Origin of the sequence: Gordonia sp. DT219 (genome assembly GCF_049847065.1) — a bacterium.
Taxonomy (GTDB): Bacteria; Actinomycetota; Actinomycetes; order Mycobacteriales; family Mycobacteriaceae; genus Gordonia.
Genome location: NZ_JBNCNR010000007.1, coordinates 1 through 56,209 on the forward strand (window position 1 = coordinate 1; position 56,209 = coordinate 56,209).

Below are 56,209 nucleotides of genomic sequence, written 5' to 3' on the forward strand. Positions count from 1 at the left end.
AGGCGGTCGAACTCGCCGGTCAGGTTCGCCGCGTAGTGATCGAGCATGTTGCGCAACGTGTTCAGTTGCTGCATCGCCGCGAACGCTTCACGTGAGGTGAGGTCTGGACTGTAGGTGCGATCGTCGAGTTGGGCGATGAGGTGCCCGTACAGTTCGGCGGAAAGAGTGGTGGTGTCGTGGAACATGGATTCCCCCCTGGATGATCCTGCGATGACTCCAGTGTACACGAAGAAACGTTCGACGCGCAAGTGTTCGAAGATTAATCCACAAGGGCCGCAATCGGTTTCGTCACACCGGTGAACAGCTGTCACAGCGGTGAACGACTTTCCCTGCGGTGAACAGCAGTCACATCGGCCGACGATGTGCTACGCCGTCAACCCCGATTCTGCGCGACAGCCGCCCGGATCAGGTCGCCGAACGCCGAGCCGTCCAACGCATCGTTCTCTTTGATGTCGACGGCGCGGCGGGTGCCGGCGGTGAGGCTGGCGTTGAACACTTTTGCCGGATCGGGTAGGGCGGCGCCCTGGGCGAAGGTGACCTTGATCTTGTCCTTGTAGGTCTCGAGGGTGCAGATCAGTCCGTCGAGGGAGAACGTCGGCACGCCGTCGGGGTTGGACGGCTTGCGCCATTTGATCTCTTCGGTGATGTCGGGTTCGGCCTCAAGGATCAGTGCCCGGATCTCGTCGGCTCGCGCGGCCCGCCAGTCGGTCGTTGTCATGGGAGCACAGTACTGCGACGGGATGCGCCGATCGATCAGGAATCGAGAAGCGCCCGCACCACGTGGTGTCTTAGCGTCGAAGCAGTCGATGATCCCCGGATCGTCACCGCACAACATCGTCACCACACAACGAGGAGACACCACCATGAAGACCATGACCTGCCGCGAACTCGGAGGCCCATGCGACACCGCCCACCACGGCGCGGATGCGAACGAGGTCATCCACGCCCAGGATCAGCACCTCAAGGATGCGGTTGCGGCCGGCGACGAGACCCACCGCAGCGCCGCCGACGAGATGAAGGGCCGGTGGCGTCGGCCGATCTCCGGCATGAAGTGGTACCGGCAGGCGCAGCGTGACTTCGCTGCACTGCCCGAGGATTGAGGCCTCCACCTGGGATTACGTGTCCTGACAGCCGGTGACAGCGTCGCGTCAGCGTGTGACAGGACCGCGTACGGGGGCCTTCCTAATGTCGGTGTCAATACCTGACTCCGACCGTGAGGAGGTCCTCCATGACCACCACCATCACCGCGACCGACAGACCGTCGCGTCGCTATACCTCTCTCGCCGCGGCGGCCATCCCGCTCGCGGCACTGTGCTTGGCGTTCTTCGTCGAGATGGTCGACAACACACTGTTGTCGATCGCCCTGCCGACCATCGGCCGCAACCTGGGCAGCAGCACCACCGCCTTGCAGTGGATCACCGGCGCCTACTCGTTGACGTTCGGCGGACTGCTGCTCACCGCCGGTTCGATCGCCGACCGATTCGGCCGCCGACGCGTCCTGATGGTCGGGCTGTCCCTCTTCGGGACGCTCAGCCTGCTGGTCCTCGCCGTGAGCAGCACCGGTGAACTCATCGCCCTGCGGGCGGCACTCGGGGTGGCGGCGGCCATGATGGCGCCGATCACCAATTCGTTGGTCTTCCGGCTCTTCGACGACAAGACTCTACGGATGCGCGCGATGACCCTGATGATCGTCGTCGGCATGGCCGGATTCGTCCTCGGCCCACTCCTCGGCGGCACCGCCCTCGCACACGTGCGATGGGAATGGCTACTGGTCGTCAACGCGCCGATCGCGCTCATCGCCGGCCTCGGCATCTGGTTCGGGGTGGCGGCCGACCGCCGCGCGGACCTCACCGAGGACCGGCTCGACGTGCCCGGCGCCATCTTGAGCATCGCGACGATCGGGCTGGCCTGCTGGTCGGCGACCAGTGGCGTCGACCACGGGTGGGTCTCGGCGATGACGATCACCTCCATCGTGGGTGCTCTCGTCGCGGGCGCGGCATTCATCTGGCACGAACGTCGCAGCGCCGCACCGATGTTGGACCTCAAGCTGTTCTCCATCGGCACCGTGCGCGGTGCCGCGATCGCGCAGATCGGATCGTCGATCGCCATGGCCGGTGTCATGTTCGGCCTGATCCTGCACTTCCAGTACGCGTATGGCTGGAGTCCGGTCAAGGCCGGACTGGCGAATGTGCCGATGATCGCCACGATGCTGCTGGCCGCGCCGATCTCGGAATGGCTGGCCCGCCGATTCGGGCATCGGATCGCTTGTCTCGTCGGTGCTTTCGCGCTGGCCGGTTCACTGGCCGGGATGGCGTGGGCCGTCGGGCACGGTTACCTGGCCATCGCGGTCTGCATGGTGGTGATGTCGTTCGGTCTGCGGACCGTCATGACGATCTGCGCCGTCGCCCTCGTCGACGCCATGCCGGAGAACCGCACCTCGATGGGTACGGCCCTCAACGACACCGCCCAGGAGGTCGGCACCAGCGTCGGCACCGCAGTCATCGGCACGCTCATCGCGGCCCTGGTCGCCGCACAACTGCCCTCCGGGGCGTGGGGCGCCGACCTTGTCGGCAGCTTCTTCCACGGCGAGCAGATCGCCTACGCGGTACTGGCCGTGCTCGTCGGACTCATCGCCGGCGGCGGTGCGCTCGCGCTGACCAACTCGCACTCCACCGAGGAGGCGCACTGAGAGGCCTCAGACGGTCAGCGGTCGGGCGTCCGGACGACGGTGAACGTGATGCCCGACCGGTGGACGAAGCCGAGTTTCTCGTAGAGCTCGATGGCATTCGTATTGGTCGCGGCGGCGTGCAGGAACGGTGTCTCACCGCGGGCGTAGATGCCGTCGGCGACGGCGAGCACCAAGCGTGTGGCGAAGCCCTGACCGCGGAACTCGGCATCGGTGCATACCGCACTGATCTCGGTCCAGCCCGGCGGATGCAGACGCTCGCCCGCCATCGCGACCAGCGTGCCCTCCCGGCGGATACCGAGATACGTTCCCAATCGGTAGGTTTCGGGAAGAAACGGGCCGGGCTGGGTGCGGGCGATCAATGCGAGCATGTCGTGGACGTCGTCGGCGCCGAGCCGGATCGCCTCGTCGAAGGGACGGGCCGCCACGGCATCGGTGGCGATCATCTGGACACCCGGGCCGCTGATCACCTCCGACCAGCCCTCGGGCAGCGCATCGACACCGGCGGGAATCGCGACCTCCTGCCCCGGCCCGACGAGCTGCGCGAGGTCGGCCCAGGTCTGCGGGTCGGCGGCGTCACCGATCCCGATGAACGGCGAGATCGTGGGCAGATAACGGCGAGCGCGATCCGTCCCTTCACTCAGGTGACGATGAGCCCCGGTCAGGCTCGCCCACATGGCATCGTCGAGTACAGCGGTGTCCGGAGACGTCGAGGCGGTCATCGGTCGGCCCATTCCTTTGCGATCAGTTCGTACGAGCGCACGCGGGCGTCGTGGTCGTGGGTGATGGTGGTGATCGAGATCTCGGACGCACCGGTCGCGTCGCGGAGTTGTTCTAGTTTGTCGGCAACCGTCTCGGGGGAGCCGACGAACTGCGTCAGCACGCGGTCACGTACCAGGTCCCGATCGTCGTCGGTCCATTCCAGTGCAGCGGCCTCGGCCGGTGTGGGGAAGGCGATGGCGCCCTCGCCGCGACGGATACTGCGTACCCACGGTGCATATCCGGTTGCCAATTCTCTTGCCTCGTCATCGGTTTCGGCGATCACCGCATCCACCGACACCGCAACATAGGGCTCCGGTACGTCGGCGGACGGGCGGAAGGCCGCCCGGTAGGCGTCGACGGCGTCGATGACGGTGCTCGGACTGTGGTGGTAGCTGGCGACGAATCGCAGGCCCTTGGAGCCGGCGACCGCGGCGCTCGATCCGCCCGACGCACCCAGAATCCACACCTGGATATCGGCACCCTCACCCGGTGCGGCGTGTGCCGGTAGCCCTTCCAGGCTGACGTAGGTGCCGTCGAGCAGGGCGAGCACGGTGGAGATCTGCTCGTCATAATCCGGGGCATAGGCACCGGGCTGCTGAAGGAGATTCAGCAGATGTGCCACGGCGTTGCTCGAGAATGCCGAGGAGATGTCGTACTGCTTGGGCAGCAGCAGACCGTTCGGCGTGTACGCGTCCTCCTCGTGTGACGCACCGCCGCGCGCAGCCAGGTAGCCCTGTTTGGCCCCGTCCCGCTGGGCGCCCGCGGTCTGGGGCCCCGCAGCAGGCGTCGGCTGCGGCCGAGAAATCGACCGGCCGATCCCGAGATCGAGGCGCCCCGGGTGGAGCGCGTCGACGAGTCCGAATTCTTCGACTGTCGCGAGCGGGGTCCGGTGGCCGAATTGCACTCCGGCCGAACCCAACCGGATTGTCGACGTCGATCCGGCGATCAGCGCGATCTCCACGGCGGGCGACGAGCCGAGCACGCCCGGGTTCAGATGGTGCTCGGCGAACCAGTAACGGGCGTAACCGAAACGCTCGGCCTGTTGCGCGAGATCGATGGTGTTCCGAAGTGCGGTGGCGTTGTCGGAGCCGCTCGATCGGGGCAACAGATCGAGGACGGACAGCGGGATGGGTGCCATGGGATCTCCTATGCGTTGGTCGGCGCTGCGGCTGTGGAAGCGTGCGTGAGCAGGGTGTCGTGGGGCCATGGTCGCGCCGAGGCGGTCGGCAGCCCAAGGTTCTCGCGCAGCGTCGCACCGGTGTACTCGGTGCGGAAGACCCCGCGCTCCTGCAGTTCGGGCACGACCTTCGCGGCGAATTCGTCGAGTCCGGACGGGGTGAGATGCGGTGCGAGGATGAAGCCGTCGGCAGCATCGGTTTGGACGCGGTGATTGATCTGCTCGGCGACCTCGGCCGGCGTCCCGATGAACGACTGTGTGCCGCTGATCTCGACGACGAGCTCACGGATCGACAGGTTCTTCGTGTCGGCGAGGTGCCGCCACTGTTCGATCACGGCGACCGGGTCCTTGGTGATCCGGCTCTTGCCTTGGACGATCGCCGGTGCGTCGAGTTCGGGGCCGACGTCGGGCAATGGGCCATCAGGGTCGTATGCGCTCAGGTCGCGATTCCAGATCTCTTCGAGGAAACCGATGGCGGTGGCCCCGCTGACCTGCTGGCTCCGGATCGCAGCGGCGTTCTCGTGGGCCTCGGCGGTGGTGTCGCCGAGCGCGAACGTGGCGCCCGGCAGGATGAGCAGGTCGCCGGGCGAGCCTCCGATCGCAACCTTGCGTGCCTTGAGTTCGCGGTAATACGTGCGGGATTCGTCGATATCGCGGACAAGGGTGAAGATCCCGTCGGCGTACGCGCCGCCGAAGTCTCGGCCGGCCTCGGAGTCGCCGGCCTGCAGGATCACCGGATAGCGTTGCGGGCTCGCGGGTACCGAGAACTGGCCACGGACGTCGAAGTGGTCGCCGTGGTGGGCGAACGCGCCGGTGTCCGGGTCGCTCCAGAACCGACCACGCTCACCGTCGGCTACGACCGCGTCATCCGGCCACGAATCCCACAGCGTCCGAGCCACATCGAGCAACTCGGCGGCACGTTCGTAGCGCTCGGTGTAGGAGAGGTAGCCGCCGCGCCGGAAGTTCTCACCGGTGAACGCGTCCGACGAGGTGACGAGGTTCCACCCGGCTCGACCGCCCGAGAGATGGTCCAGGCTGGCGAATTGCCGTGCGAGTTCGAATGGTTCGTTGAAGGTCGCGTTGATGGTGCCGACCAGCCCGATGTCGGTCGTCACAGCGGCCAGCGCCGCGAGCACCGGCAAGGTGTCGGGACGGCCGACGACGTCGAGATCGTGGATCAGGCCCTTCTTCTCGCGTAGGCGCAATCCCTCGGCGAGGAAGAAGAAGTCGAACTTGGCGGCTTCGGCAGTCTGGGCGAGATGCACGAAGCTGCTGAAATCGATCTGACTGCCCGCGCGCGGATCACTCCACACCGTGGTGTTGTTGACGCCGGGGAACGCGGCGGCCAGTCGCACCTGCCGCAACGGCTTGTCGGTCATGAGGCCTCCGATGATGTCGCATACCGTGAACGCGGGCGGTCCAGGCCGAGGTTTCCACGTAAGATGTTGGCAGAGTGATTGTCTGGGCGTAGCCCGCGGCGTCGTAGCTCGGGCACCAGTGCATCGCTGATCAACGGGAGGTCGACGGCGTTGCTCGCCGGCCGCAGCCGGATTCCGTCGAGCCCGGCCCTTGTCCATGCGTCGATCAGATCTGCCAGCTCCGACGGGGTACCGGTGAAGATGTCGGCGTCCGTCCCCAGCGGTTCGCCGGCGAGTTCGTCGAGGCGTTGCAGTCGGTCCTCTGCGCGGTCCCGGTCGGTATCCAGGACGACCAACAGATCGCCGAACACCTTCGCCGGTGCAGTGTTTCGTCCCGATACCACGGCGAGGTCCTGTATCTCGGCGCTCACCGCACGCACGTCCGCATCGCTGTGCGGAGTGGTCCAGATCAGATCGGCGACGGCCACCCCGAGCCGGTAGACCTCGGTCGAATGCGCCAGGACGCCGACGATCGGCTGACCTTGCGGTGCGCGGGGAACCGTGAGCGGACCCTTGACCGAGAAGTGCTCGCCCTCGAAGTCGATGTAGTGCAGCTTGTTTCGGTCGATGAACCGGCCGGTGGACTGATCACGGATCTCGGCGTCGTCCTCCCAGCTGTCCCAGAGCCGGTGCAGCACCTCGCCGTAGTCGACCGCCTCGCGGAACGCCGACTTGACGAACGAGTTGTCGATTGCCGTGGCGAGTTCGGTCGGCGTGAGTTCGGGGAACTCGCGGCGTCCGAAAAGCTTTGCCTCGGTGCCGGTGACGCCAACCTTGAGTCGCACACCGGCCCGGCCGGTGCTCACGAAGTCGAGCGTCGCGATGGCCTTGGCGAGGTGAAACGGCTCGGTATGGGTGACCACGGCAGTCGGGATGAGGCCGATGTTGGTGGTACGCGGCGCGATCCGGGATGCGACGAGTACCGAGTCGAGGCGCCCGCGCACTCGGTCGGTACGCGGAATCGGCGGGCCGTAGGTCTCCGATTGCAGAGCCAGGGTGTCGTCGATGGTGAGGAAGTCGAGGAGCCCCCGCTCGGCCGTCTGCGCGAGCTCGACCCAGTACTCGGGATCGACCAGCCGCTTGGCGTTCTCGGCGTCTTCCCGCCAGGCGGCCGGGTGCCAGCCGACACCGTCGAGCGCGACGCCGAGGTGCACGTGGGTCATCGGGTGGCACCCACGGATGTATGCCAGTCGGCGACCACTGATTCGCCACCGGCGAACGAACCGAAGTCGGTGGTCTTGGTGAACGCGTCGATGGCGTAGAGATCGCGTGCGTAGCGCCAGAGTTCACCGAAGGCGGCGAGTCGTGGTGCCCCGGTTCGTGCCGCGGCGGCGTCGTAGCGCACGAGCGTCACGAACAGTCGGACATCGGCCAGAGTCACGTCGTCGCCGAGCAGAAACCGACTGTCCCGCAGACGATCATCAAGCTGGGTGAAGGCCTTGAGGAGGGTCTCTGCCGCCTCGGCAGCACCCGGACCGTCACCGGTCGCCACGTGTGCGGTGCTGTTGACGTCGGCACGCAGCCATGTCTCCAACTCGTCGATCTGTGCACGCAGTGCGGCCGGGTACAGCTCGACCCCACCGTGTGCGGCGACGTCGTACTGCGATGCGAGATCGGCGTCGAGAGTGGCGAAGTCGTTGCTGACAACCTTTCCGGTCTCGCGATCCCACAGCGTGGGGACCGACACGTGACCGTCGAAGTCCGGTTCGGTGCGGTCGTAGGCCTGGCGCAGCAGGGTGAAACCGTTGACGGGATCGGGGCCATTGGCCTCCCGGAACGCCCAGCCCCGGGCGTCACGGTTGCCGTCGACGTAGCTGACGCTCACGGTGTCGGCGAGCCCGGCCAATTCGATGACCAGCGTGACGCGCTGTGCCCACGGGCAGAACCAGCCCGAGTAGACGTGATAGCGGTCGGCGACCGCCGGATACGGCGTGGAGCCGTCTGCACTGATCCGGCCGGTGAACCGATAGAGCGGACGGGTGTCACCGGGTTCCCGAACGATCGTGTATTCGCCGTAGGTGGCGGTATCGGCGGGGCTGGCGTAATTCGGCATGATCAGACTGCCCTTTCTGCAGAATGGCTGGCGAACGAGAACAACGCGGGAGCGTCTTTGTCGATGGTGAGGTCGGCGAGGAGCCGGCCGATGGCGGGGACGAACTTGAACCCGTGCCCGGAGAACCCGGCGGCAACGGCGACCGGACCCACCCGGTCGATGACGAAGTTCGAATCGGGTGTGGTGGCGTAGGTGCAACTGATCGGCGTCAAGGCGTCGGCGTCGACGCCCGGAACCCACTGGCGCACATAATCTTGAAGAGCGGAGAGTTGGCGAGGTTCGGCGGTGAAGTCGCGGTGGTCGGGATCGACGACGGGACCGACCCCGTGGAATCCGACCTTCACACCCTCGAAGCCCGACGAAAGACCGTAGACGCCACCGAATTCCGGGGAGCCGGGAGCATCGGGATCGTGCATGATGCCGAAACTGGGCCAGTCGGTGGCCGGGTCCCGTGGTGTGAAGTGCGCGGGCTGCTCCTGGGTGACGCGGATCGGGGGCAGCGGTGCGATGTCATCGAGCAGTTTCTGCGCCCACGCCCCGGCCGCGACCACCACGCGGCGCGCGAGGTACTCGTGGTCGGCGGTGCGCACGGTCACCGAATCGTCGGCGGTGACCTCGATCGACACCGCCGGCGATCCGTGTCGGACCTCGGCGCCACGCGCTGCCGCGGCCTGCTGCAGCGCGGCGACCGCATTGTCGGCGTGCACTCGTCCGCTGGTGGGGTAGTAGAGCGCCCGGCCGGCGAACGTGATTCCGGGCCACCGCTCGGTTGCCTCGCCGGGGTCGAGCCATCGGTGGTCGACGCCGAATCCGGCGAGCGTGTCGGCGATTTCCGACAAGTACGGGGTGAAGCCCTGATCCACTCCGCCGGTGACCGTCAGCAGCGAGGTGCCGGATTCGGATTCGAGCTCGGCCCACAGCCGTTGCGCTTCGAGCGCCAACTCCACATACGTCCGATCGGCATAGGACGTGCGGAAGATGCGAGAACTGCCGTGCGAGGCGCCGTTGGCGTGGCCGGGGCCGAAGCGTTCGAGCAGCACCGTCTCGACTCCGCGGCGCGCGAGTTGCCACGCCGCGGCCGAGCCCATGGCGCCGCCACCGACGACGACGGTGTCCACTCGGGTGGCGCTCATCGCGGAGACGGACCGTAGCTGAGCTCGACCATTACTTCGTTCCCACTTTCTCGTTGTCACGTTGGGTTTCAAGGGTTGGTATGGCCGCGAGGAGATCGCGGGTGTAGTCGTCGGCGGGATTGGTGAAGATCTGCTCGACGCTGCCGGATTCGACTGCGCGGCCGTCTTTCATGACCAGGACACGGTCGGCGACGTGGTAGATGACGCCGAGGTGGTGGGAGATGAAGACGTAGGCGATACCGAGCTCGGCCTGCAGGTCGGCGAGGAGGTCGAGGATCTGCGCCTGGATGGACACGTCGAGGGCCGAGACCGGTTCGTCGCAGATGATGATGTCGGGGCGGGTGGCCAGAGCGCGGGCGATGGCGACGCGTTGGCGTTGTCCGCCGGAGAGCTGCCGGGGTCGGCGGCCGAGATGGTCGGCGCCGAGGCCGACGAGTTCGAGTTGTTCGAGAACCCGGGTGCGGCGCTCGGATCGGCTGATGCCACCCGCCGCCAGCAGGGGTTCTTCGACGATGCGGGCGACGGTGTGCCGGGGATCGAAGGAGCTCAGCGGGTCTTGGTAGATGACCTGGATGTTCTGTCGGGTTCGGCGTACTTGCTTGTCCGACATGGAGACCCAGTCGGTGCCGCCGATACCGACGCTGCCCTCGTCGGGGGTTTCGAGGTTCAGGAGCAGACGGGCGACGGTGGACTTTCCGGAACCCGATTCGCCGACGATGCCGAGGGTCTCGCCACCGTGGACGGTCAGGCTGACGTCGTCGACGGCGCGGAGTCGTCGATTTCCGGTGAGGACGAAGTGTTTGGTGAGGTTGGTTGCCTGCAGCACAACATCTTCGGAGATCGGTGCGCGTTCGAGCGTCCGGACCCCGTCGCGGGAGGAGAGCCGGGTGCCGCGGGCGTGTGCGACCGGGATGGCGTCGAGGAGTTGGCGGGTGTAGGGGTGTTGCGGGTTGTTGAGGACTTCGCGGGTGGGTCCGTGCTCGACGAAGACCCCGTCCTTCATCACGTAGACGTGGTCCGAGACGCGGGAGACGACAGCGAGGTCGTGGGAGATGAGCAGAAGTGCGGTGCCGTCGTTCTTGCGCTGTTCGAGGAGCTCGAGGATCTGGGCCTGGACGGTGACGTCGAGGGCGGTGGTGGGCTCGTCGGCGATCAGCAGGTCGGGGTCGGCGGCGATCGCCGAGGCGATGAGTGCGCGTTGTCGCAGACCACCGGAGAGTTGGTGAGGGTACTGTGCGGCGCGCAATTGTGGTTCGGGGATACCGACTTTCGTGAGGAGCTCGATCACCCGGGCGTCGACGTCGCTGCGTCCGACGACCCGGTGGGTGTTCAATACCTCACCGATCTCGGCGCCGATGGTGCGCAGCGGGTCGAGTGAGACGAGGGCGTCCTGGAGGACGAATCCGATCTGCCTGCCGCGTAGGCCACGCCATTGGCGTTGCGAGAACTTGCGGGTGTCTTTTCCGTCGACCCGCAGGTGGTCGGCCTCGACGTGTGCGTTGCCGCCGATCAATCCGACGAGGCTGCGGGCGGTGACACTTTTACCCGAACCCGATTCGCCGACGATCGCCACGCTCTGGCCGCGGTTGATGGTGAAGGAGACGCCGTCGACGGCGGAGATGGTGCGTGTGCCGGCGGGGAATCCGACCCGCAGATTGGCCACCTCGACCAGTCGCTGATCGGATGTGCCGGTCTCGCGGGTGTTGTCGGTGAGGGTGGTCATCAGACGCTCCGTCCGTCGGTTCGTCGCTGCAGGTAGTGGCCGACCACGGTCACTGAGAGAACGGTCAGGGTGATGGCCAGACCGGGGAAGACGGCGGGCCACCATGCGACGGAGAAGTAGGTGCGGCTGGCCGAGAGCATGCTGCCCCACTCGGCGGTGGGCGGTTGCGGTCCCAGGCCCAAAAAGCTGAGCGACGAACCGATTCCGATGGCCGAGCCGATCCCGATGGTCGCCAGGACCAGCACCGGACCGAGGGCGTTGGGGACGATGTGGCGGCCGATGATGTTGGCCTGCGTCCAGCCGAGAGTTTTGGCGGCCTCGACGAAGACTGCGCCGCGCAGCCGCAGTACCTCGCCGCGCACGAGACGCGCGTAGCCGGGCAGGGTGACCACGGCGACGCCGATGATGGTGGTCAGGGTGCCGGGGCCGCGGGCGGCGACGATCAGGAACACCAGCAGCAGCCCGGGGATGGCGAGGAAGACGTCGAGTACCCGCGACACCACCCAGTCGCCGACGCGTCCGCCGCGGGCGGCGAACACTCCGACGGCGGTGCCTGCCGCAAGTGCGAATATCGTTGCGCTGATCCCGATCAGGAGTGACGGCCAGGCGCCGTAGACGACGCGGGCGTAGATGTCGCGGCCGTTCTGATCGGTCCCGAACAGGTGGTCCCAGCTCGGGGCCAGCAACATGTCCAGTGGCTCACCGGCATCGGGGTCCTTGTCGGTGAACAGCGACGGGAACAGTGCGGCCAGCGCGATGGCCACGAGGAAGATGCTGCTGAGGATGACCGAGACGCGCAGGCGGCGGATGCGCTGCACCACGGTCTGACCGGCGGCGAAGCGGACCGCCGGTGCGGGATCGGGCCGGACGTCGGAAGCGGTCATCCGGTCACCTTCTCTTCGGTGCGCGATTCGTCGGTACGCGATTCGTCGGGGGCCGCCGCCGCACCGGAAGATCTGGTGGTCCGCAGGCGCGGGTCGAGCCACCCGTATGCGGCGTCGATCAGGGTGTTGACGACGGTGTAGAACGTGGCGGCGATGATCACCACACCGAGGACGAGCGGCAGGTCTTTGCTCGTGACCGCGGCGATGGTCAAGCGGCCCAGCCCTTCTCGGGAGAAGACCTGCTCGATCACGACGGCGCCGCTGATCAGGGCGCCGACGATCCAGCCCCACAGGGTGATCACCGGCATCGCGGCGTGCCGGAGCACGTGGCGCAGCAGGAGCACGGTCTCGCCGACGCCGCGGGATCGGACGGTCACCACGAACGGTTCGTCCAGCGTGCGTTCGATCCCGTGCCGCAGAACCTGCGACAGCAGGGCGGCCGGCGCCGCCGCCAAGGCGATGGCAGGCAACACCAGCGACGAGACGCCTGCCGAGCCCACCGAGGGGAACCATCCCAGCTCGAACGAGAAGATGGTGAGCAGCAAGATGCCGAGCCAGAAGGTCGGCACCGCCACCATCAGCACTTCGAATGACGTGACCGGGCCGCGCAGCCAGCCGGGCCGATTCGCGGTCGCCAACCCCACCACCAGTGCGACCACCAAGGCCAGGATCGCGGCGACGATCACCAGTTGCAGTGTGGGCCACATCTGTTGGCCGATGGCCTCGGTGACCGGCATCCGCAGCGCGTAGGACTGGCCGAGGTCGCCGTGTAGGAGGCGCCCGAGATAGTTGAAGTACTGCACGACGATCGGATCATCGAGTTTGTAGTCGCTGATGATCTGGGCCCGCACTTCCGGCGAGACCTGGGCGGTACCGACGATCGAGTTGACCGCCGACCCGCTGCCCGCGTGGATCACGATGAAGGTCGCGGTGATCGCGCCCCACAGCACGAGGAGCGAGACCAGCAATCGGCGGGCGATCGCCCAGCCCAGAGTCCGCGTGCGCGGAACCTCGGTCGGGGCGGCCACCGTATCGATCACCGTCATTGCGTGACCCAGGCGTCGTAGAACGTGGGGAACGCCTGCGGCTCGAACTTGACACCCTGGACCTTGTTGTTGCGGCCCAGTGCGTAGTTGAAGACGTAGACCGGGAACACCGCGGCGTCCTTGGCGATCTGCTGCTGGGCGTTGCCGTAGAGGGCCGACTGTTTGGTCAGGTCGGTCTCGGCCAGCGCCGACCGGAGATCGGTGTCGACGGCCGGGTTCGAATACCGTGCGAAGTTGGTGCCGAAGTGGTCCGGCGGCTGCGGGATGTTGGACGAATCCATCAGTGTGCGAAGCGCGTCCGGTGATGCGCGCTGCCAGCTCAGGTCCAGCACGTCGTAGCCCTTGGTGAAGATCACCTTGTAGTAGTCGTCGATGGTGATGTTCTTGATCTGGTAGTCGATGCCGAGCTTCTTGGCCGACGACTGCACCTGCTCGAGCAGGGTGTCGCGCTGCTCGCGGGCATACTCCTTGAGGAATGGATGAACTACCGTGAGTCGCTTCCCGTTCTTGGTGCGGTAGCCGTCGCTGTCACGGGCGGTCCAGCCGGCCTCGTCGAGAAGTTGATTGGCCTTGTGTTCGTCGTAGCCGTACGCGGATTCGCTTGCCTTGTTGTAACCGACCGTGGCGGGGCTCAGGATGTTGTTGGCGGGCTGGAAGACCCCGAAGTACAGCTTGTCGACGATGGTGTCCCAGTCGATGCCGGCCCGGAAGGCTTCGCGGACTTTGACATCGGAGAACACGCCGGTCTCCGTGTTGGGGTAGTAGTTGTAGTTTCCACCCGGGGCCGCAGCGGTGTCGACGGTGAATCCGGGGGTCTTCTTGAGCTGGGAGACGTTGACCGGCGGAACGCTGGCGATCGCATCGACCTGGTTGCTGGTCAGTGCGCCGTAGCGGGACGAGTCCTCGGGAATCTCCTGGATGCTGATCTTCTGCAGATGCGCCTTGCCGGTGTGGTCGGCGTTGCCCGGCCCCCAGTTGTAGGCGTCGTTGCGGGTGTAGTCGATGCCCTTGTTCGGGGTGTAGCCGTTCTCGCTGATGAACGGGCCGGTGCCGACGATCTTGCTGCACAGGGCATCTGGGCCGTGTGTGAGAGTCGACGGTGCCTCGATACCGAGATACGCGGTGGAAAGCGATGGCAGGAATGCCGAGTTCGGCTGGGAGAACTTGACTTCGACGTGTGTCGGGTCGATGACGGTGGTGCCGGTGTAGGTCGAGATGGTGTTGGCGGCCAACTGTGACTTGGTGGCCGGGTTGACGATGTGGTCGAGGTTCGCCTTGACCGCATTGCCGTCGAACTTCTCCCCGTTGGAGAACGTGACGTCGTCGCGCAGGGTGAACGAATAGGTGAGTTGGTCGGGCGAGACGCTCCACTTGGTCGCCAGCCATGGATGGAGCGAGCCGTCCTTGTTCAAGGCGACCAGCGAGTCCAGGATCGGACGGGCATAGAAGCCCGCGACGTCGGCCGGACTCTGGTGCGGGTCGAGGCAACTGCCCGGACCCGAGGCGCTGGCGAATCGCAGCGTCCCGCCGTCGACCGGGTTGCCCGTGGCGGTCGCCGAGTTGCTGCTGTTCCCCGAGCTACAGGCACTCGCGATGAGTCCGATCGAGACGGCCGCAAGGAGGGTGGCATTGCGTCGGTGTCTGAATCGGCCGGCTGGTCGGGACATGGTCGTTCTCCTGAGGTAATGGGTGGCTGACATCGGCCTTTGGGGTCCGCTCACAGGCAGGTGTGGGTCGGACAGGGGGACGCGAACCGACTTCGTCGGTCGGGCATGGTTGATCATCGAACTCCCGAATTCACCTCGGGCACCCATATGTGAACCCGCGCTTGCTCCATGCCCGGCTTGGGCTGGAGCCGTGTCCTTTATCCAGGGCACCCCGCCGCGGTGGAGGGTTGCCGACCAGCCAGCTGGAACTTGGCACTGGTACTCGTTGACACAGAGCGATCGAAGTCCACCAAAGGTTTTGGCGGGTCGACCACTGAGCAGAACAGTACTCAGACTCGCCGGTTAGTCACTACTTCGTGTGATTTCGAATCGCGACGGACTTAACCTGGCGCGAAGGTCGGCGAGGGTCTACAGGGCCGGTGACGGGCGCCGCCGGATGTATCGGCCGGCGGCAGGTGTCGATTGCCCCGAGAACGGGTACGCGGCCCACCGTGTTGGAGACCATGGAAACGATCACAGTCCACGACCCGAGGACCGGCGACATCGTCTCGCAGGTTCCCGCGGCCACCGACGAGCAGGTCGACGCCGCGATCACCACGGCACGCGCGGCGGCCGGGGACTGGGCGGCGACCCCTGCGGCCGAGCGTGCCGAGCGCTTACGTGAGGCGGCCGTGGCGGTCGGCGATGCGGCCGCCGAACTCGCCGGCTGGAACGAACGCGAAACGGGCAAGACCGGTGACGATTCGCTGGGTGGCGTGGCCGCCGGCGTATCGACGCTGCTCCAGTACGCCGAACTCGGACCCGTGCATCGGGGCCGGACCCTGCAGGGGCAACGCTCGGCGCTCGACGTGATGGTGCCCGAGCCGCGCGGTGTGGTCGCGGTGCTGACCCCGTGGAACGATCCAGCCGCCGTGGCGGCCGGATTGCTCGGCGCAGCGTTGGTCACCGGAAACACGGTGGTACACAAGCCAAGTGAACGCTGCCCCACCACAGGTCGGCGCTTCGCCGAGATCATCGCCGAGCATCTGCCCGACGGGGTGCTGAGCATCGTCGACGGCGCAGGCGAGGTGGGTGCGCATCTCGCGGCGTCGCCGGAGGTGGATGTGGTTGCGCACGTGGGCAGTACCGCGACCGGCACCGAGATCCGCCGGGCATGTGCGGAGCACGGCACCAAGGTGCTGCTCGAGAACGGCGGCAACGATCCGCTCATCGTCGACTCCGGGGTCGATCCCGCGTGGGCCGCCGAAGAAGCGGCCCTCGGATGCTTCGCGAACGCGGGACAGATCTGCGTGTCGGTGGAGCGGGTGTATGTGACCGCCGACGTCGCCGACGCCTTCATCGACGAGCTGTGCGGGCAGGCGCGCAGGTGGGGCGAACGTATCGGGCCGCTGGTCGACAACCGTCAGCGCGACGCCGTGCACGCGCAGGTCCGCGGCGCCGTGGCGCAAGGCGCGCAGATCCGGACCGGCGGTGTCATCTCCGACGACATCGGCAGCTTCTACCCGCCCACGGTGCTGACCGGCTGCACCCCCGACATGACGATCCTGCGCGAGGAGACGTTCGGGCCGATCGCCCCGGTGCGGGTGGTCGACGACTTCGTCACTGCGCTCGTCGAGGCCGCCGATGACCGATACGGCTTGGCCGCAACCGTTCTCACCGCCGACATGGCGCACGCACAGGAGGCGTGGCGCGCCCTGCCCGTCGGGACGGTGAAGATCAACGCCGTGTTCGGTGGGGCGCCCGGCGGTGCTTCACAGCCACGCGGCGCCAGCGGGACCGGCTTCGGCTTCGGCCCCGAACTCCTCGACGAGATGACCACGGTCAAGGTCGTGCATTACGCGCCGCCCGGGCCGTGAGTTCGCCGCGCGACCGCGGTGGATTCCGACCAAAGACCCTGGTGAGCGCCACTCCGGGGCTTCTACGTTGAATATGTGGCGAACGGCAGGGCGACAGTCGGCAGGGTGACGACGGGACTCCTCGCGTGCGGACCCATGTACGCGTTGCTCTACATCCTCGCCAACGATGCGGTCGCTGCGTCCCGCTACGGCGGGTACAGCCGGACCGATCAGGCGATCAGCGAGTTGTCGGCGACCGGCGCACCGACGCAGCGGTTTCTGCAATGGCTGGTGCCGGTGTTCACCGCGTTGATGATCGGATTCGGTATCGGCGTATGGCGATCCGCCGGCGGCCGAGTCGGGGTCCGCGTCCTCGGTGCGCTGTTCGTGGTGTTCGGAGTCGTCGGGGTCGCCTGGCTGTGGTTTCCGATGAGCAATCGAGACGACATCGGCGCCGGTGCCGGCGATTCGTCGAACGACGCAGGCCATCTGGTGTTGTCGTTGCTCTCGGTCATGCTGATCGCGGCGTGCACGGTACTCGCAGCGGTGTTGTGGCGCAGCTGGTTTCGATGGTTCACCATCGTCGCGGCGGTCGTCGTGTTGGTGGCCGGCGCCTACACGAGCCGGATGGTCCCGATGATCCAGGACGGCGAGAGCACGGTGTGGATGGGGCTGATCGAACGGGTCAGCATCTTCGGATTCTTCGTCTGGGTCGCGGTGCTCGGTCTGTTTCTGATCGCTCGGGCGCCTACGGCGCTTCCCACACCGTCTGTCGTCGGGCCGGCGCGATCGTGAACTCGATCGCCACGAGCACCAGCGCGCCGATCAGTACGATCCAGAACACGACCCAGCCCGTGGGGTAGTGCCAGAACATCAGGAGGAACGCGGCGACGGTCGGCACGGCGATCCGCAACGGAAACCGCGCCTGCCACAACACCTTCTCCACCGTCGAGGGGTCGCGATCGGCACGCCGAGCATCGATCGCGGCGAACCCGCGTCCGACGCGGCTGCGCACCGCGCGCGCCGAGCCCGACCCACCGGCGAAGTATCCGACGAGGGCGAGGACCAACCCCACCACCGCGACTGCACGCAGCGCCAGCCGCATGGGGGCGATGACGGTGTCGAAAATCGCCTGCGCCGCGCCCGGGGACAACACGTCGGCGGGAACGTTGTCGAGGTAGATCATGCGGCCCACCAGAATGGCGATCGCGAGCAGCAGCATCGCGATCACCACCGCGACTCCGGCCACGGCGAGCGTGCGCCATCGTCGGCCGCTGCGGGCAACGCCGACGGCGGCGACGATGGCCAGAATCGCCAGCCAGGGAAGGACATTGGCCACCTTGTCGAGCGCCTTCACCAGGTGCTGGGCGCGGGCGAGTTGCGGGGAGTGCCAGATCACGAATGCCTTGTTGATCACCGGGATTCGGTCGGCAAAGGCGAATCCGTGAGCGAGCAGGCGCTGTTTCACCTGCGTGATGACGGGGCCGAGCTGGATGCTGATGGTTCCGCTGGTGGTGTCGACCTCGACCGCACCGTGCCGGGTTTCACCGGTCACCGCGGCGACCACCGCCTCGTGCGCCTCACGGTTGGCGGTCGTCCAGATGTCCTGGAATTGCGGCGAGGCGACGAATTGCGCCACCGTGCCGTGGATGAACCCTTCGGCCTGCCCGGCCAGCACCGGGGCCAGGCCGATGATGGCTTGGTCGGCGCGTGGACGGTCGGCCGGGGTCAGCTCCGTCAGATTTGTCAGGGCGTCGGTGGTGATCTGCTGGACGTCGACCTGGGCGTTGATGGCATCGACGATCGTCGTCGTCACCTGCTGCTGCACCGCCGGGTCGGCGGCCAGGGGTGCCACTGTCGCCACGTAGTGGTCGGTGTCGAGGATCTGGCTGCGCACATATCGGGTCGTCACCGACAGCAGAGTCAATACGGCGCACAGAATGACCAGCAGAACCACGCCGACGGCACGGCCGCTGATCCGTCTGCGGGGACGTGCTGCCGGCGGGGCCGCGTCGTCGTCGCGGGCCTGCGCTGCCTCGGTGAGTTCGGCGACCCGGACCCGGAGGTGCTCGAGTTCGGTGCGTTCGTCGGCGGTCAGTTCGGGGACTGCGTGGGCGTCGGTCATCGGGGGCTCGCTCTCAACGGTCTCGAGAGACAGACGGGTGCATGCCGTTGACCATGACAGTGCCCGAGTGCGGCGGCATCACCCGATGCGGGCGAACCCGCAGTCGACTCTGCGTGCGGTCCGGCGGTTCGCCTGGGGGCGGTTCGGTGGGGCCGCCTCCCGGCGCGCTCATGGTGCCGACGGATCGGGGCCTGCGGGTAGGTGCAATGCGACGAGTTCGGCCAGTCGGGCGCCGACCTCCTCGACCGGTCGCGTCGACCGCTGCGCCTGGGCGATGACGACCGCTCCCTCGACGGCGGAGAGGATCGTGACCGCCAGGGACTCGGCGATCGCCGGGTCGATGCCCTGTTCGGTGAGCTTGTCGCGAATCCGGTTGCGCCACTGGGCGAAGATCTCGCCTGCCTGACCGGATGCCTTCGGCGCATCCGCGCCCGCCAAAGCCGCAGCGACCACCGGGCAGCCCGCGTCGAAGTCGGTGGCGGTGAGCATGTCGGTCCACATGGTGATGAACGCCGCGATCGGGTCGTCGGTGGCGAGGATCGCCTCGAGTGCGTCGGTGAGCACCTCGCCCGACGCTCGGGTCGCCTCGGCGACCAATTCGGGTTTGCCCTCGGGGAAGTTCAAGTAGATCGACCGTCGGGCCACGCCGCTCTGCGCCAGGATCTCCGAGACCGCCGTGCCGGCGACGCCGCGACGCCGCATCAGTTCGGCAGTCGCGAGCAACAGTTGATCCCGCACCGCCATTGGACGCGCGCCTCCTGGTCTCTAGCTGGGTCGATCAGGGTCTCTAGCCGGGTTGATCAGGGCTGGACGTTACCAGTCTGTCTGCCGTATTGACCGACTATACCAATCGGTCTACCGTCGGGGTGCCGACAACGCGACGCCCGAGACGTGAGGAATGACATGCCCATCGAGACCGACGCCGGATTGACCACTCCACTGACACTGCCGTCGGGTCAGGTTCTGCCGAACCGGCTGATGAAGGCCGCCCTGAGTGAGGGTCTGGCGAATGCGGATGGTGCGCCCGACGAGCGCCTCACACGGCTGTATTCGCGGTGGGCGACCGGTGGTTACGGGCTGATCGTGACCGGCAACGTCATGGTCGACGCCCGCCACCTGGGCGAGCCCGGAAACATCGTCATCACCGACGATCGCCATCTTCGGGAACTGACCGAGTGGGCCCGCACCGTTCAGGATGCGGGATCGCGGATCTGGATGCAGGTCAATCACCCGGGCCGACAAGCCAACCCGCTGGCGAGCACCGAGCATCCGGTCGCGCCCTCACCCATCGCCCTCGCAATTCCGGGCGTCCCGGTGCCGACGGAGCTGTCCGACGACGAGGTGCGCGCAATCATCGCCCGGTTCGCCACCGCGGCCGCCGTCGCCGAAGCCGCCGGATTCGACGGCGTCCAGATCCACGGCGCGCACGGCTATCTGGTGTCGCAGTTCCTGTCTCCGTTGAGCAATCGGCGCAGCGACCGCTGGGGCGGCGACGTCGAGGGGCGCGCACGGTTCCTGCTCGAGATCATCCGGGCGGTCCGCGCCGAGGTTAGCCCGGGCATCGGGGTCGGGGTGAAACTGAATTCGGCCGACTTCCAGCGCGGCGGATTCACCGAGGACGATTCGCGGACCGTGGCCTCGATGGTCGCCGCCGAACAGATCGATCTCATCGAGATCAGCGGCGGCAGTTACGAATCGCCCGCGATGATGGGCCGCGCGCAGGTGTCCTCGCGTACCCGGGCCCGGGAGGCCTACTTCCTGGCCTATGCCGAGACCGTACGGGAACTGGCCGGAGATGTGCCGCTGGCGGTCACGGGTGGTTTCCGGTCCCGTGACGCAATGGTCGACGCCCTGGCCGGCGGAGCCTGCGACATCATCGGCATCGGCCGTCCGGCCGCACTCTCACCCGCCGCGGCCGGTGACGTGGCCGCCGGGCGCGCCGACCGTCTACCGAGTGCCCAACTCGCACTGCCGATTCCGGACCGCGTACGGCGGTCGATTCCGACGATCAAATCCCTGGAGGGTGCCCTCGACCTGCAATGGCACACCGACCAACTGCACCGGATGGGTGACGGGGCCGACCCGGATCCGTTACGTCCGATGTGGCGGACCGCGATCTCGGCGATCCGGCGCAACGGATTCGAGGCGTTCGGCTCGCGCCGCAACGCCTCTGGTTCCGCAAACGGCAAGGCACTGCGGAAGTTCCGGTTCGAGCGTGCCGTCGGCCGACGCATCGCCAACCCGACCGTGTCGCTTCTCGCGCGGGTGGGGATCACCACGACGCTGGCCACCCATCTCGAAACCGTCGGTCGCAAGAGCGGACTGGCACGGACCGTCCCGGTGTCCGCCATGTTCGACGAGACCGGCGCCTGGATCATCAGCCAGCACGGGATGCGCTCAGGGTGGGCGCTGAACATCGCCAGTGATCCCGCCGTCCGCATCCGCACGAGCACCGGGTGGCGTGCGGGCAAGGCGACGGTGATGCGCGACGACGACGTCGTCGCCCGCGCCCGTACCTTCACACCGCACCCGGCCTTCGCCGGGGTGACCGCGATGGCGTTCCGGATGCTGCAGAGCGACCCGGTGTCGGTGCGCATCGATTTCACCGAGTGATCACCGCCTCCGCCTTCGCATCCGCAGAATTCGAGGCGAACACCATGTCACATCGGAAGCCGCCCATTGCCAGCTGATCGCGGAGGCGAGCGCCGGAGCCATCCGGCTGATGAGGCCCATCGAGCCGCGTCTGCGACGAATGATGCCGCCGCGGTTGGTGTTCGGGCAGGAACGCCATGACGTACATCGGCGCCATGTGCGCGCCTCGGGGGCGATGAAGATGTCGATGGCCGGTCATCGTCGTGCGGGATAGCCCGCGGCCGAGATAGAGGCCGGGCGATCTTGATGACCGCCAGCATGTTCAGGTATTCGTTGCCGCTTTGGCCCGACCTGACTCGGCGCCCAAGTCAACTGTCCTGGTCGATGACGCCGGTGGTGACGAGGGGAGTGGTGAAGACGAAGATCACCGCGGGCGCGCAGCGAGAACCTCAACAAGGTCGAGTCGGCCGGGCTCTTCGTCGTGGTCGTCATGAGCGCCCGGTGGTGTCGCGGATCTATTGATCAGCGAGTATACCAATCGGTCTAACGCGAGTGACTATCGCCGCTGCCGCTCGGGGACCTTCGGTGACCGATCCTCACGCATGGACAGAAACCGGAAGCCGAGAGGTGTGACACCCACAACGCTGTTCGTGACGTCGTCAACGCAGAATCTATCGGTGTCCCTGGCTGAGAAGTTGCATACGCTGCTACATGGGCCAAGCTTTTGAGTCATGAACTTCCCATCATCGCGAACTGGCGCGGCCATGACCCGGCGTATCCGCGATCTGCTGCGGACGGAAGTGCTCAGCGGTGCATTTTCCGACGGCCGCCTGCCCAACGAAGAGGAACTGCGCACCGAGTTTGGGGCATCGCGTGCCGTCGTCCGGCGAGCGCTCGACGAGCTGCAGCGTGAGGGGATCGTGACACGTCGGCGGGGCGTCGGCACGGTTGTGGCGCACACCCAGCGCACCATCTCACTGGCCGAGACCCATGGCGTGGTGACGCCCGCCCCCACCGGCGTCTGGTCCGGTGTCATGAGGACGAAGATCCTCGAGTGGGGCAACACGCCGGCTGGCGCGATACTCGGCGCCCGATTCGGCATCGAGCCCGATGAACCGCTGTTGCGCATCGACTATGTCGCCCTCATCGGCGACACGCCTCTGGGAACCGCTTGCAACTACCTGCGCTACCCACAGGCAGAGAGGGTCGCGCCGGACATGTTCGGCGTCGACTGGTACCGGATGCTCGCGATCGCCGGCATTGAGGTCGGCTCTTCCACATTTCTGTTCGAGGCATCTGTTGCTGACATTTACGATGCTGAACTGATCGGAGCCGGGGTCGGTTCGGCAATGTTGATCTCTGAACAGGTGATCCGCGATCCCCACGGCATGATCTTCGATATCGCGTTCACCCGCAATGCGGCAAAGAATGTGCAGTTCTTGTCGCAGTGGCGGAGCGCGGCGGAACCCGGCGCGGTTTCGGCGGAACAGCGGGACCCGCGTCTTTGACCTGCATGTTCGCAGGCCCATGTCGGCGAAACTGCCGCGTTACACCGACGATATGAACTCACAATCACTGGAGCGCCACGATGGCTCGCATGACGATCACAAGCACAGTCGGTTCCGGGCACCGACAAGAGCGTTGGCTGCGGGATATCCTGCGCAGTGACGTGCTCAGCGGGAACCGTCCGGCAGGCAGTCCCCTCCCGCCAGAGAGTGCGATCATGCTCTCCGAGAGGCAGTCTCGTGCGACCGTGCGGGCGGCATTGGGTCTCCTCAGGGACGAAGGTGTTGTTGAGCGAATCCCGGGAACTGGGACTCTTGCTGTTGCTCAACGCTTCTCGCTTCGCCTCACAGAGCTGCATGGTTCAGAGCCGATGGTCGATCGCGGCATCTCGAACCAGGTCTTGGAACAGTCGACCATTCCCATGCCACGTCGTGTTGCCGAAAAATTGGACAGCCCTGTCGGTTCCCCATGTCTGTTGATTGAGTACATCGGCTATCACCACGGGCAGCCCGCCGGTATCTATACGAACTATCTTCGCTATCCCGAGGCGGAGGCGGTGGAAAACATCGAGTTCCGTTCGCACTGGTGGGCCCTCATGGACGATGCCGGCCTCACGGTCGGAGCCACCGAACTGGTCATCGAAAGTATGGCCGCCGACGAAGAACTGGCCGCGGCCCTGCACACCGAGGTCGGCGATCCCATCCTCGGTGTCGAGCAGTTGATTCTCGACGAGACGATGCGTCCCTTCGACTACGCGCTCTTGCGAAACCGCGGAGACCGGATGGCTTTGCTATCACTGGCACTCCGCACGGACCCGGCGGACGAACGATGACCACCTTCCTATGCAGACGACTTGCTTACACCATCCCGATCCTGTTGGGTGTCACGATCATCGTCTTCCTGACTGTGAAGCTGATCCCCGGTGACCCTGTCGCATTGCTCGCCGGCACGGGCGCATCCGAGCAAACGAAGGAAGCGCTCGCGCAGCGACTCGGACTCGATCGCTCTCTCCCGGTCCAGTTCTGGCAGTGGCTGTCTCACGCCATCACCGGCGATCTTGGGATGAGCATCGCGCAGCAGCAGCCGGTGTTCGGCATGGTCATCGATGCGTTCGCGAACACCCTAATCCTGGCAGTGTATGCGACCGTATTGGCGATGGTCCTTGGCTTACTGCTCGGCGGCTTGGGTGCTCTGAGGCCCGACGGAATCGTCGGCAGGGCCGCGTCGGTACTGAGTTCGGTGGGATTGTCCGCACCGCAATACTCGGTCGCCCTGATCCTTATCGTCTACGTGGCACTGACTACCAACGCGTTCCCAGTGTCGGGCATGGCCGATTTCGGAGAGGACCCTGGAGTGCTCGCCACGCTGTGGCATGGGTTCCTGCCGGCGCTGACCGCCGCACTCGTACCTGCAGGCGTGATCGCCCGGACCTTCCGCGCCTCACTGCTCTCGGTGATGTCCATGGAGTTCGTGGAAGCGCTCCGTGCACGTGGTCTTTCGCGGACCAGAGTGCTCGCACATGCCGTCCATAACACCACACCGAGCCTGATCACCATGACCGGCCTACAGATCGGCTACCTGCTCGGTGGCGTCGTGTTTGTGGAGACCATCTTCAACTGGCCAGGCCTGGGACTTCTTCTGTTCCAGTCGATCTCGTCTCGCGATCTACCCGTCACCCAGGCCGGAGTTCTGATCTGCGCCGTTAGTTTTGTCCTGATCAACATCATCGTAGATATGGCGCTTGCAATGATCGATCCCAGAGTGAGGACCTCATGACCAGCATTGCCACCGAGCCCGCCCTCGTACCAGAACGCTCTATCGGACGCCGGATGGCGGCCACCGGGAGCTCGGTCCGATCCCGCCTCCGGTCCGGCAATGCACGACTTTGGGTCTACGGCGGGCTTGCTGCCGCGCTGGTGCTGCTCGGAATCATCGGTCCCTACGTTGTGTCCGATCCGACGCTTGGACAGCTCGATAACCGCATGCTCGGAATCGGCTCGGACGGGCACCTTCTCGGCACCGATGGCCTGGGCCGTGACACACTCGATCGACTGTTAGCCGGAGCGCGACCGAGCATGACCGCCGCGCTGCTGCCAGTCATCGTCGCCGGATTGATCGGGACGGTCCTCGGTGTAACCGCCGGAATGTCTGGCCGTGCCGTCCATTCCGCGATCATGCGTACGCTGGACGTGTTTTACGCCTTTCCTGCCGTTCTACTCGCCATCGCAATCGCGTCGTCGCTAGGCGCAGGTACAACCAGCACCGTCATCTCGCTGGCGATCGTGCTCATTCCGCCCGTCGCCAGGATTGCGGAGACGGAGACCCTGGCGATCGGCGGTATGGATTTCATGGAGACCGCGCGCGTGAGCGGAGCATCGCCGATTTCGGTCGCCTACCGCCACGTACTGCCGAACGTCGCCCCGGCATTGCTGGTGTACTGCACGAGCCTCGTCGGATTGGCTCTCGTGTTCGCCGGCGGAATGTCGTTCCTCGGCCTCGGAGTCGCACCACCCAACCCGGAGTGGGGCCAGATGATCAATGATCAACGCCAGTCACTCTTCTCACACCCGGCCGCCGCTCTGATTCCCGCATTCCTTATCTTCGCCGCGTCGTTCATCTTCAACATGCTCGGCGACGCACTCAGTGACGCTCTCGACATCAGGAGGAAGGGACGATGAACCCACGGCTCGAGGTCTCCGGCCTCACGACAACGTTCGGCGGCGGAGACAGCACGGTACGAGCGGTGCGCGGTGTCTCGTTGTCGGTTGACGCCGGCGCCACGCTGGTCCTGCTTGGCGAGAGCGGCAGCGGCAAGTCCGTCTCGGCGCGTAGCATCCTGCGCCTCTACGGAGAATCCGCACATATCACGGGAACCGTCCGACTTGAAGGCCGCGACCTGTTGACTGCGGAAGAGTCTGAGATGCGCCAGATCCGCGGTCGCACCATCGGCATGGTCCCGCAGGACCCCACCGCCGCCCTCGATCCGCTACGCAGCATCGGCTCCCAGATCAGTGAAGTTCTACGCGTACATCGGATGACTCAGTCCCGCAAAGAAACCCGTCAGCGCTGCGTTGAATTGCTCGGCCTTGTCGGCATCCCGGATCCCGTCCGTGTGATGCGCAGCAGGCCGCATGAGTTGTCGGGCGGCATGCGGCAGCGTGTGGCTATCGCGATCGCGGTGTCGTGCGAGCCGGATCTGCTCATTGCGGATGAACCGACCACTGCGCTCGACGTGACCGTGCAGGCACAGGTGCTTGAATTGTTCGTCGAACTGCAGCAGCGCATGGGTATGTCGCTGCTGATGGTGACACACGACGTCGGCGTCGCCGAAGAACTCGATGGAGACGTAGCCGTGATGTATGCCGGGGTCGTCGTCGAATCAGGCCTGGCGCGGGAGATTCTCACTGAACCTCGCCACCCCTACACCGCTGGCCTACTCGCTTCACTGCCATCACCCGCTGTGCGCCGGGGCCAGCTCACCGTGATTCCCGGTCGACCACCACTCACCGGAGAGGTCGGTACCGGTTGCGCCTTCGCACAACGATGTGGTGATGTCCAGCCGCAGTGCCGGACGGCCGAGCCTGAACTCGTCCCCGTCTTGCCCGGGCGACAGGCAGCGTGCCCGGTGGTCAACGAGACGGCACTTCGTGAAAAGGAACTCAGCGCATGAACACCCGGCCACTGCTTGAAGCTCAAGGAATCAGCAAGACTTTCGGCAACGGCGTGCATGCGGTGGACGGCGTCAACCTCACGGTTTCCGCTGGGGAGAGCCTCGGCATCGTCGGCGAGTCCGGCTGCGGCAAGTCGACGACGATCAAGCTACTACTGCGACTTTTGACACCCGACGAAGGGCACGTACTTTTTGACGGCAACGATATCTCTCGACTGCGTTTCAGGGGTCTCAAGGAGTTTCGGCGGCGCGTCCAGGTGGTCCCACAGAATCCGCAGACCAGCCTCAACCCACGTCTAACCGTGTTCGACTCGCTTGCCTTCAACCTGCGGGCCCATGGGATGTCATCCTCCCGGCGGCGCGCCCAGGTACCGGAGCTGCTCGACCGCGTCGGCCTCGATCCTGTGTATGCCGATCGCTACCCGCACCAGATGTCCGGCGGACAGCTGCAGCGCGCCGCCATCGCTCGCGCGCTCGCCAGTGAGCCGGATATCGTCATCTGCGATGAGGCCGTGAGTGCGCTCGACAAGAGCGTCCAGGCACAGGTGCTCAACCTAATGTCTGACCTGCAGCGCGACCTCCACATCGCCTTCGTCTTCATCAGTCACGATCTTGCCGTGGTGCAACACCTGTCGGATCGGGTCGCAGTGATGTATCTGGGTCGTGTGATCGAAGAAGCGCCGGCAGTGGACCTCTGGACCGACGCACGACATCCGTACACGGTCGCACTCCTGTCCTCCACCCCCGGCCTCGGACGCGACCGCGTCGTACTCAAAGGCGAGCTCCCCAGTCCGACGGAACCGCCGACCGGCTGCGCCTTCCGTACGCGCTGTCCGGTTGCGACCGACGAATGCTCCCGGAATTGGCCGAGTCTCACCGTTCGGGCACAGGGTCACCTCGCTGCTTGCGTGCACACCCGTCCACCTGAGCTCTCAGTGTCCGCCACCGCCTGACGTTCTCAGCTGACCCTCCCGCGCTTCCGATACGGAGCAGCGGCGATGAAACATGCCCGAAAGGAAGGGTTCCATGCCCTACAAACATGCCATCCGGATCGCGATCTCACTGCTCGCGTTCTGTGTGGTGGCAACCGGCTGCGAGAGTCAGGACGCGCACCACGCTGCTGCCGAACACCCAGGAACGTTGCGAATCGCCATGACCGCCTCCGACATACCTTCGCTCGACACATCACTCACCGGCAATCAGGGGTACGAAGGCAGCAGATTCGTGGGAAACTCGCTTTATGAAGGTTTGACCCGTTACGACCTACTCCAATCCTCCAAGATCCCTGGAGTTGTTTCGTCGCTCGCCGAGTCCTGGGAATTGGCGCCGTCGGGAACACAGTGGATCTTCCATCTCCGCAACGGTGTTCACTTCACGGACGGGACTCCGTTCAATGCGGACGCTGTCATCTTCAATTTGGATCGTTACCTGAACCCGCGTGCGCCCCAATACAACGTCTCCGTCGCCGGGCGGGCGGCGCTCTCACTCGCAGGAGTCTCGGGCTATCACGCGGTAGACGAACAGACGGTCGCCATCGACACCAAGGGCGTGTATTCACACCTGCCGGAAGACCTCACCATGGTGTACATCGCAAGTCCGACCGCGATCACCAAATGGGGTGCCGCATTCGGTTCGCATCCAGTCGGCACGGGCCCATTCGTGTTCGACTCGATGCGTCGCGGACAACAGCTCATTCTGCGGGCCAATCCGAACTACTGGCGCGGAGCGCCCAAGCTGCAGAAGTTGGTCCTTATTCCGGTGCCCGACGCGTCATCGCGATTGGCGGCAATTCGCTCACATAGCGTCGACTGGGCTGAAGCGCCTAACCCGGATGACATCAAGTGGCTCGCATCCAACGGGTACGACGTCCTGACGAACTCCTACGACCATGTATGGCCCTGGATCTTCGACGTCCGCAAGAAACCGCTGAGCGACGTTCGTGTCCGCCAGGCACTCAACTTCGCGATCAACCGGAACTCGATCGCCAACCATTTGCTCGCCAGCACAGCTGACCCGGCCGACCAAGTGGCTCCGCGAGCGAGTCTCGCCTACCACGGCAGCAACGACTTCTACGACTACGACCCGGCGAAGGCTCGCCGCCTCCTGGCCGAAGCTGGATACCCGAACGGCTTCTCCATGTCGGTCTCTTACCCGACCAGTGGTTCGGGCAACATGCAGCCGGGTTCGATGAACCAGGCGATGCAGGCAGATCTCGCCAGGATCGGCGTACACGTCAATCTCAAGCCCATCGAATGGGCGGCGATGCTTACCTCCTTCTCAAGCGGCCGAATCCCCGACGAAGCAGATGCCATCAACATTTCACTCACCTTTATTCAAGAGGCTTTCTGGAATTTGTTATTCGCGACCGGTTCGCCGACAAACATCGGCCGCTATTCGAATCCGGACGTCGATGCGCTACTGGCCAAGTCCGCCACAGTTGTCGATCCAGGCGCACGCAGCGCGGTGTATGCACAGGTATCCGGATTGCTCACCCGGGACGCCGCCTGGTTGACCGCGTTCAACGATCGAAATCCCCGCGTACTGAGCCCGGCCGTACGCGGCTTCATCCAGCCCAAATCATGGTTCGTCGACCTCACAACAGTGAGTGTCGTCTAGAGAAAAGAGAGGTAACCGATGGACGATCACACCATCGTCAAGTCCCTGTTGCACATGCATGGACTCGATCCCGCATCCGACGACCTCGACCTGTTGGTCGCGGCTTACGGCCCCAGCCGTCAACGTGTCGAGAAGCTCTACCAGATGCCGGAGGTCCGGTACGAGGAGCCCGCACTGACCTTCGATCCCCGCTACCAGAGGAGCTGAGATGACTACAGTGAGCACGTTGTCGGACGCCGTCCGCGCAATGTCGGACGGCTCGGTTACCAGCGCGGAACTCGTCGAGCACGCCATCGCAGTGGCCGACGCGCATGACGAAGCGACGGGTATGTTCATCACAAGGTTCAGCGACCAAGCCCGTCAGGCCGCCCGCAAGGCCGACGCCGAACGGGCGTCGGGGCAGGCGGTCGGTCCGCTGCATGGGATTCCCTTGGGCGTCAAGGACATCATCACCACAGCGGAGGCTCCGTCCACGGCCCAGAGTCTGATCCTCGACCCGGCCTGGAGCCACGGCGACGCGGTCGTGGTCCAGCGTCTCCGGGCCGCCGGTGCCATCGTCATGGGAAAACTGACGACCATGGAGTTCGCTATCGGAGCGCCGGATTTCAGCAAGCCGTTCCCGATCCCGCGCAACCCATGGAACCTCGAGCATTGGGCCGGCGGATCGAGTTCCGGGTCGGGCAGTTCCGTCGCGGCCGGGGCGGTGCTGGGTGCTCTCGGTACCGACACCGGGGGCAGCATCCGCATCCCCGCGGCATTCTGCGGAATCAGCGGTCTGATGCCCACCTTCGGCCGTGTGCCTAAGTCTGGTTGTGTACCTCTCGGTTACAGTCTCGACCACATCGGACCGATGGCACGCAGCGCCCGCGATTGCGCACTGATGCTCAATGCACTCGCAGGCCGGCACCCGAGCGACCCGACCACGCTCGACGTAGCGGTCGACGACTATGTGACCGGGCTGACCGGCGATCTGACCGGTCTACGGGTCGGCGTGGACCGTCTGGGCCGATTCGCCGGCGATGCCGAAGATCCCTCACTGCCAGCCCTCTGGAACGCGGCGCTTGATGCGCTCGCATCGCAGGGAGCAGAGATTATCGAGATGGAGGTGCCGCACTACGAAGAGATGACGATCGCCGACATGGTGATCATGCTCAGCGAAGCGCTCGCCTACCACCGCGGCGATTTGTCCCAACGGTGGTACGAGTACTTCCAGGCAACCCGGACAACCATCGGCGCAGGCGTCTTCTACGGTGCAGCCGATTATGTGCAGGCGCAACGTTGCCGCCGCGTGGGACAACGCGCGCTGGCTGATGCCTACGAGGACGTTGACGTGATCATTACGCCGACGTGTTCGACTGCGGCACCGTCCTTCTCCGGGGTGAACGGGATGGTCAAGGGTCTGGCGTCGGGCAGCATAGGCGCGATGAACACCGGCTATTGGGATACCACTGGCAACCCCGTTCTGAGCGTACCGATCGGATTCAATGGGTCTGGTCTGCCCATGGCCATGCAGATCGCGGGTCGACCTTTCGACGAGGCAGCGGTGCTACGAGTCGGGGATGCGTACCAGCAATCCACCGACTGGCATCTGCGGACGCCCACGATGCCCGAGGCGATGAGCGAGGTTCCGGCATGACCATCGTTTCCACCAGTACCTCGTCGGTGCTCACCCTTTCCACGGCATCCGATGCACTCGCCGCCGGTGCGATGACCAGTACCGAACTCGTCCAACGATGCATCGATGTCGCGGATCGTCACGATGCCGCAGTTGGTACCTACATCACCCGGTTCACCGAGGAGGCTATGCAAGCCGCCGCTGTCGCCGACGAGGTGCGTGACGCGGGCGGATCGCTGGGGCCGTTGCACGGAATACCGCTGGGCATCAAGGACATCATCACGACCTCGGAGTGTCCGTCGACAGCCCAGAGCCTCGTCCTCGACCCGGCGTGGAGCAACGGGGATGCGGTGGTTGTCCGGAGACTACGAGCAGCCGGCGCGATCATCATGGGAAAGCTGACGACGATGGAGTTCGCATCCGGCCTTCCTGACCACGAGCGTGAGTTCCCCATCCCACGAAACCCGTGGGCCCTCGACCGGTGGCCCGGTGGATCCAGTTCGGGGACCGGGTCCGGTATCGCTACGGGGATGTTTCTGGGTGGACTCGGCACTGATACCGGTGGGAGCATCCGGATTCCCGCAGCGTACTGCGGGATCACCGGCCTGATGCCCACCTACGGCCGGGTCCCCAAATCTGGTTGCGTACCTTTGGGTTACAGCCTCGACCATATCGGGCCGATGGCACGTAGTGCCCGTGACTGCGCGGTCATGCTCGGAGTCCTCGCGGGGCATGATCCCAGCGACGTGACTTGTCTCGACGTTCCGGTCGACGACTATCCGGCAGCCCTCACCGGCGACCTCTCGGGGCTGCGCATCGGAGTGGATCTGAGTAGTGGGTTCGACGCTGTCGACGTCGATCCGGCGCTGGTGCCCGCGATGAGGGCGGCGGTGAACGTCCTCGAGAGTCGGGGCGCAGAGGTCGTCGAGGTGGCCCTGCCCTGCTTCGATGACGTCATTGCTTCGCTGTTGGTCACGAACTCCGGGGAGACTCTCGCGTATCACCGGCCAGACGCCCAAAGCCGGCTCGGTGACTACTCACCGAGCCTGCGCCTGTCGCTCCCTGGTGGATCGATGTACAGCGGCGCGGATTATGTTCAGGCACAGAGATTCCGACGTCTCGCTCACACAGCGGTTGAGACGATGATGTCCGATCTCGATCTCGTCGTCACCCCGACCGCTTTCACCGGGGCACTCGCCCTCGACGGCCTGACCCGCGACCTCTCGTGGTTCACCAAGGTCAACACGCCGTACTGGGATGCCGTCGGCAATCCGGTGATATCCGTTCCGATCGGGTTCACCGCCGACGGTCTACCACTGGCCATGCAAATGGCGGGACGTCCGTTCGCGGAACCGACGGTGTTGCGCGCAGCCGACGCCTATCAGCAAGAAACAGACTGGCACCTCGCCGTGCCGCCGATCAGCACAGGAGAACAACCATGACCACCGCCTTACTCGTCATCGATATGCAGAACGGGTTCGTGCATCCCGAAGGATCGATCCCATTGGCCGGCCGCGGTCTGCCGAATATGGACAAGGTCATCGCGGCGAATGCGGAAGCGATATCGGTCGCCCGCTCCCGCGGAGTCCCGGTGATCTACACCCGCCACTGTTACCGTTCGGACTTCCTGGACATGCCCGCCTTGGTGTCCGGACCGCTGCCGGCAGATCCGCCTCCCCTTGTGCGTGGTAGCTGGGATGCCGACGTGGTCGACGAACTCGCACCCGAACCGGGCGATGTCATCGTCGACAAGAATCGATTCGATGCGTTCCTGTACACCGATCTGGAAGTCGTGCTGCGCGCCAAGGGAATCGAGAATCTAGTGGTCACCGGGGTCGTGACGAGCGTTTGTGTGGAATCGACCGTGCGCTCCGGCCAACAGCGCGACTTCACCATGTTCATCGCGTCGGATGCCACATCGGCTCCCGCCGAACAGCATCAGCCGGCACTTGATGCGATGGCAGCGATTTTCGGGACGGTCGGTCGGGTGGTGGACATGCTCGACCTTGCGATGTCCGAGCGCCCCGAGTCGAAGGCGCTTTTGGCTGGCTGAGTCGTCGGCGTGCGAACGTCGTGCTCCCCGATCTGACGTCGGTCGGGGAGCGCGAACGGCAAATCCTCAACTGGACCGCCGACGACATTCTTCGCCGGGCTTCGTCGCAGGGAACTCGGTCATCGACATCGCACGGCGACCATTGGTCGCCCTTCGCACTCCGCAACACTCTCGCCGGTCGGCGTCGTCGTCGGCGCGGCTAACGTGTTGAATGGAGCGGAGCGAGGTGGAGACCGATCCTGCCGTTTCGGACTTGAAGCCTCAACCGGCGTAGCGAGTTTCAGAACCAGTTCAATGGGGGAACCGCACGCAGGCGAGTTAGAGGAGGCCGATGAGCGGCGCGGTGATGTAACCGAACCAATGCCTGTGGTGTTGGGCATGAACGCCATGTGTGCGGCCTCGGCGACGACGAAGGTTTCGATGGCCAAGCCATCGTTGTGTCGGATCGCCCGCGGAAGAGGGAACTGTACTGGCGTCGATCCGATGTGCCGCCTCGACCGTTCCATCTGCGTTCGATGCATCATGCTGTCGAGGACGGGCACAATTGCGATGAGCGGAACTGCACCCGTACATGATCACGTTCGGCCTGCCGCGCAACTGGCGCAGCTACTCCACGAAGAGCTGATTCGGGCGGCACAGTTGTGGAAGCCCGAGTGCCGATGCTGTGTCGACTCCTGCAAGTGTGAACTGGGTGGCGCTGCTGGCTTCGGGGCGACGAAAGCCCGGCGACAGTCTCGTGAGTTGGGCCGATGCGGGGCAATCGACATGAAGTGGGCAGGATAACATCGGTGGATGGTCGTCGTCCCACAGGTAGTCGAGCCTGGTTCCGCATTGTTTACTTCGGTGAAGTCCCTCGGAGACGAGCATTCAAAGTACCTGGGCCTGCTACCTCACGCCGCCTGGGCTGAGTATGCAGAAGCCGGACACATCTGTGCGATGGTCGATGATGCCGCGCGCGATACGCCTCTTGCCTACGTCGCATACAGGACGCCTAGGAACGAGATCGTCGTTGCCCATCTTGTTGTCCGCTCGGCTGCCAGGGGTTTGGGCCTTGCGCGTTGCCTCATTGACTTTCTTCGCGGCAGCTATCCCGATCGAATGGGAATCTCGCTGAGTTGTCGACGCGACTACCCGGCCCACGCGATGTGGCCCAAGCTAGGATTCGTCGCCCGCGGGGAAAAGCCGGGTCGTGGCAAGGGCCGCCTTCCGCTCACTCGTTGGTGGCTCGATTTCGGCCACCCAACGCTACTCACATGGGATGGCCCTGCTGACTCACTGGTTCCTGTTATGATCGACATGAACATCCTAATCGATCTGACATGCGACAATCCTGGCCCGGTGGAGTGTGGGACGCGTGAGGTGTTCAATTCTCTTCATGATCGCATCGAAGTGATCGTCAGTCCTGAGGCCGCCAATGAGATTGATCGGAACCCAGATGAGATCGCGAGAAGGCGGCTGCGTGGCGCACTTGGGGCATATACCGAAATTTCTGCCAATCAGGACGAATTCGTACGCATAGAAGCGCAATTGGCGGACGAATCCACGTCGAAGCCGAATGAGAGTCGGCAAACGCGCAGCGACCGAATGCATATCGCTTATGCGGCAGTTGCCGGCGTGACCACGGTTGTCACACGCGACGGAGCAGCCCGTCGTCGGCTCGGACCCGTGTCGAAAAGGATGTTTGAAATAAACCTCGTGACCCCAGCTGCACTGAAAGGAATCGTCGATGAGATTGAGAACACTTCGTTGTACTCTCCCGGCCCCCTACTGGGGACCGCCTATCGGCGCGTAGAAGCCGGAGTGAACGACTCCGCGGACGTCGACGCATTTATCGATACCGCAGCTTCAGAGCGGCGTAGCAGCTTTCAAGAATTAAGAGACAGTATCGCCGCGGCTAAACCGCTGTCGACAATGTCCATAGTCTATACTCCTGGCGCGAGGCCATTAGCGTTGGTAGGTATCGATGTCTCGGGTAAACATGCGATAGTCCGGATTGCTCGGATGTATCAGGATCCTCTATCTGTTTCGATGGCGGCGCAGCTAGTCCAGAACATACGCGACTACAGTCGTCTGCATCAGAAGAATGTAATTCGCGTTACCGATATGCATGTCGAGGCGACAATCCGGGAAGCGTTGATATCGGATGGGTTTCGTCAACATGAGACCGGTCTGATAGGGGCAAGTCTCGATGGATATTTGACTCCTCGCCAATTTGAATCGCAAGTCGACGTGATGCTTTCGACGTTAAACGAGCATAGTCACGAGCAGACGCAGTTATCCTGTGCAATTCATAGGATCAACGCACTCGCCGGAGCCGACCGAATTGCTGCCATCGAACACGAACTTCGCCCAATGCGGTATGACTCAGAAGAGCTGCCTACCTGGATGGTTCCAATCAAGCCACAGTTCTCCACCGACTTGTTCGGATACCCGGACCAACTATTCGAGCGTCCCTCCAACCTCGGATTGAGCAGGGAACATGTCTACTACAAGGCTCGGCCACACGGCGAAAGTCCGCCTGGCCGAATCATCTGGTACGCCAGCGGGGGCAGTGGTGAAGCGTTTGCATGTAGTTCGCTCATCGAATGCGTCGACGACACGCCGCAGAAGCTTCACCGGCGATTTCGCAGGCTTGGAGTCTACACGTATGAGCAGGTATGCCAGACTAGCAATAATGACGTGGCCCGAGCGCTTCGAGTTGCGGACACGGTCGTGTTTCCCCATCCCGTGGGGCTGCGGCGCCTCCGCCAACTTGGGAAAGCGATGGGACAGCAATTGCCGGCGCAGTCATCGGTAAGGTTGGTGCCGGAGGTTGCCGCGTCGATCATCAGGGAGGGCCAGTTTGGGATCGAGTGAAAGTACGCATCGCGGGCTAATGATGTTGTCAGTCCATCCACGACACGTGCGAAACATTGTCAATGGTAAGAAAACCATCGAACTCCGCAAGACGAGGCCAAATGTACTTCCGGGACAGCCAGTTGTGATTTATGAGACATTTCCAATGTCTGCGGTGGTGGCGACATGTCGAGTGGCAAGGATCGTGGTCGTTGACGTGGCTGACTTACAACACTCAGTCCTGAAGGATGCTTGCGTGTCAGCAGCGGAGATTGAACGGTATTTTCGCGGTCGAGACACTGCCTATCTGATACACCTCGAAGAGGTGCGTGTCTTGCGCGATCCCGTTCGGCTAAATGACATCCGAAGGAACCGAGCATTCGCACCGCCCCAGACCTGGCACTTTCTGGACCGAACAGCCGTTGAACGTATGCTCTTTGAGCACCCGTCGAAGGAGTCGATCACTTCGCTCTTGGGTTATTCCGCTTGAGAGGGGCATGGATCGGTGCAAGGGAACAGATGCTCGTATCCATCACCCACGGTTCAGGCATCTCCGTCGATCACCTCGAAAGGGGCCTCGTCTCGGGGGCGCAGTTCTGCGTCGCTGATCGATCCGCGCAGCATCTGTAGTGCATGCTTCCGTGTGAGTTTCGCGTCTTCGTAGCCGCGCACCACGGCGGCGGCGAGTCGCGGGGACAGCCGCGGAGCGACGAGAAGGTCTGCGCGATAAGGGATTCCGACTGCTGTGAAGTCACTGGTGACGGGAAGGTCGCGGGCAAGCGACACTCGCTCGCGTTCGTCGATCAATCCGATGTTCTTGAGTTGGTTGACGGTCGCGGTCCACGACACGCGGTACGTGCCGGCGATGCGGATGGCGCGTCGGCGTGGGCTGTCATGTGGATGCTCACTCCACAGCTTCGCCGCGCCCTCCCGGGGAATCAGGAAATGGATCGCAACCGATTTGACCATCGTCTCGGAATCGGAATTGTGTGCGTCGTACGCATCGCCGACCAGCCAGTGCGCCAACTCGTGGCTGGCGGTCACCCGTTTGCGCCCCGGTCGCTGCTCGGCGTTGATCACCGTAGCGGCCACCGCACTTTTGCCGTCACCGTCGACGATTACGCATGCCCCATCGGCGGATTCGCCGTAGTTGCCCACGAACACGTACATCCCGAGCTCCTCGCAGGCCGACAGAATGTCGATGACGGGCTCGTTGCCGACGCCAATTCTCTTGCGCGCCTCGTGCGCAACCTGCTCGGCATCCTCATGGCGACTGGGTACCGACGACTCGGGACGCTGGACCGTGGAGATCAACTCTTTGCGCATCAGCGATCGGATGTCGTCGGCCAGCAACTCGATTGCCTCATCCATGTGCGCCGTGACGTCGGGGTCGAATCCGGCGTCGGTGCGGCGGCTGATCGCGGCAGGAACCTCATCCATGACGAACCACTGCAGAGGCTTGCCAAGCGCCTCGGCGATGGCGAACATCTCGGTGGCCGAGACACGTCGGGTTCCCGACTCCATCTTGCTCACCGTTATGTGGTCGGCCTGGTCCAACGCGGCGGCGAGTTGCGCCTGCGACATGCCGGCAGCGACACGCGCCTCCGCAATTCGCCTGCCGAGTGCCTTCGCATCCATGTTTGCGATTTTGGCACATAGAGAACTGTGGGTGGCAACCCTGCCTGTTCGACGACGTCACCAACGTGTCGCAACTACTACCGTGGACTGTGTCCGTCACCACAAAGTTCCCATAGTTGAGCGGAATGGACTCAACTCTCCTCGCGTTGTAGCACTCGAACGGCCATACTTGAGCCGTACCGACTTAAGAACGTAGAGAAAGGTGCACACGAAGTGGACAGCTTCACCCCGACCACCAAGACACAGCAGGCGCTGAGCACTGCGGTGGGTGCGGCGGCCGCTGCCGGTAACCCCGACGTGCGTCCGGCCCACATCCTGGTCGCCCTGCTCGATCAGTCCGACGGCATTGCTTCGCCGCTGCTCAAGGCGGTGGGGGTCGATCCGTCGACCATTCGTACCCAGGCCCAGGCGATGGTTGATCGCGCGCCGACGGTGTCGAGCGCCAGCGCCCAACCGCAGCTCTCGCGCGAATCGATCGCCGCGATCACCGCAGCCCAGCAGCTCGCGACCGAGCTGAACGACGAGTACGTCTCCACCGAGCACCTCGTCGTCGGCCTGGCGACCGGCGATTCCGACGTCGCCAAACTGCTGCACAATGCCGGCGCCACCCCACAGGCGCTGCGCGAGGCGTTCGTCTCCGTTCGCGGCAGTGCGCGCGTCACCTCCGAGGATCCGGAGTCGACCTATCAGGCGCTGGAGAAGTACTCCACCGACCTCACCAAGGCCGCCCGTGAGGGCAAGCTCGACCCGGTGATCGGCCGTGACTCCGAGATCCGGCGCGTCGTACAGGTGCTGAGCCGCCGGACCAAGAACAACCCGGTCCTCATCGGTGAGCCCGGCGTCGGCAAGACCGCCATCGTCGAAGGGCTCGCCCAGCGCATCGTCGCCGGCGACGTCCCGGAGTCGTTGCGCAACAAGACGGTTGTCTCCCTGGACCTCGGATCGATGGTCGCCGGTGCCAAGTACCGCGGCGAGTTCGAAGAGCGGCTCAAGGCCGTGCTCGACGAGATCAAGGGATCGGCCGGGCAGGTCATCACCTTCATCGACGAGCTGCACACCATCGTCGGCGCCGGTGCGACAGGCGATTCCGCGATGGACGCCGGGAACATGATCAAGCCGATGCTGGCCCGTGGCGAGCTGCGGCTGGTCGGTGCGACGACGCTTGAGGAGTACCGCCAGTACATCGAGAAGGACGCCGCGCTCGAACGCCGCTTCCAGCAGGTCTACGTCGGCGAGCCGAGCGTCGAGGACGCCATCGGCATCCTGCGTGGCCTCAAGGACCGCTACGAGGTACACCACGGCGTGCGCATCACCGACTCCGCATTGGTCGCTGCCGCAACCCTTTCCGACCGCTACATCACCTCGCGGTTCCTGCCGGACAAGGCCATCGACCTAGTCGACGAGGCCGCGTCGCGCCTGCGGATGGAGATCGACTCGCGGCCCGTCGAGATCGACGAGGTGGAGCGGATCGTCCGCCGGCTCGAGGTCGAGGAAGTCGCGCTGGAAAAGGAGCACGACGAGGCCTCCAAGGCGCGGCTGGAGAAACTGCGTCAAGAGCTGGCCGACCACAAGGAGAAGCTGAACGAGCTCTCGGCCCGCTGGCAGGGCGAGAAGACCGCCATCGATGCCGTCCGTGACATCAAGGAGCAACTGGAAAGCCTTCGCGGAGAATCCGATCGCGCCGAGCGTGACGGAGACCTCGGACGTGCTGCCGAGCTGCGGTACGGCAAGATCCCCAGCCTGGAGAAGGAACTCGAGGCGGCGCTGGAGAAGACCGGCACCGACCCCGACGAAGACGTGATGCTGCAGGAGGAGGTCGGCCCCGACGACGTCGCACAGGTCGTGTCGGCGTGGACGGGCATCCCCGCCGGAAAGATGCTGGAGGGCGAGACCGCCAAGCTGCTGCGCATGGAAGAAGAACTCGGACAACGGGTCATCGGGCAGCGCGAGGCAGTGGTCGCGGTGTCGGATGCGGTACGTCGGGCACGCGCCGGCGTCGCCGATCCCAACCGCCCGCTGGGCTCGTTCCTGTTCCTCGGACCGACCGGTGTCGGCAAGACCGAGCTGGCCAAGGCACTCGCCGAGTTCCTGTTCGACGACGAACGCGCGATGGTGCGCATCGACATGAGTGAATACGGCGAAAAGCACGCCGTGGCACGGCTTGTCGGCGCTCCTCCGGGATACGTCGGCTACGAGCAGGGCGGACAGCTGACCGAGGCGGTGCGCCGCCGCCCGTACACGGTGGTGCTCTTCGACGAGGTCGAGAAGGCCCACCCGGACGTCTTCGACATCCTGCTGCAGGTCCTCGACGAGGGACGCCTGACCGACGGCCAGGGCCGCACCGTGGACTTCCGCAACACCATCCTCATCCTGACGTCGAACCTCGGGTCCGGCGGCGACAAGGATCAGGTGATGGCGGCGGTGCGCGCGGCCTTCAAGCCGGAGTTCATCAACCGCCTCGACGACGTGGTGATCTTCGACGCGCTGAGTCCCGAACAGCTGGTGTCCATCGTCGACATCCAGCTCGGGCAGCTGCAGAAGCGGCTGGCCCAGCGTCGCCTCGAACTGGAGGTCACGCCCAAGGCCAAGGAATGGCTGGCCGAGCGGGGCTTCGACCCGCTCTACGGTGCCCGCCCGCTGCGGCGGCTGGTGCAGCAGGCCATCGGCGACAAGCTCGCCCGGGCGCTGCTGGCCGGTGACGTCCGCGACGGCGACGTCGTCCCGGTCAACGTCGACGCCGACGGAGAGTCGTTGGTGCTCGGCTGATCTCGGCAATGACGCGCCCCCTTCCCGATGTCGGGAAGGGGGCGTTGTCGTCGCACCAGTGAATGGTGTCAGGAGTGGTCGGCCGCCGCGCGGAACAACCACGACACCACCAGCGCGCCGGGATCGATGACGCCCCGGGCATTTTCACCGACGTAGCTGGCGCGGCCCTTGGCGGCGGTGAGCTCTTCAGTGGAGCGGGCGCCGCGTTCGGCGGCCGCCGCGGCCGCGCCGGTGTCGCCGTCGGCGAGGGCGTCGACCGCGGGAGACAGGGCGTCGACCATGGTGTTGTCGCCGACCGAGGCGCCGCCGAGGTCGGTGATCTCGGCGAGTGCCGTTTGTGCTCCGGCACTCAGCGATTCGTCGAAGCCGCGGCCGTCGGCGAAGGAGGTGGCGAGTTGCCGGAACAGCACGCCGAACAGCGCGCCGGAGGTGCCCCCGGCACGTACCAGGAAAGAGGTGGCGATGGTATCGAGCACCTCGGTGTCGGAGCCGCGTAGCGGGATCGCGAAATGTCCCAGCGCCGCATCCATGTTCACGCCGAAGTCGCCGTCGCCGGCGCGTCGGTCGAGGTCGGTGAGGTCATCGATCGAGCCCTGCACGCGTTCGACAAAGGCAGAGAGCCAACCACATTCGGGTCCGTCGTCGGCCGCGTCATCGGGTTCGGCGAAGGTGACCTGCACCGGACCGCCGGCGGCGCGGGCCGGTACGTACGGCCACGCCGGAGCTGTGGTCGGCGCGTCGAATAGGGCGAGGACGTCATCGTCGGCGCGCACCAGCGTGATCGAGACGCCGTCCATGTCCAGGGCAGTGACGAAGGTGCCGACCATGGGGCGCGCGACGGTGATCCCGCGTCGGTCCAGATCCGCGACCACCTCGCCGAACACCAGGTCCAACTCGAGTTGATGCGCCGACCCGAGACCGTTCACCAGCGCGATCACCTGCTCGCCGTGAACGAGGGACAGCGCATCGACGATCGGGTCGACCATCCGGTTCACCAGCTCGCGCGCATCGACCTTGGCGGTCCGGCGCACACCCGCCTCGCCGTGGATACCGACCCCGAATTCCATCTCATCCGCGGATAATTCGAACGCGGGCGCGGACGAGCCGGGAACGGTGCAGGCCTGGTATGCGACGGCGATACTGCGGGCATTCGCCGCGACCCGACGCCCGATCTCGGCCACCTCGTCGAGCTTCCTGCCTTCGGCTGCGGCTGCGCCACAGATCTTTTCGACGATGATCGTGGCTCCGGTGCCGCGCCGTCCGGGGCCGGACTCGGATGCGGTCGCGACGTCGTCGTCGACGATGACGTGGTCGGTGGCGACCTCGTCGCGCACGAGGTGGCGGGCGATCCGGAAGTTGAGGACGTCGCCGGTGTAGTTCTTCACGATGTGCAGCACCCCGGCGCCGCGGTCGGCCCAGCGGGTCGCGCCGGCCACCTGCAGCGCGTTGGGGGAGGTGAACACCAGGCCGGGGCAGGCTGCGTCGAGCATGCCTGCGCCGATCATCCCCGAGTGCATCGGCTCGTGCCCGGAACCGCCGCCGGAGACGAGCGCGACCCGACGATCGTCGCCACGGTCGGCGCGATACAGGAAGCCGGGATCGGGTTGCCAGTCGATGTCGCGATGAGCGGCGACAAAACCGCTCAGCGCATCGTTGAGAAAGGTGGCGGGCGAGTTCAGGATGTAATCGTGGGCACTCACCGGTTCCACAGTAGTCACCCGAATGGGCCGGACCGGTCCTGTCGGTGGGCGAGAGTAGCGTGCAACCGGACGCGAGGTAGGGAGAACGGCATGTCGAACGTGATCGTCGGCGACGACGGCGTCTCGCGGTGCGCGTGGGCCGCCCGAGAACCGGAGACCACCTATCACGACACCGAATGGGGCTTCCCGCTCTCCGGTGACACCGCCCTGTTCGAGCGGGTCTGCCTCGAGGGATTCCAGTCCGGACTGAGCTGGCGCACCATCCTCACCAAACGGGATAACTTCCGGAAAGCGTTCGCCGGCTTCGACATTCCCACGGTCGCGAGATTCACCGACGCCGACGTCACCCGATTGTTGGGTGATGCGGGCATCATCCGGCACCGCGGCAAGATCGAGGCGTCGATCAACAACGCCCGCCGCGCCGAGGAACTCATCGACGCCGAGGGCTCCCTCGAACCCTACTTCTGGAGCTATGCCCCCGAACGTGAACACGTCCCGCACTCGATGACGACCTCGGCCGAGTCGCTGGCACTCTCGAAGGACCTGAAGAAGCGCGGGTGGCGCTTCGTCGGGCCGACGACGATGTTCGCACTGATGCAGGCCGCGGGCTTCGTCAACGATCACGCCCACGACTGCGCCACCCGGCCGGCGGTGGCCGCCGCGATCGCCGAGCATCGGCATTCCGCAGGGCACTGAGCAGTCTCGGCGTGGCAACCTGGTAGCCGGGCCACACGGCCCACCGTCGTCGCAGAAAGCGCGATGAACACCGAGGAGGACACATGTCGAACGCACCGTTGACCGAGGCCGCACGGGAACTGCTCGCCCAGCCGAATCCATCCGTGATGGCCACCGTCCGATCCGACGGCGCCCCGGTCACGGCCGCGACCTGGTACCTCCTCGACGGTGACGAGATCCTGCTCAACCTCGACGACACCCGCGTGCGGTTGCGTCACCTCCGCGCTGACCCGCGCGTCACGCTGACGGTGCTCGCCGGCGACGACTGGTACACCCACGTCACCGTGGTGGGGCGGGTGACGGAGTTCCGTGCCGACGAGGGGCTGACCGACATCGACCGGATCTCCCGCCACTACACCGGCGAGCAGTATGCGGTGCGCGACAACCCGCGCACCACCGCCGTCATGACGATCGAACGCTGGTACGGCTGGGGTGCCCTGAAGGGGTGACACCTGAGGGGCTGAGCTCCGTGGAGCGCACGAACTCGGCCAGGATCGCGGCGAGCTCGTCGGGCCGGGACAGCTGCGGTGCGTGGTCGGTCTCCAGGGTGACCACCCGCGCTCCGGGGCTCAGCCGTTGCATTTCGCGCTGTGCGGCAAGGGGAACCGACCTGTCGAGCGTGGCCTCCACGTACAGGCGCGGCAGTGAACCTGTACCCTCGGCGGTCCATTCCGGGGCGATGAGCCGGGTCGATTCCAGCTGCGGGACGAGCCGCCGCGCCGCGCTCACCGCGGCGTGGGCGTCGGCCTGCTGGAAGAAGACTGCCGCACCCGCCTCGGGCGGGACGACGGTGCCACGCCCGTCGGCGGTGGGTTCGGTGAACGCCGAGATGCCCACGGGCGCAGCCAGACCCGCGAGGTCGCACAGTCGGCCGAAATTCATGCCACTCGGCAGCATCATGCCGGCGACGTAGCCGAGACCCCGTATCCTCGGGTCGTGCCGACGCATCAGGTGCTCGGCGACGTCGGTCGCCACCACCCCGCCGCCACTGTGTCCGATGACGACGAGATCTCCTGGTATGTCGGCGATCTCGTCGATGACGGCACCGACGACGTCGGTGAGGGTGATGGCGTCGTCACCCCAGTGCGCGGCGCCGAGAAGATCCGGTCGGTGACAGGCGATTCCGGCGGCGGCGAGCCGCTCGACCACCAGATCCCACACCCAGGACTGCGCCCAGGCGCCGTGGAGAAGTACGACGTTCGGAAGTGGTGCGGTCACCGGGCGGCGTCCGACAGGCGCGCTGCTTCGCGCACGGCGCCCACGTTCAGCTTTCCGCCGCGCGAGCCGGCGAGCTTGGCGGCGATGTGGTCGGTGACGCGGATCGGCTCATACGCCAGGCCGTTGTCAAAACCGAGATGGCTTTCGAGCGTGGAGATCACGGCGTCGGCGTTGCCGTCGTGGAAGAGGGCCGCCGAGCGTCGGCGCTCCACGGTGCCGTCGACCACCGGCGGCTTCACCCGATGCAGCGTCGACAGCCAGCGATCGTTGGTGAGGCGCGCGGTGAGATCACCGAGGTTGACCAGCAGCGCGCCGTCGATCGGCGAGACCTCATGCCACACCCCGTCCGGCCCGAGTACCTGCAGGCCGGCGACCTGATCGGCCCACAGCACGGTGACCAGACCGAAATCGGTGTGTTCGCCCATACCGGTGAGGTCGCCGTCGAGGGCGATGTCGGTGCCGGGCGGGAGCGCGTAGTTGTTCATCCGGAGCACGTCGATGGAGTGATCGGTGAGTTTGGTGAAGAAATCCGGTCCGAGTCCGAGTGCGTCACCGAAAATGGTTGTGAGGGTGCGCGCCACGCGTCGCGCCTCGGCGAAGTACGCCTCGATGCGATCGCGGTAGCCGTCGACGCCGGGCCACAGGTTGATGCCGTAGTCGGCCTCGTCGAGGTCGACGTCGGCGATCGAGCGGGCCTCGACGCCGATGTTGTAGGCCTCGAAGAAGTCGTTCATCCGGGACGCCGATTCCACACCGGCACTCAGCCGCAGCGACTCGGTTTTCGGTGCCGTATAGCCACGATTGGCGCCGTCGACCCGGTAGGTCTTCTTGGTGTCGAGGTCGAGTCCGAAGAAGTCGTCCATCGCCGACTTCAGACCGTCGATGACGTCGTCGGCGATCCCGTGCCCGGTGACCTGGATGAAACCGACACTGGCACAAGCCGAGTCGATCTGGCGAGCCACCTCGGAGCGGGCCTGTGGTGATCCGCCGGTCACGTAGGCCGAGATGTCGACGGTCGGGACGGTGAACGTGCTCTCAGACATGGGTTTTCGCATTCGTCTCGGTGGCCGTGCTGGTGCTCGCGGTGCCGGTTTCGGTGGCGACGAGGATGTCGGTGGTTGCGGTGACCACCGGTTCGTCGTCGACGCGGCGGCGGAGCGGGGTGTGGTAGAAGACGATGTTCAGTACGAACGCCACGATCGCGGTGAGCGTGATGCCGCTGCCGAAGATGATCTGCATCGAGTCGGGCAATTTGGTGAACATGTCGGGCACGAACTCGGGCAGCAGCCCGACGCCGACGGCGGTGGCCGCGATGGTCAGGTTGACCGGTTTTGCCAGGTCGACCGTGGCCAGCGTGCGGATGCCGACCATGGCGACCGTGCCGAACAGCACCAGGCCGACCGCACCGACGACGGGGCCGGGCAGTGCGGCGATCAGCGCACCCATCTTGGGGATGAGCGCCAGCACGATGAGGATCAGGCCGCTGCCCGCAGTGACGAACCGGCTGTGGACGCGGCTCGTCTCGACGGCCCCGACGTTCTGCCCGAAGACGGTGTCGATGAAGCCGCCGAAGATTCCGGCGAGGATGCCCGACAGTCCGTCGCCGATCAGGCCGCGGGTGAGATCGCCGGTGCTCAACGGCTTTCCGGTGATCTCGGAGACAGCGAGCATGCTGGCGGTGGACTCGGCGAACACCACGGCCATGACGATGCTCATCGACACGATCGCCGCAATCGGGAACTGCGGTGCGCCGAAATGGAAGGGCGTCGGCATGCCGACCCAGCCGGCTTGTCCTACGCCACTGAGGTGGAACATCCCCATGGCAGCCGTGATCGCGGTTCCGGCGATGAGCGAGAAGAGGATTGCCAGCTGCGCCCAGATTCCGCGGCCGAGGCACAGCAGGGCGACGGCGATCACGACGACGATGGCGGCGATGAGCAGGTTGCGGGGAGCGGCGTAGTCGGGCGACGAGGAGTCCGAACCGACGATGAGTCCACCGGCGACGCCGATCAGCGACAATCCGACGACCGTCAGCACCGCGCCGGTGACCAGCGCCGGGAAGAACCGGATGATGCGGGCGAACGGGATGGCCAGGGCCAGACCGACGACACCGCCGATCAGCATCGAGCCGTAGACCGCCTGGATGCCGTATTTGTGGGCGATCAGGATCATCGGCGTGAGGCCGGTGAAGGTGGCGCCACAGATGATCGGCAGCCGAACGCCGGCGATCTTCCCGAGGCCGAAGCCCTGGATGGCGGTGATGATGCCGGCCACCAGCAGGTCGGCGCTGATCAGGAATGCGATGTCGGATTGACTCAGTTTCAGGGCGGCGCCGAAGACCAGCGGGACCGTGACGCAGCCGGTGTACATGATCAGGACGTGCTGGATCGACAGTGCGGCCAGGCGGCCCCACGGGGGCCGGACGTCGACTTGGTGCTGGGACATATGCTCTCTCCCGTACGTGAGGAAGTTCTGCGGGACCGTCGGGCGAGCTGGTGCGCGAGGCTGCCGCCACCGACACGAGATATTGAACGGGCTGAAGATTTCTTCGACCTCATCGATAAGTCACGGCCGTGTTAACACCGTCGGCGCGGGCTGCGCGGGGCTCGTAATCGTGTATTGATTGCTGTCATGACGACTTCTGCGGACGTGCCGACCGAACAGACCGAGGCGCCCGATCTGGCGACCAGCCTCGGTATCGCGATCCGGTCGGCGCGGAAGTCGGCGGCGCTGACCTTGCAGGATGTGGCCGATCGGACCGGTCTGTCGCAATCGTTCCTGTCGCAGGCCGAGAACGGTCGGACGGTGCCCAGCGTGATGAACCTGCATGCGATAGCCCGCTGCGTCGGAACGACCGCGCACGAGTTGCTGAGCCAGACCGAGAACGACGCGTCGCTGGTGCGTGCGGCGCAGTCGCCGGTTCTCGAGGTGTCACCGGGTGCGACGATGCGTCGCTGCGCATTGCGGGGCGGGTCCATGGGGCCCAACGAGATCACCGCCGGACCGCACACCTCGTCGTCGTCGGCGACGACGCATCCGGGCGAAGAGTTCATCTACGTCGTCGACGGGTCGCTGGAGGTGGAGGTCGGATCGACCACCTACACCCTCGGCGTGGGTGACGTCCTGTACTTCTCGGCCACCGTGGCGCATCGGTGGCACAACCGTTCCGACGCTGCCGTGCGGTTCCTGATCACTGCATCGCCGCCGTTCTGAGGACCGGAAGTTGTTGAACGCGGCCCGAATTGGTGAACGCCGCTGGTACACCGGCGGCGTTCACCAATTCAGACCGCGTCAGCTGTGCCGACCCGTTCATACGCATTGTCGATGATCGCGTCGAGCCGGTCGCGTGCGGCGGTGAGTTCGGTGATGCGAGTGTCGAGTCGACGACGCTCCGCGGACAGCATCTGCAGTTGTTCTTGATCGGTGGTGCCGGTGTCCAGGCAGGGGAGCATGTCGGCGATGCGCCGGCTGGACAGACCGGCGGAGTACATCAGTTGAAAGAAACGCACCCGCTCGACGGCGTCGTCGGCGTAGTCGCGATGTCCGCCGGGTGTGCGGTCGCTGGTCAGCAGACCTTGCTCCTCGTAGTAGCGCAGTGCGCGCACGCTGACCCCGGTGCGCTGGGCGAGTTCACCGATTTTCATTCTCATACCTCACGTGGACGTCAGGTGTCAGGCTACGCCCGACCTGTCGAGATGACGGAGTGGCGTGGCGGTGGTCACATAGCCTTGAACCTCACGTGGGCGTCAGCTTCTAGCGTGATGCCATGACCACACAAAAACACTCGACTCCCACATCGTCGGACTCGACTCCCACATCGTCGGTAACGGGTGCCATCGCCTTGGTGACCGGAGCCAACCGCGGTCTCGGCCGTCACATTGCGGCTCGGCTCGTCAGCCGCGGCGCGGCGAAAGTCTATGCAGCAGCGCGTAATCCAGAGTCAGTGGACCTGCCGGGAGTGGTGCCGCTGCGGCTCGACGTCACCGACGACTCGCAGATCGCCGAGGCCGCGGCCATCGCCTCCGACGTGACCTTGCTCGTGAACAACGCCGGGATCAGTCGGCCGGGCGCCCTGCTGGACACTCCGCTGGAGAACGTGCGCGCCGAACTCGACACCAACTTCTGGGGCGTGCTGGCGATGGTGCGGGCGTTCGCGCCGGTGCTCGCGGGCACTGGCGGTGGCACCATCGTCAACGTTCTGTCGGCGCAGTCGTGGTTCGCCTACCCGGGAACCAACGGCTACCACGCGAGCAAGGCCGCGGCGTGGGCCATCACCAACGGCTTCCGGCTCGAGTTGGCCGATCAGGGCACCCGCGTCGTGGCGGTGCACGCGGGAGCCTTCGACACCGACTTCACCGCCGACTACGACGGCCCGAAGGAGGACCCGGCCGACATCGCCCGCGCCACCATCGACGGCCTGGAAACGGACAGCGTCGAGATCCTCACCGACGACTGGACGCGATGGGTGAAATCGTTCCTCGGTCAGGACCCCGCCACCTTCTACGCCGAGCTCGGTGCCTCCGGGGCGTGACGGCAACGCCGGCTACTTTCGACCGCTGCCGATCTGGTGGCGAAGATCCGCTCGGAAGCCTTTGCGGTCCAGCAGCTTCGCCAGTTCGGCGCGGTAGGCGGTGGTGATCACGGTGGGGTGGGCGTAGGCCAGAAGTACTCCGTCGGCGATGTCGAGGAGGTGGATGTCGGTGATCAGGCTTGCCACCGAGCGGGGGTAGGCGAGTACCGAGATCGAATCGGGGGGTGGGGAATCCGGGTCGACGACGTCGACTCGGAGAAGCGTGGGGTGCAGTGGGTTTCGGTGTTCGCGGGCGCGGATGGCGTCGAGGAGGGTCGGGAAGGTCGCCACGTCGTAGGTGGTGTCACCGCGACTGGTGGTGGCGCGGTCGGTGAGGAGCACCGTGACGGTGGCCGGTGTGGTTGCCGGGGCTGTGGTTGGCGGGGCTGTGGTGAGGCTCATGTGGCGAGTCCGACGAAGGTGCTGCGATGCCACACCAGTGGGTCGGCGTCGAGCTTCTCGCCGAAGCCCAGTACCTGCATGACGACGAGGTCGTGGTCGCCGGCGCGATGGGCGGCGGTGACCTCGCATTCGAACCAGGCGGTGCCGTCAGGTAGGAGTACGGCGCCGGAGTCGAGGATGGAGACCGGGATGTCGGCGAGCCGTTTGGCGCGGTTCTTCGAGGACAGTTGCCGGCATCGTCCGGCCATCTCGGCTCCGAGTACCGAGACCCCGAGTCGGTGGGCGCGGGCGAGGTCGGGCCATGTCGACGAGGAGTGTTGTGCGGCGAAGACGACCAGCGGTGGGTCCTGTGACACGCCGACGGCGAAGGTGGAGGCCACCATGACGATCGGATGTCCGTCGTCGCCGACGGCGGAGAGCGCGACCACGCCGGTCGGGAAGCCGCCGAAGATGCGTCGCAGGGCGGTGGTGTCGCCGGTGTAGGGGGCGATCACCGGACGGCCTCGGTGTCGGTGACGAACAGCCCACTTGCCGTTGCGAGTTCCACGACCTCGGGTTGCTGCCCCAACGCCTTCGCCACCCGCTCACCGGCCCGCAGAGTGCGTGAACCGGGCTTCGGATTGCCGGAGACCACAACAGTTTTCATTCGCTATCACCCACTCTGTGTTCGATGAGGATCGGATCGGGGGTTCAGACCAGGACGTTGTGCGCCCGGAAAGCGGCGCCGGGATGTGTGTCGGGCAGCTGAGTGCAGCCGACACCGAAGAAGTGTTCCCGCAGCGTGTTTCCGGCCAGCTCGTCCTTGATGAGCCCGCGGCGGCGCATCTCCGGCAGCACCCGCGCAAAGAACTGGTCGTGATTTCCGTCGGGTTCGGGCTGGACGAGGAATCCGTCGGCATCGGTGGCCTCGATCATGGCCTGCGCCTGATCGACGATCTCCTCGGGAGATCCCAGGAACGGTTTGCCCATGACGCCGTTGGCCCGGAACTCCTCGAGGATCTGGCGAACCGTCGGCGCGTCGGGCCCGAGGAACCGCTCGATGTTGGTGCGCCCGTTGTCTCCCGCAGCAGCGCTTTCGGGGATCGGCCGGTCCAGATCGAGCGACATCAGGTCGATGCCGGTGTAGTAGGCGTAATGGGTTGCCGCCTGGTCGAGGGAGATGGCCTCGATCTGCGCACGATGCTGCGCCGCTGCCGCGTCGTAGCTGTCGGCGACGCGGAAGGTGCCGGCGATCAGGCATTTGACCGCGTCGCGGCCGCGCCCGTTCTCCTCCGCCAGACCCCGGATGTCGGCGATCTGCTCGGCCAGGGCCTTCGATTCGGCTGCCAGGAACACCGCTTCGGCGTACTTTGCCGCGAGCGCTCGGCCGGGAGCGGATGCGCCGGCCTGGAACAGGGTGGGTGTCACCTGCGGCCCGGGTGGTGTGGGAAGGATCCCATCGCTGGCGAAAAAGGGTCCCCGGTGGTGGATCTCGTGGACCTTGTTCGGGTCGGCCCAGGTCTGGGTGGTCGAGGACCGTTGCAGCGCATCGGGTTCCCAGCAGCCCTCCCAGAATTTCAGTGACAATTCCACGTGGTCGTCGGCCTTGCGATAGCGGTCGTCGTGCGCCATCAGCGGTTCACCGAACAGCAGGGCCGAGCCTGCCTGCGCCGAGCCGGTGACGATATTCCACCCGACCCTGCCCTTGCTGAGATGGTCGAGTGTGCGGTACTGCCGGGCAACCACGGCCGGCTGCTCCACTTGGGTCGACACCGTCGTCACCAAACCCAGCTTCTCGGTGTGTGCGGCCAACGCCGACAGGATCACCTGTGGATCGATATTGGTGAAGTTCACGTTGTGCGTGATCGCGCCAGGGATCACCGCACCGTCCATGGTCGGGTATCCGTACGAGTCGGCGAAGAACAAGAAGTCCACACCCGCGGCCTCGCATTTGCGCGCCAGGGTGATCCAGTAGTCGAGGTCGGTGAAGTTCGGCTCGGATTCTCGACCCGGGATCTTCCAGGAGCCCCGGACTCCGCCCGACTGAAACATGCCGATGGTCAACGTCTTCTGCATGGTTACGCCCTTTACCAAAGTTGTTGTCGAATACTGCCGGGGAGTTACACGAGTGCGGCTGCATGATTGCGGTACGCATATCCGGGATGGTCGGTGGGTAGATGGGGTGAGGACGATCCGGTCAGTCGTTGCCGCAGTGTTGTCGGCTCGCCCGGCGCGGCGACGAGGCCGCGGGCCCGGAACTCGGGCATCACCAGCTCGAAGAACGAGTCGAAGGTTCCGGTGTGGTCGGCCTGGACCAGGAATCCATCGGCGCCGGTGAATGCCATGACCTCTTCGCTCATATCGGCCACCTGTGCGCTGTCACCGATGAACGGTGTGCCCATCACATTGTTGCGCTGGAACTCTTCGAGGATCTGCCGCACCGTGGGCGCATCGGGACCGAGGAAGCGCTCCACATTCGTCCGGCCCGTCTGCGTCTGTGCCGCAGACGGATCCAGTGGCATGTCCGGATCCATCTGGGAGAGATCCAGACCCGTGAAAAACGAGTACGCCACTGCCGCATCGTCGAGGGTGCGGGTCGCGATCTGACGATCCCGGATGCGCTGCGCATCCGCGTGCGTCTGCCCGACCACGAAAGTTCCTGCAATCAGGCATTTGATCGAGTCGGGATCCCGGCCGTGCCCTTCTGCCCGCCGACGGATGTCCTCGATCTGGCTCTTGAGGGCGGGCGCCTCGGCGGCAAGGAAGACCGCCTCGGCATACTTGGCCGCGAGATCCCGACCGGTGGCCGACGCGCCGGCCTGGAACAAGACAGGCGCGCGCTGCGGCCCGGGCGGCATGGTGAGGATGCCCTTGGAGCTGAAATGCGGTCCGTCGTGCGATATTTCACGTACGTGATCCGGATCTGCGTAGACCCCGGTGGTCGGATCACCGATGGTGGCGCCCTCGTCCCAGCATCCCTCCCACAGTTTGAGGCAGAGGTCGACGTGATCGTCGGCGATCTCGTAGCGTCTGTCGTGCTCGGTGAGCGGCAGGCCGAACAGACGCGCCGACGCGTTCTGCCCCGCGCCGGTGACGATGTTCCAGCCGATGCGGCCGTTCGTCATGTTGTCCAGTGTGGCCATCTTGCGGGCGACCATCGGGGGCTTCTCGACCTGCGTCGACAACGTCACCACCAGGCCGAGATGGCGCGTCACCACCGCGAGTGCGGCCAGGAACATGCTCGGATCGCCCTTGGGGAATTGCACCGCGCCGCGCAAGGACGCGGGCGGAATGCCGTCCTGCAGAACGGGATAACCATAGTCGTCGGCGAAGAAGAGGAAATCGGCGCCGCCCTCTTCACATTTGCGGGCCATGGTGGTCCAGTGTTCGAGATCGGTGAAGCCGGTGGAGACGTTCTCGGGAAGTTGCCATGGCCCTATCGGGCCCACGTGCTGGAACATTCCGATCTTCCATGGTGTGGCCATTGAGGTGCTCCTATCGAGAGCGGGACCGACCGGGGAAAGCCCGAACCGATACTGTTTGAACTGAACAGTTCAAACGATAGAGTCTCAATGTTTCCCGGCAATTACGGAATCGAGAACGCTGCGGGTCTGCCGTGCCGTCCGTCCGGTAGCGCAGAATTGCCGGTGAATTGCTCAGTGACCGAGAGCATTCGACGCACCGTCGAGTGCCCGGCTCAGAAGTGCGTCAAGGGACTCGCGATATGTGACACGCAGTTGGTCGGCATCCACCCCGGACAGAACCAGCATCTGCAGTCCCCGCCAGAGGGCCACGATCCCGGTCGCGGTGATGGTGGCGTCGGCGGGTTGATAGCCCTCACGGCGCAGGACCTCGGCCAATCGGAGTAGCCACTCCTGGCCGACACGCTCGATGAAGATCTTCCACCTTCCGGGCTCCCGCATCGCGATGCCGAATCGCTGGAAGTACAGGCGGAGGAATTCGTGATTGTCGGGATGGCCGAGGTCGTCCCAGGCGTCGATCAATCGGTCCCGCAGTGGGCCGGGGCCCTCGATCCCGTCGAAGAGATTGTGGAGCCGGGGGAACCGGTCGAACGCCGCCAGGGACGCCTCGTCGAGAAGGGCCTCCCGAGAACCGAAGTAGTACAGCAACATACGGTTGTTCGACCCGATCTCGCGAGCAATCGCGCTGAGACTCAGGTCGATCAGCCCCTGATCGAGGATCAGATCGATGACCAGGTCCATCAATCGATCCCGCTCAGGCTGCTTTGTCATGGGGGTCATCCTACTGTGCATGACCCTCCGTACCGGCAACGATCGGCGATCACGTGGCAGGGCCGGAGCCGTACCTCACGACGCGAGCCATTCGTCGATCAGGCGCTTGCTCTCGGCCTTGACCTCGGTTGGTGCCAGGGTGGTGTCGATAGACGACCACGCACACGTCGCCAGTTGCTCATCGCTCAAACCGATTCGGGTACGGCAGATCTCGTACTCGTCGAGAATGTTCGGACCGAAGAGGATGGGGTCGTCGGCGTTGATCGAGCACCGAACACCCGCCTTGAGCAGTGCGGTGATCGGATGGGCGGCGATGTCGTCGACGACGTCCAACAGCACGTTCGAGGTCGGGCAGACGTCGAGGGAGACCCCGGTCCCGGCCAGACGGGCGACGAGTTCGGGATCTTCCACGCTGCGGACCCCATGGAGAACCCGGTCGGCACCGAGGACGTCGAGCGCCTCCTGAACGGACTCCGGGCCGACGAGCTCGCCGGCATGCGGAGTGACCTGCAGGCCCGCCTCCTTGGCGAGGGCGAAGCTCTCCCGATGGTCGATTCCGGGATATCCGCGCTCGTCGGCGGCCAGGCCGAGCGACACGACGCCCCGGCCGGCGAGTTGTGCGGCGGCATCGGCCACCCGCAGTCCGGCGTCCGGGCCCGCCGTGCGGTCGATGGTGGGCATCAACCCGAAGGCCACGCCATGGACACGTGAGGCCGTACGAGCCATGTCGACCAACGCGTCGAGCGCGGCGACGGTGGAGCCGTAGTCGTCGGCGTAGCGGTCGGGACTCACGCTCAGTTCCAGGTAGGCGACGCCGTCGGCTGCCTGGTCCTCGAAGATCTGATCCATGAGAATGTCCAGGTGACCCGGGTGGTGAAGGGTGGCAAGCAGGCCCTTGTACAACCCCGAGAACGCCGAGAAGCCCTGGAATCCGGATACCGTGGGCGGTTCTATGTCCAACTTCGCCGACAGCGCCTGCAACGTCTCCGGCCGCATGGCGGCCTCCATGTGCAGGTGGAGGTGGCCCTTCGGGAGATCTTTCAGGCTCCGTTCGGACGCTGCTTCTTCCGCGGGTTGCGTTGCGGCGACCTTCGGCGCGTCGTGCGAGATCGACATGTGACTGCTCACTTTCCTGCCGGCTGTTGGGCGGCCTCGAGATAACTCATGTTGACGATACTTGCGGCGGGCGGAAGGCCGGAGACGCCGGCGGCCCGCAGGCCCGGATACATCTTGTCCGCGATGATGGTCGGGTCCATCCACAGCAACGGCTTTCCGTAAGAACCCTTGGTCAATACCTGCTGATCTTGGTTCTCTTCGGTTTGTTGTGCGAGGTCGAGACCGAGGTCGGCGCCGTACTTGTCGACGGCCAACTTGGCACCGACCGACGTGTCGGCCATGTTGTCGGTGAATCCGCGCAGACTGGCGCGAAGAAAGCGGGTGAGCACGTCGGCATTGCCCTGCGCGAACTTCTTGTCGGTGAACATGATGTCGCCGTACGTCGGAAGGCCAAGATCGGAATAGCTGGTCATGACATAGTCGGACGGCTTGAAGTTGTACTTGTGCTGGAGAATGCGCGGTTGGTTTGTCGAGTATGCCGTGTATGCCACACCTTGCTTGTCCACCAGCGGCGCGACGTCGAAACCGACCGGGATGAAGGTGTAGTTCGGCTGGAGCCCGGCGATCCGGAACACGGCATCGTACTGGATCTGCGTGCCGTCCTGCCCGAGAACTTTTTGTCCGACCATGTCCTTGGCGCTATGGACCGGGTGCCCCGGCAGGGACAGCAGCACGCCGGGACTGTCTTGGAATATCGTTCCGATTCCTTCCCAATTGTCCCCGTGGGCGAACGTCGCCAACCACTGCTGCATGGACGGGACCACTCCGATCTTGGCCTCGCCCGAGGCGACGGTCTGCATGGGGGTCGGGGCGTTCGGACCACCGGCGATCCAATTGATCTTGAGCCCTTCGTCGGCGTAGTACCCCTTGTCGTCGGCGACCCAGAATCCGCCGAACTCGACGTTTTTGATCCAGCCGAGCGAAACATCCAGTGTTTGCAGCGGTTTCCCATCTGGTCCGGTGGCCTGCTCGTCGTCGGAACTCGAACAGGCCGAGACGACGAGGGTCAGTGCGGCCGCAACGATCGCCAGGGTGGCGTGCAGGCGACCGCGGCGCGAGAGTGAGAACATGTGATTCCTTCGGGTGAATACGGCTTATCGAGGCCGGTCGGTGGCACGGTGAATCCGCGCCTGTGAGGTGAGACGAGCAGGTTGTTGCCGCAGCGGGTCACTATCGGCTGCTTCGGCAGAGTTTCGTGTGACCGGGCCGATCGACGTGTGCCGATCGGCGGTGTCCGGATCAGGTGACCCGGGTGGTGACCCGACGTTCGAGGACCCGGGCCGCGATGAAAACGAGTAAGGAGACCACCGAGGCGATCAGGGCGGTTCCCCATGCGCGGTCGGCATTCTGGTAACCCTGCGACTGGCTGAACAGTGCGCCGAGTCCGTGTGAGCCCATCAGGAATTCGGCCAGCATCGCGGCGAGAATGGCCGTCGGCGCCGTGATACGCACCGACACTGCCAGATTGGGCAGGGCGTGCAGAAGCCCGACGCGGCGGAACAGTTGCCATCTGCCGCCGCCCAGCGACGCCACGAGATCGTCGTCGACCGCCGGAATCGAGTTCAATCCGGACAGGGTCAGCACGAATGCCGGAAAGAACGAGATCAAGATGGTCGACGCGAGAACGGCGGTGTCGCCATAGCCGACGACGCGGGCGATGATCGGGATCATCGCGGTCAACGGCACCGATCGCACCACCAGCGCTGCCGGCGTCACGACGCCGGAGAGCGCCGAGGACCACCAGACGAGTACCGCGCCCACAAATCCGACGACGGTGCCGCCGATCAACCCACCGATCGACATCCCCAGCGTATACAGCACCGGATCACGGTAGGCGTGGAACTGGGTGACCACATCGGCGATCACCGACCACGGGCGCGGCGCAACCGTGGAGGTGTATCCGTTACCCAGAACCCACAGATCCCAGGCGACGAGGATTGCCGGCACCGGCCAATAGTGCGCGATGCGGACCAGCGACGCCCATATCCGAGACCTCATGTGAACCTCCGCATGCCGATGCGCTGGATCTGAACGAATACGAGATACGCGACGAGGGACATGACCGTGGCGGCCAGCGCCGCCGACCACAGCAATGTCATCTGATAGTTCTGCATCGCGCTCACGATGATCAGGCCCAACCCTTTTGGTGCACCGAACCATTCGCCGATCGTCGCGCCGAGGATCGCGGCCGGTGCCGCCAAGGTCAGGCCGTCGAGGAGGGCGGGGACGGCGTGCGGGTACTCCAACCGGCGTAACCGTTGCCATCTGCTCGAACCCATCACCGAGAACAGATCCTGATGGCGCCCGTCGGCGTCGGCCAGGCCGGCCGTCGTCGCGACAAAGGTGACGAAGCCGACGCTCAGCGCAGCAATGACCACCGGGGTGTTGGTGCGGCCGACCGTCGTGATGAGCAGGGGTGCCAGCGCGATCGTGGGG

The 56,209-nt window shown here is 65.2% G+C and carries 52 protein-coding genes, 1 pseudogene and 1 riboswitch (1 of these 54 cut by a window edge); of the genes and pseudogenes, 23 read left to right on the forward strand and 30 right to left on the reverse strand.

The window, feature by feature from the left end; all coding sequences use genetic code 11:
• Window positions 1-185, reverse strand: a pseudogene (locus tag ACPXB3_RS10780) (HNH endonuclease); the annotation flags it as partial.
• Between the two features lie 188 nt (window positions 186-373).
• Window positions 374-718, reverse strand: coding sequence for a DUF1801 domain-containing protein (locus tag ACPXB3_RS10785; RefSeq protein ID WP_425705668.1), 345 nt, complete (start codon window positions 716-718; stop codon window positions 374-376).
• Window positions 719-863: 145 nt separating this feature from the next.
• On the opposite strand from ACPXB3_RS10785, the gene ACPXB3_RS10790 reads away from it, so the two are divergent.
• Both ACPXB3_RS10790 and ACPXB3_RS10795 read left to right on the forward strand, forming a co-directional pair.
• Window positions 864-1,100: a hypothetical protein gene (locus ACPXB3_RS10790; protein ID WP_425727573.1), complete on the forward strand. Its 237-nt coding sequence runs from the start codon at window positions 864-866 to the stop codon at window positions 1,098-1,100.
• 128 nt (window positions 1,101-1,228) lie between these two features.
• Complete coding sequence (locus ACPXB3_RS10795) at window positions 1,229-2,689, forward strand: MFS transporter (RefSeq protein ID WP_425727574.1); 1,461 nt, start codon at window positions 1,229-1,231, stop codon at window positions 2,687-2,689.
• 14 nt (window positions 2,690-2,703) lie between these two features.
• Here the strand turns inward: ACPXB3_RS10795 and ACPXB3_RS10800 are convergent, their stop codons facing one another.
• From ACPXB3_RS10800 to ACPXB3_RS10845, 10 genes are read right to left on the reverse strand one after another with little or no spacing between them, the layout of a single operon-like run.
• Window positions 2,704-3,408 (reverse strand): GNAT family N-acetyltransferase, encoded by a 705-nt coding sequence (locus ACPXB3_RS10800; RefSeq protein WP_425727575.1) that lies wholly within the window; start codon window positions 3,406-3,408, stop codon window positions 2,704-2,706.
• A complete protein-coding gene (locus ACPXB3_RS10805) occupies window positions 3,405-4,586 on the reverse strand; it encodes an LLM class flavin-dependent oxidoreductase (protein ID WP_425727576.1) in 1,182 nt (393 codons plus the stop codon). Before ACPXB3_RS10805 ends, ACPXB3_RS10800 begins: the two co-directional genes overlap by 4 nt.
• Before the next feature lie 8 nt (window positions 4,587-4,594).
• Complete coding sequence (locus ACPXB3_RS10810; RefSeq protein WP_425727577.1) at window positions 4,595-6,004, reverse strand: NtaA/DmoA family FMN-dependent monooxygenase; 1,410 nt, start codon at window positions 6,002-6,004, stop codon at window positions 4,595-4,597.
• Window positions 6,001-7,206: an LLM class flavin-dependent oxidoreductase gene (locus tag ACPXB3_RS10815; protein WP_425727578.1), complete on the reverse strand. Its 1,206-nt coding sequence runs from the start codon at window positions 7,204-7,206 to the stop codon at window positions 6,001-6,003. The genes ACPXB3_RS10810 and ACPXB3_RS10815 overlap by 4 nt, the downstream gene beginning before the upstream one ends.
• A complete protein-coding gene (locus ACPXB3_RS10820) occupies window positions 7,203-8,096 on the reverse strand; it encodes a glutathione S-transferase C-terminal domain-containing protein (RefSeq protein ID WP_425727579.1) in 894 nt (297 codons plus the stop codon). Before ACPXB3_RS10820 ends, ACPXB3_RS10815 begins: the two co-directional genes overlap by 4 nt.
• Before the next feature lie 2 nt (window positions 8,097-8,098).
• Window positions 8,099-9,229, reverse strand: coding sequence for an N-methyl-L-tryptophan oxidase (solA, locus tag ACPXB3_RS10825; protein ID WP_425727580.1), 1,131 nt, complete (start codon window positions 9,227-9,229; stop codon window positions 8,099-8,101).
• A gap of 31 nt (window positions 9,230-9,260) precedes the next feature.
• Window positions 9,261-10,952 carry a dipeptide ABC transporter ATP-binding protein gene (locus ACPXB3_RS10830; protein WP_425727581.1) on the reverse strand — a complete coding sequence of 564 codons (1,692 nt, stop codon included), beginning with the start codon at window positions 10,950-10,952 and terminating at the stop codon, window positions 9,261-9,263.
• The gene (locus ACPXB3_RS10835) at window positions 10,952-11,836 is read right to left on the reverse strand and encodes an ABC transporter permease (RefSeq protein WP_425705658.1); all 885 of its coding nucleotides are present in this window, start codon (window positions 11,834-11,836) and stop codon (window positions 10,952-10,954) included. Before ACPXB3_RS10835 ends, ACPXB3_RS10830 begins: the two co-directional genes overlap by 1 nt.
• Window positions 11,833-12,882 (reverse strand): ABC transporter permease, encoded by a 1,050-nt coding sequence (locus ACPXB3_RS10840; RefSeq protein ID WP_425727582.1) that lies wholly within the window; start codon window positions 12,880-12,882, stop codon window positions 11,833-11,835. The genes ACPXB3_RS10835 and ACPXB3_RS10840 overlap by 4 nt, the downstream gene beginning before the upstream one ends.
• Window positions 12,879-14,549: an ABC transporter substrate-binding protein gene (locus ACPXB3_RS10845; RefSeq protein WP_425727583.1), complete on the reverse strand. Its 1,671-nt coding sequence runs from the start codon at window positions 14,547-14,549 to the stop codon at window positions 12,879-12,881. The genes ACPXB3_RS10840 and ACPXB3_RS10845 overlap by 4 nt, the downstream gene beginning before the upstream one ends.
• A 152-nt stretch (window positions 14,550-14,701) precedes the next feature.
• Window positions 14,702-14,820, reverse strand: a riboswitch (SAM riboswitch).
• A gap of 232 nt (window positions 14,821-15,052) precedes the next feature.
• On the opposite strand from ACPXB3_RS10845, the gene ACPXB3_RS10850 reads away from it, so the two are divergent.
• Together ACPXB3_RS10850 and ACPXB3_RS10855 are read left to right on the forward strand one after the other, a co-directional pair.
• A complete protein-coding gene (locus tag ACPXB3_RS10850; protein WP_425705655.1) occupies window positions 15,053-16,405 on the forward strand; it encodes an aldehyde dehydrogenase family protein in 1,353 nt (450 codons plus the stop codon).
• Window positions 16,406-16,510: 105 nt separating this feature from the next.
• The gene (locus ACPXB3_RS10855; RefSeq protein ID WP_425727584.1) at window positions 16,511-17,179 is read left to right on the forward strand and encodes a DUF998 domain-containing protein; all 669 of its coding nucleotides are present in this window, start codon (window positions 16,511-16,513) and stop codon (window positions 17,177-17,179) included.
• On the opposite strand, the gene ACPXB3_RS10860 is transcribed toward ACPXB3_RS10855, so the two are convergent.
• Together ACPXB3_RS10860 and ACPXB3_RS10865 are read right to left on the reverse strand one after the other, a co-directional pair.
• On the reverse strand, window positions 17,133-18,509 hold the full coding sequence (locus ACPXB3_RS10860) for a hypothetical protein (protein ID WP_425727585.1): 1,377 nt from the start codon (window positions 18,507-18,509) through the stop codon (window positions 17,133-17,135). The two genes, ACPXB3_RS10855 and ACPXB3_RS10860, sit on opposite strands and share 47 nt — an antisense overlap.
• Before the next feature lie 168 nt (window positions 18,510-18,677).
• Window positions 18,678-19,253, reverse strand: a complete 576-nt coding sequence (locus ACPXB3_RS10865; protein WP_425727586.1) for a TetR/AcrR family transcriptional regulator — start codon at window positions 19,251-19,253, stop codon at window positions 18,678-18,680.
• A 159-nt stretch (window positions 19,254-19,412) separates the two neighbouring features.
• Here ACPXB3_RS10865 and ACPXB3_RS10870 point away from each other — a divergent pair, with 159 nt between their 5' ends.
• The 14 genes from ACPXB3_RS10870 to ACPXB3_RS10935 all read left to right on the forward strand — a co-directional run bounded on the left by ACPXB3_RS10870 (window position 19,413) and on the right by ACPXB3_RS10935 (window position 35,886).
• On the forward strand, window positions 19,413-21,122 hold the full coding sequence (locus tag ACPXB3_RS10870) for a nitroreductase family deazaflavin-dependent oxidoreductase (RefSeq protein WP_425727587.1): 1,710 nt from the start codon (window positions 19,413-19,415) through the stop codon (window positions 21,120-21,122).
• A gap of 710 nt (window positions 21,123-21,832) precedes the next feature.
• Window positions 21,833-22,609 carry a GntR family transcriptional regulator gene (locus ACPXB3_RS10875; RefSeq protein WP_425727588.1) on the forward strand — a complete coding sequence of 259 codons (777 nt, stop codon included), beginning with the start codon at window positions 21,833-21,835 and terminating at the stop codon, window positions 22,607-22,609.
• An 89-nt stretch (window positions 22,610-22,698) separates the two neighbouring features.
• Complete coding sequence (locus ACPXB3_RS10880) at window positions 22,699-23,439, forward strand: GntR family transcriptional regulator (RefSeq protein WP_425727589.1); 741 nt, start codon at window positions 22,699-22,701, stop codon at window positions 23,437-23,439.
• Entirely contained in the window at window positions 23,436-24,383 is a 948-nt protein-coding gene (locus ACPXB3_RS10885; protein ID WP_425727590.1) for an ABC transporter permease, read from the forward strand. Before ACPXB3_RS10880 ends, ACPXB3_RS10885 begins: the two co-directional genes overlap by 4 nt.
• A 53-nt stretch (window positions 24,384-24,436) precedes the next feature.
• A complete protein-coding gene (locus tag ACPXB3_RS10890; RefSeq protein WP_425727591.1) occupies window positions 24,437-25,285 on the forward strand; it encodes an ABC transporter permease in 849 nt (282 codons plus the stop codon).
• The gene (locus ACPXB3_RS10895) at window positions 25,282-26,277 is read left to right on the forward strand and encodes an ABC transporter ATP-binding protein (RefSeq protein ID WP_425727592.1); all 996 of its coding nucleotides are present in this window, start codon (window positions 25,282-25,284) and stop codon (window positions 26,275-26,277) included. Before ACPXB3_RS10890 ends, ACPXB3_RS10895 begins: the two co-directional genes overlap by 4 nt.
• Window positions 26,274-27,230 carry an ABC transporter ATP-binding protein gene (locus ACPXB3_RS10900; protein ID WP_425727593.1) on the forward strand — a complete coding sequence of 319 codons (957 nt, stop codon included), beginning with the start codon at window positions 26,274-26,276 and terminating at the stop codon, window positions 27,228-27,230. The genes ACPXB3_RS10895 and ACPXB3_RS10900 overlap by 4 nt, the downstream gene beginning before the upstream one ends.
• A 73-nt stretch (window positions 27,231-27,303) precedes the next feature.
• Window positions 27,304-28,893 (forward strand): ABC transporter substrate-binding protein, encoded by a 1,590-nt coding sequence (locus tag ACPXB3_RS10905; RefSeq protein ID WP_425727594.1) that lies wholly within the window; start codon window positions 27,304-27,306, stop codon window positions 28,891-28,893.
• Between the two features lie 18 nt (window positions 28,894-28,911).
• Window positions 28,912-29,100 carry a hypothetical protein gene (locus tag ACPXB3_RS10910; protein ID WP_425727595.1) on the forward strand — a complete coding sequence of 63 codons (189 nt, stop codon included), beginning with the start codon at window positions 28,912-28,914 and terminating at the stop codon, window positions 29,098-29,100.
• A 1-nt stretch (window position 29,101) separates the two neighbouring features.
• Window positions 29,102-30,529, forward strand: coding sequence for an amidase (locus ACPXB3_RS10915; protein ID WP_425727596.1), 1,428 nt, complete (start codon window positions 29,102-29,104; stop codon window positions 30,527-30,529).
• Window positions 30,526-31,950 carry an amidase gene (locus ACPXB3_RS10920; protein WP_425727597.1) on the forward strand — a complete coding sequence of 475 codons (1,425 nt, stop codon included), beginning with the start codon at window positions 30,526-30,528 and terminating at the stop codon, window positions 31,948-31,950. The genes ACPXB3_RS10915 and ACPXB3_RS10920 overlap by 4 nt, the downstream gene beginning before the upstream one ends.
• Window positions 31,947-32,561, forward strand: a complete 615-nt coding sequence (locus tag ACPXB3_RS10925) for a cysteine hydrolase family protein (protein WP_425727598.1) — start codon at window positions 31,947-31,949, stop codon at window positions 32,559-32,561. Before ACPXB3_RS10920 ends, ACPXB3_RS10925 begins: the two co-directional genes overlap by 4 nt.
• Window positions 32,562-33,353: 792 nt before the next feature.
• On the forward strand, window positions 33,354-35,417 hold the full coding sequence (locus ACPXB3_RS10930) for a GNAT family N-acetyltransferase (protein ID WP_425727599.1): 2,064 nt from the start codon (window positions 33,354-33,356) through the stop codon (window positions 35,415-35,417).
• 22 nt (window positions 35,418-35,439) lie between these two features.
• Complete coding sequence (locus tag ACPXB3_RS10935) at window positions 35,440-35,886, forward strand: ASCH domain-containing protein (RefSeq protein WP_425727697.1); 447 nt, start codon at window positions 35,440-35,442, stop codon at window positions 35,884-35,886.
• A gap of 53 nt (window positions 35,887-35,939) precedes the next feature.
• On the opposite strand, the gene ACPXB3_RS10940 is transcribed toward ACPXB3_RS10935, so the two are convergent.
• Complete coding sequence (locus ACPXB3_RS10940) at window positions 35,940-37,034, reverse strand: helix-turn-helix domain-containing protein (RefSeq protein ID WP_425727600.1); 1,095 nt, start codon at window positions 37,032-37,034, stop codon at window positions 35,940-35,942.
• 213 nt (window positions 37,035-37,247) lie between these two features.
• Here ACPXB3_RS10940 and clpB point away from each other — a divergent pair, with 213 nt between their 5' ends.
• The gene (gene clpB, locus ACPXB3_RS10945; protein ID WP_425727601.1) at window positions 37,248-39,800 is read left to right on the forward strand and encodes an ATP-dependent chaperone ClpB; all 2,553 of its coding nucleotides are present in this window, start codon (window positions 37,248-37,250) and stop codon (window positions 39,798-39,800) included.
• A gap of 68 nt (window positions 39,801-39,868) precedes the next feature.
• Here clpB and ACPXB3_RS10950 read toward each other — a convergent pair whose 3' ends face one another.
• Window positions 39,869-41,500 (reverse strand): dihydroxyacetone kinase family protein, encoded by a 1,632-nt coding sequence (locus ACPXB3_RS10950; RefSeq protein WP_425727602.1) that lies wholly within the window; start codon window positions 41,498-41,500, stop codon window positions 39,869-39,871.
• Between the two features lie 90 nt (window positions 41,501-41,590).
• Between ACPXB3_RS10950 and ACPXB3_RS10955 the strand changes: the two genes are divergently transcribed.
• Together ACPXB3_RS10955 and ACPXB3_RS10960 are read left to right on the forward strand one after the other, a co-directional pair.
• Entirely contained in the window at window positions 41,591-42,196 is a 606-nt protein-coding gene (locus ACPXB3_RS10955; RefSeq protein WP_425727603.1) for a DNA-3-methyladenine glycosylase I, read from the forward strand.
• Window positions 42,197-42,279: 83 nt separating this feature from the next.
• A complete protein-coding gene (locus ACPXB3_RS10960; protein ID WP_425727604.1) occupies window positions 42,280-42,684 on the forward strand; it encodes a PPOX class F420-dependent oxidoreductase in 405 nt (134 codons plus the stop codon).
• Here ACPXB3_RS10960 and ACPXB3_RS10965 read toward each other — a convergent pair.
• The 3 genes from ACPXB3_RS10965 to ACPXB3_RS10975 are packed head-to-tail and all read right to left on the reverse strand — an operon-like array spanning window position 42,638 to window position 45,898.
• Entirely contained in the window at window positions 42,638-43,453 is an 816-nt protein-coding gene (locus tag ACPXB3_RS10965) for an alpha/beta fold hydrolase (protein ID WP_425727605.1), read from the reverse strand. The genes ACPXB3_RS10960 and ACPXB3_RS10965 overlap by 47 nt on opposite strands.
• Complete coding sequence (locus ACPXB3_RS10970) at window positions 43,450-44,508, reverse strand: isopenicillin N synthase family dioxygenase (protein WP_425727606.1); 1,059 nt, start codon at window positions 44,506-44,508, stop codon at window positions 43,450-43,452. Before ACPXB3_RS10970 ends, ACPXB3_RS10965 begins: the two co-directional genes overlap by 4 nt.
• The gene (locus ACPXB3_RS10975) at window positions 44,489-45,898 is read right to left on the reverse strand and encodes a uracil-xanthine permease family protein (protein WP_425727607.1); all 1,410 of its coding nucleotides are present in this window, start codon (window positions 45,896-45,898) and stop codon (window positions 44,489-44,491) included. Before ACPXB3_RS10975 ends, ACPXB3_RS10970 begins: the two co-directional genes overlap by 20 nt.
• 186 nt (window positions 45,899-46,084) lie before the next feature.
• Here ACPXB3_RS10975 and ACPXB3_RS10980 point away from each other — a divergent pair, with 186 nt between their 5' ends.
• On the forward strand, window positions 46,085-46,666 hold the full coding sequence (locus ACPXB3_RS10980) for a helix-turn-helix domain-containing protein (RefSeq protein WP_425705637.1): 582 nt from the start codon (window positions 46,085-46,087) through the stop codon (window positions 46,664-46,666).
• A gap of 68 nt (window positions 46,667-46,734) precedes the next feature.
• Here the strand turns inward: ACPXB3_RS10980 and ACPXB3_RS10985 are convergent, their stop codons facing one another.
• Window positions 46,735-47,097, reverse strand: a complete 363-nt coding sequence (locus ACPXB3_RS10985) for a MerR family transcriptional regulator (RefSeq protein ID WP_425705636.1) — start codon at window positions 47,095-47,097, stop codon at window positions 46,735-46,737.
• A gap of 122 nt (window positions 47,098-47,219) precedes the next feature.
• Here ACPXB3_RS10985 and ACPXB3_RS10990 point away from each other — a divergent pair, with 122 nt between their 5' ends.
• Complete coding sequence (locus ACPXB3_RS10990; protein WP_425727608.1) at window positions 47,220-47,984, forward strand: SDR family oxidoreductase; 765 nt, start codon at window positions 47,220-47,222, stop codon at window positions 47,982-47,984.
• Between the two features lie 12 nt (window positions 47,985-47,996).
• Here the strand turns inward: ACPXB3_RS10990 and ACPXB3_RS10995 are convergent, their stop codons facing one another.
• The 10 genes from ACPXB3_RS10995 to ACPXB3_RS11040 form a co-directional block, all read right to left on the reverse strand.
• Window positions 47,997-48,425: a hypothetical protein gene (locus tag ACPXB3_RS10995; protein ID WP_425727609.1), complete on the reverse strand. Its 429-nt coding sequence runs from the start codon at window positions 48,423-48,425 to the stop codon at window positions 47,997-47,999.
• On the reverse strand, window positions 48,422-48,919 hold the full coding sequence (locus tag ACPXB3_RS11000) for a flavin reductase family protein (RefSeq protein ID WP_425727610.1): 498 nt from the start codon (window positions 48,917-48,919) through the stop codon (window positions 48,422-48,424). Before ACPXB3_RS11000 ends, ACPXB3_RS10995 begins: the two co-directional genes overlap by 4 nt.
• Window positions 48,916-49,071, reverse strand: a complete 156-nt coding sequence (locus tag ACPXB3_RS11005) for a hypothetical protein (protein WP_425705632.1) — start codon at window positions 49,069-49,071, stop codon at window positions 48,916-48,918. The genes ACPXB3_RS11000 and ACPXB3_RS11005 overlap by 4 nt, the downstream gene beginning before the upstream one ends.
• A gap of 44 nt (window positions 49,072-49,115) precedes the next feature.
• Window positions 49,116-50,480 (reverse strand): NtaA/DmoA family FMN-dependent monooxygenase, encoded by a 1,365-nt coding sequence (locus ACPXB3_RS11010; protein WP_425727611.1) that lies wholly within the window; start codon window positions 50,478-50,480, stop codon window positions 49,116-49,118.
• A 44-nt stretch (window positions 50,481-50,524) separates the two neighbouring features.
• Complete coding sequence (locus ACPXB3_RS11015; protein ID WP_425727612.1) at window positions 50,525-51,889, reverse strand: NtaA/DmoA family FMN-dependent monooxygenase; 1,365 nt, start codon at window positions 51,887-51,889, stop codon at window positions 50,525-50,527.
• Between the two features lie 171 nt (window positions 51,890-52,060).
• Window positions 52,061-52,657, reverse strand: coding sequence for a TetR/AcrR family transcriptional regulator (locus tag ACPXB3_RS11020; RefSeq protein ID WP_425727613.1), 597 nt, complete (start codon window positions 52,655-52,657; stop codon window positions 52,061-52,063).
• Window positions 52,658-52,732: 75 nt separating this feature from the next.
• The gene (gene add, locus ACPXB3_RS11025; RefSeq protein WP_425727614.1) at window positions 52,733-53,773 is read right to left on the reverse strand and encodes an adenosine deaminase; all 1,041 of its coding nucleotides are present in this window, start codon (window positions 53,771-53,773) and stop codon (window positions 52,733-52,735) included.
• Between the two features lie 8 nt (window positions 53,774-53,781).
• Window positions 53,782-54,843, reverse strand: coding sequence for an ABC transporter substrate-binding protein (locus ACPXB3_RS11030; RefSeq protein ID WP_425705627.1), 1,062 nt, complete (start codon window positions 54,841-54,843; stop codon window positions 53,782-53,784).
• 169 nt (window positions 54,844-55,012) lie between these two features.
• Window positions 55,013-55,771 (reverse strand): ABC transporter permease, encoded by a 759-nt coding sequence (locus ACPXB3_RS11035; RefSeq protein WP_425727615.1) that lies wholly within the window; start codon window positions 55,769-55,771, stop codon window positions 55,013-55,015.
• Window positions 55,768-56,209: the 3' portion of an ABC transporter permease gene (locus tag ACPXB3_RS11040; protein WP_425705625.1), read on the reverse strand. Its footprint extends 314 nt past the window's final position; only the last 442 of its 756 coding nucleotides appear in the window; the start codon falls outside the window, past its right edge — the gene reads right to left on this strand; it ends in the stop codon at window positions 55,768-55,770. Before ACPXB3_RS11040 ends, ACPXB3_RS11035 begins: the two co-directional genes overlap by 4 nt.

What these genes read in the sequence shown, in the direction of transcription:
- ACPXB3_RS10930 (WP_425727599.1), top strand. Translation starts at nt 33,354, where the DNA reads ATGGTCGTCGTCCCACAGGTAGTCGAGCCTGGTTCCGCATTGTTTACT.
- ACPXB3_RS10980 (WP_425705637.1), top strand. Translation starts at nt 46,085, where the DNA reads ATGACGACTTCTGCGGACGTGCCGACCGAACAGACCGAGGCGCCCGAT.
- ACPXB3_RS10830 (WP_425727581.1), bottom strand. Translation starts at nt 10,952, where the DNA reads ATGACCACCCTCACCGACAACACCCGCGAGACCGGCACATCCGATCAG.
- ACPXB3_RS11010 (WP_425727611.1), bottom strand. Translation starts at nt 50,480, where the DNA reads ATGCAGAAGACGTTGACCATCGGCATGTTTCAGTCGGGCGGAGTCCGG.
- ACPXB3_RS10920 (WP_425727597.1), top strand. Translation starts at nt 30,526, where the DNA reads ATGACCATCGTTTCCACCAGTACCTCGTCGGTGCTCACCCTTTCCACG.
- ACPXB3_RS10820 (WP_425727579.1), bottom strand. Translation starts at nt 8,096, where the DNA reads ATGCCGAATTACGCCAGCCCCGCCGATACCGCCACCTACGGCGAATAC.
- ACPXB3_RS11005 (WP_425705632.1), bottom strand. Translation starts at nt 49,071, where the DNA reads ATGAAAACTGTTGTGGTCTCCGGCAATCCGAAGCCCGGTTCACGCACT.
- ACPXB3_RS10905 (WP_425727594.1), top strand. Translation starts at nt 27,304, where the DNA reads ATGCCCTACAAACATGCCATCCGGATCGCGATCTCACTGCTCGCGTTC.
- ACPXB3_RS10890 (WP_425727591.1), top strand. Translation starts at nt 24,437, where the DNA reads ATGGCGGCCACCGGGAGCTCGGTCCGATCCCGCCTCCGGTCCGGCAAT.
- ACPXB3_RS10955 (WP_425727603.1), top strand. Translation starts at nt 41,591, where the DNA reads ATGTCGAACGTGATCGTCGGCGACGACGGCGTCTCGCGGTGCGCGTGG.
- add (WP_425727614.1), bottom strand. Translation starts at nt 53,773, where the DNA reads ATGTCGATCTCGCACGACGCGCCGAAGGTCGCCGCAACGCAACCCGCG.
- ACPXB3_RS10885 (WP_425727590.1), top strand. Translation starts at nt 23,436, where the DNA reads ATGACCACCTTCCTATGCAGACGACTTGCTTACACCATCCCGATCCTG.
- ACPXB3_RS10880 (WP_425727589.1), top strand. Translation starts at nt 22,699, where the DNA reads ATGACGATCACAAGCACAGTCGGTTCCGGGCACCGACAAGAGCGTTGG.
- ACPXB3_RS10865 (WP_425727586.1), bottom strand. Translation starts at nt 19,253, where the DNA reads ATGGCGGTGCGGGATCAACTGTTGCTCGCGACTGCCGAACTGATGCGG.
- ACPXB3_RS11035 (WP_425727615.1), bottom strand. Translation starts at nt 55,771, where the DNA reads ATGAGGTCTCGGATATGGGCGTCGCTGGTCCGCATCGCGCACTATTGG.
- ACPXB3_RS10835 (WP_425705658.1), bottom strand. Translation starts at nt 11,836, where the DNA reads ATGACCGCTTCCGACGTCCGGCCCGATCCCGCACCGGCGGTCCGCTTC.
- ACPXB3_RS10810 (WP_425727577.1), bottom strand. Translation starts at nt 6,004, where the DNA reads ATGACCGACAAGCCGTTGCGGCAGGTGCGACTGGCCGCCGCGTTCCCC.
- solA (WP_425727580.1), bottom strand. Translation starts at nt 9,229, where the DNA reads ATGAGCGCCACCCGAGTGGACACCGTCGTCGTCGGTGGCGGCGCCATG.
- ACPXB3_RS10975 (WP_425727607.1), bottom strand. Translation starts at nt 45,898, where the DNA reads ATGTCCCAGCACCAAGTCGACGTCCGGCCCCCGTGGGGCCGCCTGGCC.
- ACPXB3_RS10940 (WP_425727600.1), bottom strand. Translation starts at nt 37,034, where the DNA reads ATGGATGCGAAGGCACTCGGCAGGCGAATTGCGGAGGCGCGTGTCGCT.
- ACPXB3_RS10985 (WP_425705636.1), bottom strand. Translation starts at nt 47,097, where the DNA reads ATGAAAATCGGTGAACTCGCCCAGCGCACCGGGGTCAGCGTGCGCGCA.
- ACPXB3_RS10895 (WP_425727592.1), top strand. Translation starts at nt 25,282, where the DNA reads ATGAACCCACGGCTCGAGGTCTCCGGCCTCACGACAACGTTCGGCGGC.
- ACPXB3_RS10925 (WP_425727598.1), top strand. Translation starts at nt 31,947, where the DNA reads ATGACCACCGCCTTACTCGTCATCGATATGCAGAACGGGTTCGTGCAT.
- ACPXB3_RS10990 (WP_425727608.1), top strand. Translation starts at nt 47,220, where the DNA reads ATGACCACACAAAAACACTCGACTCCCACATCGTCGGACTCGACTCCC.
- ACPXB3_RS10795 (WP_425727574.1), top strand. Translation starts at nt 1,229, where the DNA reads ATGACCACCACCATCACCGCGACCGACAGACCGTCGCGTCGCTATACC.
- ACPXB3_RS10860 (WP_425727585.1), bottom strand. Translation starts at nt 18,509, where the DNA reads ATGACCGACGCCCACGCAGTCCCCGAACTGACCGCCGACGAACGCACC.
- ACPXB3_RS10970 (WP_425727606.1), bottom strand. Translation starts at nt 44,508, where the DNA reads ATGCGAAAACCCATGTCTGAGAGCACGTTCACCGTCCCGACCGTCGAC.
- ACPXB3_RS10850 (WP_425705655.1), top strand. Translation starts at nt 15,053, where the DNA reads ATGGAAACGATCACAGTCCACGACCCGAGGACCGGCGACATCGTCTCG.
- ACPXB3_RS10995 (WP_425727609.1), bottom strand. Translation starts at nt 48,425, where the DNA reads ATGAGCCTCACCACAGCCCCGCCAACCACAGCCCCGGCAACCACACCG.
- ACPXB3_RS10910 (WP_425727595.1), top strand. Translation starts at nt 28,912, where the DNA reads ATGGACGATCACACCATCGTCAAGTCCCTGTTGCACATGCATGGACTC.
- ACPXB3_RS10840 (WP_425727582.1), bottom strand. Translation starts at nt 12,882, where the DNA reads ATGACGGTGATCGATACGGTGGCCGCCCCGACCGAGGTTCCGCGCACG.
- ACPXB3_RS10875 (WP_425727588.1), top strand. Translation starts at nt 21,833, where the DNA reads ATGAACTTCCCATCATCGCGAACTGGCGCGGCCATGACCCGGCGTATC.
- ACPXB3_RS10935 (WP_425727697.1), top strand. Translation starts at nt 35,440, where the DNA reads ATGTTGTCAGTCCATCCACGACACGTGCGAAACATTGTCAATGGTAAG.
- ACPXB3_RS10845 (WP_425727583.1), bottom strand. Translation starts at nt 14,549, where the DNA reads ATGTCCCGACCAGCCGGCCGATTCAGACACCGACGCAATGCCACCCTC.
- ACPXB3_RS10805 (WP_425727576.1), bottom strand. Translation starts at nt 4,586, where the DNA reads ATGGCACCCATCCCGCTGTCCGTCCTCGATCTGTTGCCCCGATCGAGC.
- ACPXB3_RS10960 (WP_425727604.1), top strand. Translation starts at nt 42,280, where the DNA reads ATGTCGAACGCACCGTTGACCGAGGCCGCACGGGAACTGCTCGCCCAG.
- ACPXB3_RS11020 (WP_425727613.1), bottom strand. Translation starts at nt 52,657, where the DNA reads ATGACAAAGCAGCCTGAGCGGGATCGATTGATGGACCTGGTCATCGAT.
- ACPXB3_RS11015 (WP_425727612.1), bottom strand. Translation starts at nt 51,889, where the DNA reads ATGGCCACACCATGGAAGATCGGAATGTTCCAGCACGTGGGCCCGATA.
- ACPXB3_RS10870 (WP_425727587.1), top strand. Translation starts at nt 19,413, where the DNA reads ATGCCCATCGAGACCGACGCCGGATTGACCACTCCACTGACACTGCCG.
- ACPXB3_RS10900 (WP_425727593.1), top strand. Translation starts at nt 26,274, where the DNA reads ATGAACACCCGGCCACTGCTTGAAGCTCAAGGAATCAGCAAGACTTTC.
- ACPXB3_RS10785 (WP_425705668.1), bottom strand. Translation starts at nt 718, where the DNA reads ATGACAACGACCGACTGGCGGGCCGCGCGAGCCGACGAGATCCGGGCA.
- ACPXB3_RS11030 (WP_425705627.1), bottom strand. Translation starts at nt 54,843, where the DNA reads ATGTTCTCACTCTCGCGCCGCGGTCGCCTGCACGCCACCCTGGCGATC.
- ACPXB3_RS10790 (WP_425727573.1), top strand. Translation starts at nt 864, where the DNA reads ATGAAGACCATGACCTGCCGCGAACTCGGAGGCCCATGCGACACCGCC.
- ACPXB3_RS10800 (WP_425727575.1), bottom strand. Translation starts at nt 3,408, where the DNA reads ATGACCGCCTCGACGTCTCCGGACACCGCTGTACTCGACGATGCCATG.
- ACPXB3_RS10815 (WP_425727578.1), bottom strand. Translation starts at nt 7,206, where the DNA reads ATGACCCACGTGCACCTCGGCGTCGCGCTCGACGGTGTCGGCTGGCAC.
- ACPXB3_RS10915 (WP_425727596.1), top strand. Translation starts at nt 29,102, where the DNA reads ATGACTACAGTGAGCACGTTGTCGGACGCCGTCCGCGCAATGTCGGAC.